We start from the raw sequence: 54894 nt of genomic DNA on the forward strand, positions 1-54894 counted from the left end.
GTTTCCCAAGGCGGTGTAGAACAGGGCATCCGGACCCCAGCCTTCGCGTGGGGCAACAGATAATTCAGGTTCAGAAGTCGAAGGCACCGGAAAGGTCGACGCGGGAAGCGGTCGCTCCCCATCAGGCTCCTCATACGTGCAGCCACAAACCCAAAACGCCAAGCCCAGGCTGACAATGAGCGCTGCTACCAGCTCAAGCCCTGATTTACGACACACCGCGATGCCCACTTCCACACCTTCTGCTCACCATCGAGGGGTTCCATGGAGTTCATCGGATCCACTAAACCGCTAAAGGGTACAGTGAGGCCCCACAACCGCATGGCCCCGCGGGCGGCTCCGAGGTGGGAAGCCGTCGCCTCAAGTCTCCTCCGGCACAGAACCCGTGACAATGAAGAGTTGTACGGCGCCAAACTTGGGATAAATTCTCACCGTCCACGTCTGGTCCCGGACTCGACGGGGCCGCCCTCAGTTAATAATCTCCCCGCGCTCATCCGCCAGAAGTACAGCCAGCCGTTCCCGCCACTGTTGTAAAGCCTCGGGAGTCAGCCGCGTCCAGTCGGACACCTCAGCAATCACCTTGAGCGGAGAACCACTGCGATAAGAGCGTGTCGGGTTGCCTGGGAACTTCTTGTCCGTGACGTTCGGATCGTTCTCGAAAGGCCCGGTCGGCTCCACGATATAGACGTGAGGTGTGCCGTCACCTCCTGCAAGTTCGACGGCGAGCTCCGCCGCCAGCCCGGCACCGTCACGCAGGGCAGTGAAGTAGATGTGATTCATCACGACGTCGGGCCGGTAGTTTGAGCGGAAGCCCGCCGAGAGCGTGTCACCCACGCGAACTTCGGCTTTCGTGCCGTGAAAGAACGGACCTTCGTCCAAGGGTTGGCTCATAAACACAAGCCTAGGTAATTAACCCCGGAGCGCCGCGAACCCCGCAATCAGTGCTTCCAATCCCAGGCTGAACGCCACATCGGTGGGCCGCTCGTGCCCTTCAGAAGCCAGCCGGTCCACTGCCGCGGTGAAGTTGGGGACCTCGTCGGCGAGGGTGCCGGCGTCGAAAATGTTCGCAGGCGCGGTGACATCGTAAGCCGCGCCAAAAACAAAGGCTTCCAAGGCCACGATCGCCGAGATGATCCGTTCCTCAGGGAACCCGGCATCGCGGAAGCCGGCGGTTACGGCCTCGTACATGGCCAGGGTCTTTGGTGCATTGGCTACGGGAAGCACGGCAATGACGGGTATCAAAGGTGTGTGCTCGGAGAACACGTCCCGGTAGGACCATGCCCAGCGCCGCACTGCTTCTTCCCACGGCTCAACCCCAAACGCGGACACATCCACCATCGCTGCCAAGTGGTCCTCCACCAGCAGAAGCACGTCGTCCTTGGAGGCCACGTGGTTGTACAGCGCGGACGGTGCCACACCCAGCGAGCGGGCCAAGGCCGCCATGGTGAGTCCGTCGTAACCCTTGCTGCTGATTAACTCAAGTGCCGCCGTCGTGATGCCGTCCTGGTCCAGGATCGCCGCGGTAGGTCGGCCGGCACGGCGGCGCGCCTTGCCGGGGGCCGAGCCAACGGCCGCGGGTGCGGCATCGGGTGTGGGTGCGGGCATCGGGGGCCTTTCTGCTGCCTGTGTCACCTGCATTATTCCACCGGCCCTTCACACACGCGGCCAGGAAGGTTACTATGGAGATAAATGAATGACATTCATTTATTTGGTCAGCCACCAACGGACGGCCACGGAGAGGACATCATGCAGAATCTTGATCGCGACGTTGTGATCGTCGGCGCCGGACCGTCAGGGCTGACGGCGGCACGCGAATTGAAGAAGGCCGGACTCAGCGTCGCAGTGCTCGAAGCACGCGACCGCGTGGGTGGCCGCACCTGGACCGACACCATCGACGGCGCCATGCTGGAGATCGGCGGCCAGTGGGTTTCCCCGGACCAGACAGCCCTCATGGAGCTGCTGGATGAGCTCGGACTGAAAATGTACTCGCGCTACCGTGAAGGTGAGTCCGTCTACATCGGCGCGGACGGCAAACGGGTCCAGTACACCGGCGATACGTTCCCGGTGAACGAAAACACCAAGGCCGAGATGGACAAGCTCGTTGCCATCCTGGACGAACTCGCCGCGGAGATCGGCCCCACCGAACCTTGGGCGCACCCCAAGGCCCGCGAACTGGACACCATCTCCTTCCACCACTGGCTCCGCCAGAACTCCAGTGACGAAGAAGCCTGCAACAACATCGGCCTGTTCATCGCCGGCGGCATGCTCACCAAACCGGCCCACGCCTTCTCGGCACTGCAGGCCATCCTCATGGCGGCTTCGGCCGGTTCGTTCACGCACCTGACGGATGAGGACTTCATCCTGGACAAGCGAGTCATCGGCGGCATGCAGCAGGTTTCGCTGCTCCAGGCAGCAGAGCTGGGTACCGACGTCGTACTGAACAGCCCGGTGCGCACCATCAACTGGGACGACAACAACGTCACCGTTGTCTCCGACGGTGCAACCGTCAACGCCCGCTACGTCATCATGGCAGTACCACCCAACCTGTACTCCCGTGTTTCCTTCAACCCGCCGCTGCCACGCCGCCAGCACCAGATGCACCAGCACCAGTCGCTGGGCCTGGTCATCAAGGTGCATGCGGTGTACGAGACGCCGTTCTGGCGCGAAGACGGACTTTCCGGCACCGGCTTCAGCGCCGGCGCGCTGGTCCAGGAGGTCTACGACAACACCAACCATGGCGACACCCGCGGCACCCTGGTGGGCTTCGTTTCCGATGAGAAGGCTGACGCCGTGTTCGAGCTCAGCGCCGAGGACCGCAAGAAGGCCATCCTCGAGTCGATCGCCGGCTTCCTGGGTGACAAGGCCCTGACTCCCGAGGTCTACTACGAGTCCGACTGGGGCTCCGAGGAATGGACCCGCGGCGCCTACGCTTCCAGCTACGACCTCGGCGGCCTGCACCGCTACGGCAAGGACCAGCACGCCAACGTTGGCCCGATCTACTGGTCCTCCTCCGACCTCGCGGCCGAGGGTTACCAGCACGTCGACGGCGCGGTCCGGATGGGCCAGGCCACGGCCGCGCGCATCGTCGAGGCAGACAAGCTGGCTTCGGTCACCGTCTAACGCCTGCGCAGCGGCCCAGCCGTAACAGCGCAAACCAGCAACCGGCAGTCCGGGGGAAGTGCCGTCCCCGGACTGCCGGCAGCACTGTTTAAGACACGAAAGGCAACCATGCGATACGTCGTGGGTTACACGGCCAATGCGACGGGGCGCGACGCCGTCCACCTGGCCGTCGCTCTTGCCCGGGGCCAGGACGCCAGCCTGGACCTGGTCCTGGTGGTCCCCGAGGACTCGCCGTTCAACGCCGTCTACCCGCCCGAACCCGGCTACAACGACATCCTCACCGAGCAGGCACGGCGCTGGTTGGACGAAGGCCTCGCCCTTGTGCCCGCCGACGTCACAGCCCGCGCCCACATCCGGCGCGGCGACTCCGAGGCCCAAGCGCTCATCGACGCCGCTGTGGAGTTCGACGCCGCGGCACTGGTCATCGGCGCCACTAACAATGGCCTGCTCAAACGCTTCACCATCGGTTCCGTGGCCAGCTCGCTGCTCCACTCGGCGCCGCTCCCGGTCGCGTTGGCGCCGTCGGGATACCACCGCATGGAGGCGATCACCCGGCTCAGTTGCGGCTTCGGCGCCCGTCCCGGCGCTGATGAACTGCTCGACGTCGCCGTGGAGTCCGCCCGCGACCGTCGCCTGCCGCTTCGGCTCGTCTCCCTGTTGGCGCTCGACGGCGGTGACTCGCCTGAGCTGCTCGACGCCGCCTGGCTTCATGCCGCGGACCGGCTCGCCGCCGTCGGGGGTTCTGCCTCCGGTGACACCTCCGGAACCGAACCTGAGATCGTCGTGGCGAAAGGCCGCACCATCGAAGAAGCCGTTGACCGACTCGACTGGGAAGACGGCGAAATCCTGCTGATCGGCTCCAGCCGCCTGGCACAGCACCGCGCCACCTTCCTGGGCAGCACCGCCAACCGGATCCTGCGCGCCCTCCCTGTTCCCATGATCGTGGTTCCCCGCGACTACACGCGACAAAGCTCCTAGCAATCGCCTGAGAGGCAAAACCCCATGTCAACTGCACCAAAGACGGTCCAGTCGAAAGAACCGGCCCTGAGTGAAAAGGGGCTGAAAGCCGGATCGGTGGGCCTGATCGGCGCCGTCGTGATCGGTGTTTCCTGCATCGCTCCCGCCTACACGCTCACCGCGGCGCTCGGTCCCACGGTGTCCGAAGTCGGCGTGCAGCTTCCCGCCATTTTTCTGGTCGGCTTCATTCCGATGCTGCTGGTGGCGCTCGGCTACCGCGAACTCAACAACGCAATGCCCGACGCCGGTACCTCCTTCACGTGGGCGACGCGCGCCTTTGGTCCGTGGATCGGTTGGATGGGTGGCTGGGGGCTCATCGCGGCCACGATCATTGTGCTGTCCAACCTCGCGGCGGTGGCCGTGGACTTCTTCTACCTGATGCTGGCCCAGGTCTTCAGCAACCCGTCGCTCGCTGACCTGAGTAAGATCCTGCCGCTGAACATCGCCACGACGCTGGTCTTTATCGCCGCGGCCTGCTGGATTTCCTACCGCGGCATGGAAACCACCAAGGGCGTGCAGTACGTCTTGGTGGCGTTCCAATTACTGGTGCTTGGCTGGTTCGCGGTCTCTGCTTTTGCCCACGTGGCCAACGGCACGGCCTTCGATGCAACCGCTATTTCGCCCGACTGGTTCAATCCGTTTGCCGTGGATTCCTTTTCGACCTTCACAGCGGGCGTCTCCCTTTCGATCTTCATTTACTGGGGCTGGGACGTCACCCTGACCATGAACGAGGAAACGCGCAACCCCGAGAAGACGCCCGGCCGTGCAGCGACGGTGACTGTGCTGGTGATCGTGGTGATCTACATGACTGTTGCGCTGGCTACGTTGTCCTTTGCCGGTGTTGGCGAGACCGGACTGGGCGCGGGTAATCCTGAGAACCAGTCGAGCATCTTTGCTGTGCTGGCTGGTCCCGTCATGGGTCCCTTCGCGATCCTCATGTCCTTGGCCATCCTGAGCAGCTCGGCCGCGTCACTGCAGTCCACGTTCGTCTCACCGGCCCGGACGCTCCTGGCGATGGGGCATTACCGCGCCATTTCGCCTCGTTTCGGACGCATCAGCCCCACGTTCAAATCGCCCAGCACAGCAACGATCGCCGCCGCCATCGCCGCCGCAGGGTTCTACGTCATCACCCGGACGGTCTCCGAGAACGCGTTGTGGGACACCATCACCGCGCTGGGCATGATGATCTGCTTCTACTACGGCATCACCGCGTTGGCCTGCGTCTGGTACTTCCGTGCGGCCGCCGTTGGCAGCGTCCGCTCGTTCTTCTTCAAGTTCCTGGCGCCCCTGCTGGGCGGAGTGATCCTGCTGGTCATGTTCGTGAAGACGGCCATCGATTCCCTGGATCCGGAGTACGGCTCGGGATCTTCCGTTGGCGGCGTGGGCCTGGTCTTCGTCCTGGGCATGGGTGTGATCCTGCTGGGCGTGGTGGTCATGCTGGTGATGTACCGGGTAAGGCCGGAGTTCTTCAGAAACTTCTCCCGCCGAGGTGGCATTTAATGACAATAATCCGCGCTGGGATTGGCATTAAGTGTCATCTCGGCGCGGTTGGGACGCCCGCTGCCCGCTCAGCTGTGATGAGTGAGTTGGCGAGACGCTCGACGGCGGCCCGGTAGTCGGTCCCCGCCGTCACCTTGCACTGCTCAGCCTCGCGCATCGCCCTGGTCAGCGCGGCCGTTTCTTCGATCCTGACATCGGTCATTGCCGGGTAGTCGATAGTCTGAGCAGTGTCCAGTTCGTAGCCGCGCCACCGTGTCAGCAGGGCCTCGTGCAATTCGAGAGTCGTTTCAAAGCCCGGGCGGCGCCGGGGGTCGGCCGCGTGGATCCGCTCAAGTTTCCGCAGACCGCCCAAGGTTCCTGCCGCCGTCGTTAGTGTCAGGGCGATCATCACTAAGCCGGCCGGGGCCCATTGCACCGCCGGCACCACTATGGCCGGCACGACTACCGTCAAACCGGCAAAGAGATCCCAGAAAACGGTGTCCGGTTCAGGCCCGCGGCCGCGCGTGAGTTTTCGGTGCACCACCAGCGTTGTTGCCGCTGTCGCGAGGATCAAGGCCAAACCCCACATGAGCATCGGAGTACCTCCGGGACGCAAAAGGCTGTGTTTTCAGTATGCGTCAGCGGCCGTACGGGCGACACCTCCCAACGGACAATTCACCCCCGCAAACGCAGGTGAATTGTCCGGCTGAGGGTGATTCTGCCCGCCACTCTGTCTGAGCCGCGGCGTAGCCTAGGCACCATGAGACTGAAATTGTGCAGCATCCACGTCAAGGACCCCGCTACAGCCCACGCGTTCTACACGGAAACGCTCGGCTTCGACACCCTGATGGCCATGCCGGAGTACAACCTCTTCATCATCAAGGACCCGGGAGCCAGCGACAGCTCAACCGGCCTGCTCCTTGAACCCAGCGACAACCCTATCGGTGCGAACTACATGAACGCGGTATACGACGCCGGGATGCCGGCTGTGGTTCTGGGCGTACCTGACGTACGGGCTGAGTATGAGCGCTTGGTTGCCGCCGGGGTGAAATTCAAGGGCGAACCGGCCGAAGATCCGTCCGGTGTCAGCGCGGTTTTTGATGACGGCTGCGGCAACTTCGTCCAGCTCCACCAGGACTGATTACCAACTGTGGCCGGGATGGATGTCCCGGCCACAGCTTGTTCACCTAAGCGTTGCGCTTGGTTCCCTTGGGAGCATCGCGCTTGGCGGCGGCGTTTTCCTTGGCTTCCTTGGTGGCGGCCTTCTTGCGGGCCTCTTCCTTGATGCGCAGTGTCTCTGCACGAACAGCTGCGTGGGTGGCACGTTCCACGACCAGCCATTGAGGGGGAGTCTGCAGCAGCTCGGTGATTTCCGCCGTCGTAAGAGCCTCCTGAATGCCACCGCGCGCTAGGCCGCTGATGGAGATGTTCAGCTTCTGCGCCACTACGGGGCGCGGGTGCGGGCCGTTGCGGCGCAGTTCGGCGAGCCACTCCGGCGGGTTGGCCTGGAGTTCTGCGTATTCCTCGCGGGTGACGGGCGAGTTCTGGAACTCCTGCGGCGTAGCGGGCAGGTAGATGCCGAGTTTCTTGGCAGCTGTTGCCGGCTTCATGGTCTGGGAGTTCTTGGGAGTCATGCTTCAAGGGTATCCGGCCCGGTACTGTGAGTGTGTGCCAGCCCCCGAAGATACCCCCGAAACACCCGAGCCCGCCGTCGAGTTGCGCTTCGCCTACGTTGCCGGCGTGACGCCCGGGAAATGGATTCGCCGGTGGGAAGAGCGCATGCCGGACGTTCCTTTGCACTCGTTTATGTCCGACGACGACGCGCAGCTTTCCGTGCTGCGCGACGGTTCCGCAGACCTCAGCTTTGTGCGGTTGCCCGTGGACAGGGAGGGCCTGAACGTCATCCCCCTCTACGAGGAACAGCCCGTGGTGGTGGCACCCAAAGGCCACGAGATTTCGGTGTTCGAGGAAGTGGCCTTGGAGGATCTGTCCGACGAGAACTTCCTGGACATTGGCGAGATGGGCGGGCCGGAGATGGCCCTCCAAGTGGTGGCTTCCGGTGCGGGCCTGGCGATCCTGCCCATGTCCGTGGCCCGGCACCTTAACAACAAGCAGACGGTCATGCGACGGCTCACGGGGGCGCCGGGAACACAGGTCGGTTTGGCCTGGCTTGTTGGTACGGACAGCCCGGTGATTGAGGAATTCATAGGGATTGTCCGTGGTCGTACTGCCCAGAGTTCCCGGCAACCGTCAGCCAAGCAGGAGAAGCCCAAGAAGGCCCCCAAGCCGGACCGGCGGGGGACTTCGGGTGCCAAGAAGCCCGCCGTTGCCCAGCGTTATGCGCCGAATCCGGACAAAGGCCGCGGGCGTGGCTCACGCAAGAAGGGGAAGCGCTGACTATTCGCCGTGGATCGCTGCCTGCTGTTGCTCGGAACGGTTGAGGTAGGCAAGGAGGAGATCTCCGGCCCGATCGAGTTCCCCGGCTTCCAGTGCTGAGCAAATCCGCTCGTTTTCCTTGAGCCAGTCGCTGTAAAAGTGGGCGTTCATGGTGGCCTTGTGGAAGTAGAGCCGCATCTCAGCAAGGACCTGCTTCATGATCGTGTTGAGCCTGTTGCTCTCCGCCAACGCTACGATGGCGCCGTGAAAGTGCTGGTTGGCGCTGCCCAGGCCCTCGCTGTCGCCAGCAGCAGCGGCGCGCTTTCCTTCGTCGACGGCGGCCCTGACGGCGGCAATGCGCTCAGGTGAACCGCCGGCCCGGATGGAACTAACCTCTATGGCCCTGCGCACGGTATAGACGTCGTGAATATCCCCTGCTTCCAACGTGGCGACGAAAACGCCGCGATTGGGAAGCCTCACCAGGAGCCGTTCGCTGGCCAACTCTGCGAACGCCTCCCTGACGGTGTTCCTGGAGACGCCAAGGTCCTCGGCGATGGTGGCTTCAGTGAGCTTGGCCCCCGGCAACAGGAAACCTTCGGCCAGCTGGTAGCGCAGTTCCTCGGCCACACGCTCGGCCACTGACGGAACCCGCATCCGGACACGCGCACGAGCACCGTCGAACCCGGCTTGCTCGCCTGTTTGCTGCTCTGCGTCGGCCATGGATCCCAAATTACACGATTGAGGAAAAGAAGTATCGCTGGATTGTTGAACAATACGGCGATCTAAGGCATGCTTGATGTAACGCGCATCACGAGGCAGGGATCACACCATGGCGAACATCGATTTGAACAGCGACGTCGGAGAGTCGTTCGGACGCTGGACACTCGGAGACGATGCCGCCATGGTTGAATCCGTTTCAAGTGCCAACGTCGCGTGCGGATTTCACGCCGGCGACCCCAGCGTCATCCGCAGCACGTGCGAAAAGGCGGCCCAGGCCGGCGTCGTCATTGGTGCCCATGTGGGCTACCGCGACCTTGCTGGTTTCGGCCGGCGGTTCCTGGATATCGACCCCAAGGAGCTTGCGGACGACGTCGTCTTCCAGATCGGTGCACTGCAGGCGCTGGCAGCTGTTTCCGGCGCTCGTGTGCAATACGTGAAGCCGCACGGCGGACTGTACAACGCGATCGTGAAGCACACGGCCCAGGCGCAGGCGGTCGTGGATGCCGTGAAATCGGTTGACCCCAAGCTGCCGATCCTCGGCCTCCCGGATTCGGAGGTCTTGCGACTGGCCGAGAAATCCGGACTGAGGGGAGTACCCGAAGCGTTTGCTGACCGGGCGTACAACCCGGACGGTACCCTCGTTCCCCGCTCTCAGCCTGGAGCGGTCCTTCACCACCCCGCCGAAGTGGCGGAGCACGTTCTCCGGATGGCCACCGAACAGTCCGTCAGGGCAATTGACGGTTCCATCTTGAAAATCCGCGCAGAGAGCATCTGCGTGCACGGTGACTCACCGGGAGCCGTAGCAATGGCAACCGCCGTGAAGTCCGCCCTGGGCGAGTCCGGTGTCAGCATCGGCTCGTTCGTCTAGCCTCCCCAACCCCAGCTCTACCCCTCATCCCCCGGAGGAAACCATGACCAGCACCAACAAGGCAGCCAAGGCAGTGACAAGGAAGCCACCGGCCGGCGCCCTCAAGGCTTATATCGCCAGCCTCACAGGCACCTCGCTTGAGTACTACGACTTTGCGATCTACTCGGTGGCTTCAGCCCTCGTGTTCCCCAAGATCTTTTTCCCTGCAGGGGACGAATTCGTTGCCCTGATCCTCTCCTTCTCCACATACGCGGTTGGATACTTCGCCCGCCCGATCGGCGGCTTCGTGTTTGGCAGGCTGGGAGACAAGATCGGGCGGAAGTATGTTCTGGTCTTCACGCTGTTGCTGATTGGCATCGCCACCGTCCTCATCGGCGCACTGCCGGACTATTCGGTCATCGGAGTTGCCGCTCCTGCGATCCTGGTTCTGCTGCGGTTGGCGCAGGGCATCGGTGTGGGTGGCGAGTGGGGCGGTGCGGTCCTGCTGTCCAGCGAGTTTGGTGATCCGAACAAGCGCGGCTTCTGGTCCTCGGCAGCCCAGATCGGTCCACCGGCCGGAAACCTGATGGCCAACGGTGTCCTGGCCATCCTGGCCGCCTCCCTGAGCGAAGAAGCCTTCCTCTCTTGGGGCTGGCGCGTCGCGTTCCTGGCATCCGCGCTCCTGGTGGTCTTTGGGTTGCTCATTCGCATGAAGCTCGAGGAAACGCCTGTCTTCAAAGCGATCCAGGCCCACGGTGAGCGCCCCAAGGCACCACTCATGGAGGTCTTCACCAAGGAACCGAAGGCCTTGGTCTCCGCGGCCCTCTCCCGCATTTGCCCGGACATTCTCTATTCCCTGTTCACGGTATTCGTAGCTGTCTACGCAACCAAGGAACTGGGCATGACCACGGGCAACGTACTGGCCGCCATTCTCATTGGTTCAGGTTTCCAGCTGTTCTTGATCCCCGCCGCCGGTGCCCTCACGGACCGCATCAACCGTCGCCTGGTCTACGGCGTAACCGCTGCCGCGACAGCTGCGTACATCCCGCTCTTCTTCCTGATGATTCAGGGCAAGTCGGTGATCATGCTGACCATCGGCGTGGTGATCGGACTGGCTCTGCACGCCTTCATGTACGGACCCCAGGCTGCGTTCATCACCGAGCAGTTCCCGGCTCGACTCCGCTATGCGGGCAGCTCGCTGGCCTACACGCTGGCCGGTGTTATTGGCGGCGGCTTTGCTCCGCTGATCTTCACCTTCCTTTACGGCGGAGGCGCCGGCGGCTGGTACCTCATCGCCGGATATCTGCTCCTGGCGTCCGTGGTAACCATCGTGGGCATGCTCATGGGCCGCGATCCCAAGCCGGAAGAGGAAGTCCGCTTGCTGGAGGGCTCGCACGCCTAATTGGCTGCGAACCGGAACATGGAAACCGTGATGGAAACCGCCACTGCCAAGAAGGTCCTCTCCGTAAGGCCCGTGGGGACCCGTGCCGTCCTCGCCGAGCTGGACGGACTGCAGGACGTCCTCGCCCTGCAGTCCATGCTGTACAAATCGCCCCTGCCGGGGCAGGTGGACGTGCTTGCCGCTGCTGAAACGGTCATGGTTGTCGGGGAGTCGGCGTCGGCCACCCGTGCAATTGGCGCCCGGCTTCTGGAGCTGGACCTCGTTGAGCCGGAGAACATTGACTCCCGCCTCGTCGTCATCGACACCGTGTACGACGGCGACGATCTCGCCGATGTCGCGGAGCTCACAGGACTGAGCGTGGACGGAGTTGTTGCTGCCCATACCGGGCAAATCTGGACGGTGGCCTTCGCTGGCTTTGCACCCGGGTTCGGTTACATGGTGGGCGAGAACCAGAGCCTCACGGTTCCCCGCCGATCCTCCCCGAGGACGGCCGTTCCCGCAGGTTCGGTGGCGCTGGGAGGCCAGTACTCGGCCGTCTACCCGCGCCGTTCACCGGGCGGTTGGCAGCTCATTGGCCGCACGGGGGCGCGGATGTGGGACCTGAATCGCCCACAACCCGCGCTCGTACGTCCCGGAGACAGGGTGCAGTACAGGGCGACCCGCGAAGTTGTGACTGCCGCCGCCCGTGACGCTGACTCCGACGCGGAGCACCACACGGCACAACAGCCTCCGAACTCGGGACTTAGGATCCTCAACCCCGGAGCGCAGAGCCTCATCGAGGATCTCGGCCGCCGGGGCTACGGCCCTCTGGGAGTCTCTGCGGCTGGTGCCCTGGACCGGGCCTCGCTACGGAGGGCCAACCGCCTCGTGGGCAATGCGGCATCCGCGGCAGTCATCGAAACCGTCGGTGGCGGGCTCAAGGTGGAAGCCGTCGGTGACCAGGTGATTGCTGTGACTGGTGCGCCGTCAGCGCTAACCATCCAGCCGCCGTCGTGGGCCGAATCCAACGGGACCGACGACAGGCAAGTGCACGCTCAGCGAACCGTTCCGATGGCGGCGCCTTTCGCACTGCTCGACGGCGAAGTCCTCACCATGGGTGCCCCGGAGGCGGGGTTCCGCAGCTACCTGGCAATCCGAGGCGGTGCTGACGTCCCCGCGGTCCTCGGAAGCCGGTCTGCAGACACCATGTCCGGGATCGGGCCAGCGCCGTTGGCTGCGAACCAGGTCCTGCCGGTCGGCAATGCCACGGCTTCCACTGCCGTCGGGGATCCAGAACTTCAGCCGGAGTTCCCGCGGGAAGGCGTTACTGTGCTTGACGTCGTCCCAGGGCCCCGCGCCGACTGGTTTGACCAGTCTGCCTTGGATTCCCTCACCGCACAGGAATGGGTTGTGACTCCCCAGTCCAACCGGGTGGGCATGCGGCTTGATGGCACGCCGCTCCAGCGCACGCGCGAAGGTGAGCTCCCCAGCGAGGGCACCATGGCAGGCGCACTCCAGATTCCACCTGCCGGATTGCCTGTTCTTTTCCTGGCCGACCACCCCATTACCGGCGGTTACCCGGTGATTGGCGTGGTACGCGATGAGCACTTGGACCTCGCCGCGCAGGTCCCCATCGGCGGCCGGATCCGCTTCCGGTTCGTCCCTGATTCGCCGGATTTCACCAAGACCCCTAAGAAGTGAGTATTTGATGCGCAAGGTCCTGATTGCGAACCGCGGCGAAATCGCCGTCCGGGTCGCCCAAGCCTGTGACGATGCAGGTATTGCATCGGTTGCCGTATATGCGGACGTCGATGCCGACGCCATGCATGTTGCTGCCGCTGATGAAGCCTTCAGCCTGGGCGGGAACAGTCCCGCAGACACCTATCTGAACATTGAAAAATTACTAGGCATTGCCGCCCGGTCCGGTGCCGACGCCGTTCACCCTGGCTACGGTTTTCTGTCCGAGAACGCGGATTTCGCCCAAGCGGTCCTCGACGCCGGACTTGAGTGGATCGGGCCCTCGCCGGAGTCGATCCGCCAGTTGGGTAACAAGATCACGGCGCGTGAGATCGCCGTACGAGCCGGCGCACCGTTGGTTGCGGGCAGTGACGGGCCGGTTTCTTCCGCTGCCGAGGCGCGGGAATTTGCCGAGCAGCACGGACTCCCGGTCGCCATCAAGGCAGCCTTCGGCGGAGGTGGCCGCGGGCTCAAAGTCGTAAGGGAACTCGCAGAAGTGGAGGAAGCCTTCGACTCCGCCGTCCGTGAGGCCGTGGTGGCTTTTGGCCGTGGCGAGTGCTTCGTGGAGCAGTACCTGGACCGCCCCCGGCACGTTGAAGCTCAAATCATTGCCGACAAGCACGGCAGCATCGTGGTGGTGGGAACGCGCGACTGCTCGCTCCAGCGCCGACACCAGAAGCTTGTGGAAGAAGCCCCGGCGCCTTTCCTCAGTGACTCACAGCGGCAACAAATCTACACAGCTGCCAAGGCGATCATTCGTGAGGCCGGCTACTACGGCGCAGGAACCGTGGAATTCCTGGTCTCCGCCACCGGTGCCGTGGCCTTTCTGGAGGTCAACACACGCCTTCAGGTGGAACACCCGATTACCGAAGAAACCGCGGGAGTGGATCTCGTGCAGGAGCAGTTCCGTATTGCTGCCGGGCTGCCCTTGAGTATTTCCGAAGACCCGGTTCCTCGTGGCCACTCCTTCGAATTCCGCATTAACGCCGAGGATGTTGGCCGCGGATTCCTGCCCTCTCCGGGCACTGTGATCTCCTTTGAAGCGCCAACCGGGCCTGGAATCCGCGTTGATACGGGCGTAAGGCAGGGCTCTGTCGTGGCGCCGCAGTTCGACTCCCTGCTGGCGAAGTTGATCGTCACCGGAGCGAACCGGCAGCAGGCCTTGCGGCGCGCACGCCGGGCCCTTGCCGAATTCAGGATCACCGGTTTTGCCACAGTCCTGCCGTTCCACCGGGCCGTGCTCGAGTCCGAGGACTTCGCGTCTGCTTCCGAGCTGCGAGTTCACACCCGCTGGATTGAAACGGAGTTCGCTGACCGGATTCCCGTGGATCCCGAGTACAACCCGGTTGCGCCCACTGGCGAACGCCGCACGATCTCCGTGGACGTCGACGGCAAGCGGCTGGCAGTGGGACTTCCGGCGGACCTCCTCGATGCCTGGGCGCGCTCAGGGCAGCGCGTCCCGGCCGTTTCAGACGTGACAGTGCCTGCTCCGGATGGAGATTCGCCCGCCGAGTCCGCGCTTGTGTCCAGCATGGCCGGGACAGTGGTGAAGTGGCTCGTGGAACCGGGTGTTGAAGTGTCCGAAGGTGACCCCTTGGTGGTGCTCGAGGCCATGAAGATGGAAACCCAGGTTCCCGCCCACCGGACCGGAACGCTTTCCCACGTTCTTTCGGGGCCAGGGGGAGTAGTTGCGGCGGGCGCCGTGCTGGCGCATATCGAGTAGCACGGTTACCCGCCGCCGTCGAGCCCTAACGTCCCCTAACTGTCCGCAGCAACCGTAACGCCCAGTATGTTGTCCAGCAGGGCGTTACGGAACTTGCCCGTGGGGTCGCGGCGCTGCACCAGCTCCCGGAAGTCCTCGAACCGCGGATACAACGCAATGAAGTCGTAGAGGCCGGGCGTGAATAGCTTCCCCCAGTGAGGACGCGCGTTGAACGGCTTCAGCGCCGCTTCAAGCTCCGGGAGCACAGCTTCCACCTCGGCCTGTAGCGGCTTCCATGTGAAGTGCAGCGCCACGCTCTGCTGCTGGTAGAACGGGCTGAGCCAATAATCGTCGGCGGCCACCGTGCGGATCTCCGAGATGAACAGCAACGGCGCGATCTTGTCCGCGAGGCGACGGACGGCCTGCAACGCGGCCGGTGCATCCAGCAGGGGGAGCAGGAATTCGCTTTGCAGTTCCTCGCCGTTGCTCGGCGTGAATTCGTGCCGGAAATGTGGCAGCCTGTCCAGCCATTTTCCGGGCTCGTCCAATTGCCCGGTGCAGTTCTCCGCGGACATGCCGGGCAGGGGGTGCATGGCGATGCTCGCAGCCGTTGTCCCGAAAAGGTCCGGCAGCGCGGCTTCGCTGTCCAGGGCCTTCAGCCAAACCTGGGGAATGGCATCGCCCGTGTAGTCGGTGAAGAAGCTGACGCTGTAAGCGCTCGACGCGATCTCCTGGAACGAGGCCAGGGCACGCTCCCACGGCAGGCCCGTCAGTACGCGTTGCCTCATCTGGTAGCTCGGCTGGACGGTCAACTCCAGGCCGGTGACGATTCCCAGCACACCCACGCCCACCACGCTGGCGAGGAATTCGTCGTCGTCCTTGGTGAGCGTGACGAGCTCACCTGAAGCGCGTACCAAGTCAATACTCACGACGGCGGCAGCCAAGGAAGGATTGTTGACTCCACTGCCGTGGGTGCCGGTCTGGATCGCACCGGCGACGGAGATGTGCGGCAGGGACGCGAGGTTGTGGATGGCGTAACCCTTCTCTTCCAAGGCTCGGCACAGAGCGCCGTAGCTGATGCCTCCGCTGACTTTGACGGTCCCTTTGGCCGTGTCAAGGACGATCTCTTGCGGCAATCCGTCGAGCAGGACGTGGGTTCCCTCAGTGTCAGCAACCGTATTGAACGAATGACGTGAGCCGAGCGCCTTGACCTGCGAGGCCCTGGAGACCAACTCCTGTAGCGCGCCGACGGTTTCAGGGCGCTGTACTTCTGCGGACGCGTACTCGAGGTTTCCTGCCCAGTTCTTCATCAGCTGATCTTTCCACAAGTCGTTGTTTGGCGGTCCCGTCATTGTTAGCGTTCACAAAGAAGGGCGTCAAGGGCATCCCGATCCTTGGAGATAGAGTTCAAGAAATTGCCGTCCAGCAGGAGCCCACGTGAGCAAAGGAAACAAGCCCACCATCCGGGACGTGGCCAACGCCGCAGACGTTTCACTGGCAACGGTGTCCTATGTGCTCTCCGGACGTCTCGGAGGAACAACCCGGATCAGCCAACCCACGCAGGACCGCGTCCTGGCTGCCGTGAAGGAGCTGGGGTACGTTCCCAACCAGGCCGCCCGGGGGATGCGCCGCGGAAAGACCGACGTGGTGGCTGTCGCCATCGGCGACCTTGAGTGGCCGTGGGACCGCGCGCTGGCAACGGCAGCGGCACGGATCCTTCCGCAGCATGGCTACCAGCCGGTGATACTGCTCGGCGAAGACTGGCGGAAGTTCATGATGTCCGGAGGGGCGGACGGCGTCATCATTGGCTACTTCCCGGAGGCCAGGTCTGAAGACCGGACGATCACGGAACTCGCACGCCGCGGCGTGGCGCAAGTGGTCATCTCGGGAACCATGAAGCCGGGAGGGTTCGACGTCCTGGCACCTGAACAGGACGCCGGGCTTCAGGAGTGCATGGCTTTCCTTACCGCATCCCATCGCAGGATCGCCTGTATCCGCCGCGCAGAACCTGCCGGTCGGCCCAAGAGCCGGTTTGCTGCCTATGCTGCCGGCCTCGAAAAGGCAGGGATCCCTTTGGAAGAAACACTCGTCCGTACCTCGGGACATCGCCCGGACATTGCGTACCGGTCGGCCTTGCAGCTGTTGCAGTTACCGGACCGGCCCACCGCTATCTTCGCGACTGATGACATGGAAGCCTTGCAAGCCATCCGGGCCGCCTACCGTTTGGGCCTGCGCGTGCCGGAGGACATCCAGATTGTCGGCGTTGGCAATTCCACCGAGGGCCAGAACTATGATCCCCCGCTCACGACAGTTGGGCCGGAGCCGATCTTCGAACAAGTGGTCCGAATGCTGCTGGACCGGCTGGCGGGCAGCGCTCCACCCGAAGGTGTGCGCGTGCCCGCGCCGTGGAAGCTGCACCGGCGTGGGACCACGTTGGACTAGGTATGCCAGCCGGGGTGTGCCTCCCAACTAGGTCGCATTTGTGCGCGTTATGGACGTCCAAAACGCGCACTATTGCGACCTACTTGGGTTAGCCGTTCAGCTTTCCCGCGAGTCGTTCGCGCATGCGGATGCTGGCCTCATTGAGACCAATGAACTCCACTTCCCGGCCGTGATTCCGGTACTTCTCCGTCACTGAATCCAGCACCGCGATGGTGGACGCATCCCACAAATGCGATGAATGAAGGTCGATGACCACCCGATCTACGCCTTCCGAGGAATCCTTCGCGTACTCGAACTGCGTGTACAGGTCGTTGGAGGAAGCAAAGAAGAGCTCGCCATCCACCCTGTAGGTGGCCACGGTTTCGCCGTTGAGTTCCAGCTCCGTCCGCTCCACCGTGGCGAAGTGGGCCACCCGCCGCGCGAACAGCACCATCGCCGTCAAAACCCCGACGCCGACACCCACCGCAAGATTGTGCGTTGCCACTACTGCGGCAACAGTGACAAGCATGACGGCGGTCTCCGACTTTGGCAGCCGCTTCAGCGTTGAGGGGCGGATGGAATGCCAGTCGAAAGTAATCAGGGAAACAAAGATCATCACAGCCACCAACGCAGCCATGGGGATCATCCCCACGACATCGCCAAGGACCACAACCAGTACCAACAGGAACACGCCGGCCAGGAGAGTCGAGAGACGGGTGCGGGCACCGGAACCCTTGACGTTGATCATCGTCTGGCCGATCACCGCGCAGCCACCCAGTCCGCCAAGGAAACCTGTGACAATGTTGGCCGCACCTTGGCCCCACGACACCCGGGTCTTGTTCGAACGCGTGTCCGTGATGTCGTCCACCAGCTTGGCCGTCATGAGCGATTCGAGCAGGCCAACCAAGGCCATGGAGAGCGAGAAGGGTGCAATGATCTGGAACGTTTCCAGGGTCAGGGGAACATTCGGCAGGAAGAAGCCGGGCAGGCTGTCCGGAAGCTCACCCTTGTCACTCACAGTTGGAACGTCAATCCCGCCGAACACCGTGACGAGCGTGATGAGCACAATCGCTACCAAGGGCGCCGGAACGGCCTTGGTCAGCCGAGGCAACAGGAACACGATCACCAAGCCCACAGCCACGATCGGATAGACCATCCACGGAACATTGAAGAGCTCCGGCATCTGGGACATGAACACCAGGATGGCCAGGGCGTTGACGAAGCCGATCATCACGGACCGGGGAATGAACCTCATGAGCCGGGTGACTCCGAGGGCCGCGAGGATGATCTGGAAGACACCCGCCAGGATGATGGTCGCGATGAGGTAGTCGAGCCCGTGTTCCCTCATCACGGGAGCGATGACCAGGGCCACGGCCCCCGTCGCGGCGGAGATCATGGCAGGACGGCCGCCAACAATGGCCGTCACCACGCCCATGGTGAACGAAGCGAACAACCCGATCCGCGGATCCACACCCGCTATGACTGAGAAGGCAATGGCCTCGGGAATGAGTGCCAGTGCCACCACCAAACCCGCGAGGGATTCCGTGAGCAGGCGGCGGGGCGAACGGAAGGTCGCCCGCAGTGACATGAGTTGCTCGGGTGTCATGGGTCCTTATTGGTTTCTTACAGTGCAGTCTGGCGGTAGCGCTCAATCTGCTTCAGACGCCGCAGGAGGCTGTCGCGCCGCGGGTGCGGAACGACGTCGGGCGCCTCAGCGGTGAGATCAATGTGTTCGGTTCCGTACTGCCACAACAGGAGGTCATCCAGAAGGCGGTCCGGTCCGGGGGAGTAGCGGTGGTCCAGGGCCTTGCGGACCTCGGTGATCCGGTTGGCGCTGAGAAGTCCTGCGAGTTCCACGGTCTTGGTGAGTCCGTGGGCTGCAAGGAGTTCGGCAGCCCATCCCCAGTCGTCATCAACTTTACGGTCAACGTGGGGCAGCAGTGTACGCCAGACGTCGCGAACACGGTTGGGTGTCAGCGGTGAAGCGCCCTCGCCCTCGAGGTCCCAGTAGCTCCGCACTTCCTCGTACCGCTCGTGGAGGTCCGCGAATGCGCTCTCCACGGTTTCCAACATGGCGGCCGTGGCCGTGAATTGGCGGTCGAAATGCGGGGTCCATGCGCGGGGATCCTCCGCCTTGAACCGGATATCGTGCTCGATTTCGCTCCACGCGTGTGCAAAAACGGTGCGGATCTGGCACTCAAAGAAGTAGCTGCCGTTGGCCGGGAGGTCCGGATTGAAGACTTGTTGGTACTCCTTGACGGTCTCATTTTGGATGGTGCGCAGGATGAGGTGCCGGCTGGAGTACCCGTACGTTCCGGACTCGATGGAGCCGATGTCCTTCTCACGGTCTCCCCGGCAATCAAAGAGCTGGCGCTGACGCTTGATGATGTTGGCAACGGCGGCATTTTCGGCAGGCAACTTGGTGATGACGCGGATACCCACCATGTCGTTCAAAGTGCGGAACGGGTCAGGGAATTTGAGGACGCGGGGGCCGCCCGGTTCCAAAGGATCATCCGTGCGGGAGATCTTTTCGCGGAACGACTCCACCGTTTTGGTGCGACCGGTGACAAACAGAGGGGTCACTTCAGCATCGTTCAACATATCCCGCAACGTCAGCAGGACATCCCGGGTAACCCGCTTCAAAGCAGGGCGCACACGCTCATAAAGCTCCACGTTTGCCTGGACAGCCGCGCGCTGGTCCGGGTCCAATCTGTCCCAATTGCTTGCCATGCCCCCAGCTTACGGGGCGGGTCCGACACTGAACCGGCCACCCGTCGTCGGGGTGCCCCTTCCCAAAGTTGCGAATCCTCGCGATAGGCTCGGTACAAAGGAGGGCGCAATGTTGCGGCACAAGTACAGCTACGGCGAACACCCCAGTCAGTGGGGCGAACTCTTCATACCTGAACCGAACAACGGAAACCATCGTGGTGCGTCAGCGCTCAAGGCCGGCGTCGCAGTGGTGATCCACGGCGGCTATTGGCGCTCGCAGTACGGTGCCGAGCTGGGCGAGCCCCTTGCCCGGGACCTTGCGGCGCACGGAATCACTGCCTGGAACCTTGAATACCGACGGGCCGGCAACGGTGGCGGTTGGCCCCATACTTTCGAAGACATCCTTGCCGGAATCGACCACCTCGCCGCGATTGCGGACAACCACGACCTCAAGCTGGGCAAGGTTGTGGCCCTGGGCCACTCGGCCGGCGGCCACTTGGCTGTGTGGGCGGCAGGCAGACAGCGCCTGTCGTCCATCGGAACGCCCGACGCCGATCGGCAGCTGGTGCGCGGACCGGAGGAAAACGCTGTGCACCTGACCGGAGTCGTGAGCCAGTCCGGTCTGTTGAACCTTGCGGCGGCAGAGCGCTTGAACCTCAGCAACGGCGCCGTATGCAACCTCATGGGTGGCGACTCGGCCAGATACCCCAAGCGGCATAAATATGCAGACCCCATGACGTCCTTGCCCCTGGATGTCCCGGTCTTCGCCGTGCACGCCACTGAAGATGAAGATGTTCCGGCGAGCCAGTCGGAGGCCTACGTCGCCGCGAGCACGGCATCAGGGGGAGCCGCCCAGTTGCTGCGGGTCCCCGGTGACCATTTCGACCTCATCGACCCCAAGGCCGTGGCCTACAAAAAGTGCCGCGAGCTGGTGCAGCGACTCCTCTCCTAATCGGCTCCATCCTCTGGCAGAGTTGTCCCATGCTGACTGTGATTGGTGAAGCCTTGGTGGACGTCGTGCAACGCCCGAGCGGGATCGAGGCACACGTTGGCGGCAGTCCGCTCAATGTAGCGGTCGGCTTGGCGCGCCTTGACCATCCGGTACAGTTCATCGGCCGCTACGGCCAGGACGCTTATGGCGATGCTGTTGCAGCACACCTCCGCTCAAGCTCGGTGATGGTGCCGATTCCGCCTGACGGGCAACCCACCAGCGTGGCCACCGCGTTGATCGACGACGAAGGCGCCGCCACCTACTCGTTCGACCTCGCTTGGGAATTGCCGAATCTTCGGGAGCGGCTGCCGCTCATGCTGCAGGGGGCTACCCTGCTGCACACGGGTTCGATTGCCACAGCGTTGGAGCCGGGCGCCGCGGCGGTGCTTGCCGCCGTCGAACATGCCCACCCGAGCAGCACTATCAGCTTTGACCCCAACTGCCGGCCCACCATCATTACCGATCGGGAATATGCGCAGCGGCAGGTGGAGCGTTTCGTGGTGCTGTCCGATGTCGTGAAGGCCTCCGACGAGGACCTCGAGTGGCTCTATCCCGGTGTTGACCCGCTGGCATCTGCACGGCGCTGGTTGTCCCTTGGCGGCAACGAGGGGCCGGCGGTGGTGGTGGTGACCCGCGGTGCAAGAGGTCCCTGGGGGATCACGGCGGCGGGAGAGACGCAGGTTCCGGCTCCGTCCGTGACCGTGGTGGACACTGTCGGCGCGGGGGACTCCTTCATGGCCGGCCTGCTGTCCGCCATCGTTGACCGCGGGCTGGATGGTGCGCAGAACCGGGCAGCTCTGCGGGCCATGCCCGCGGAAACCCTTGCGGCAATCATGGACCACGCAACGCGTGCTGCCGCGGTCACAGTTTCCAGGGCGGGTGCCAACCCGCCCACGAGGGCCGAACTCAATCACGGAGCGGCCAGCGGACGACCCGCCTGACTGACGTATCGGAGGATGCAATGAACGCCCAGGATCCCTACGGCCCGCCAATGCCTTCGTTTGAAGTCACCAGCGAGTCCTTCCGGGACGGGGAAACGTTGGCCCCGGATCAGCGGAGCGGAATCTTCGGCGCAGGCGGCAAGGACATCTCGCCCGAGCTGAGCTGGAAGGGGGTTCCAGACGGCACACGCAGTTTTGCTGTCACGATGCTGGACCCGGATGCGCCCGATCCCGGCGGCTTCTGGCATTGGGCCGTGGTCAATATTCCTGCAGCGGCAAGAACGCTGCCGGCTGATGCGGGAAGGGCGGACGGTCGCCTTCTGCCCGGGAGCGCCTTCCAGTTGAAGAACGACGGCGGCCGGGTCGGCTACCTTGGGGCAGCTGCTCCGAGAGGGCACGGACCGCATCGGTATATGGTGGCAGTCCATGCCTTGGATGTGGAGGACCTTGGCATCGCGAAGAATGCCGAGGCCGGCATACTTGCGGGACTCCTTCCCCAACACACGCTTGCACGGGCAGTCATCACGGGCATGTTTGAGCGCTAGCGGCGGCTCGGGCGAACTGATGGGCCACGTAGACTGACATGATGCGGCTCGTAGCAAGCGATATTGACGGCACCATCCTCGGTCATGATGGCAAGATCAGTGACCGGACCATCAAGGCATTCCAGTCGTGCCGCGACGCAGGAGTCGAGCTTGTGTTTGTCACCGGCCGTCCGCCCCGGTGGTTGTACCCGCTTCAAGAGCAGCTGGGCCACAGCGGCATCGTGATTTGCTCCAATGGTGCCGTGGTGTGGGACCTGGCCACTGAGAAGCCGTTGTCCTCCACGGTTTTGGATATCGAGTCCTTGTTTGAAGCCCGACGCATCATCAAGTCCATCCGGCCTGATGCCCTGTTCGCGGCTGAGACACTCACCGGATTCCACCTTGAGCCTGGCTTCATCGAGAACGAGACCAGCGAGTTGCTCGCCGAGTTCCGCCCTGCACCGCTGGACCAGACACTTACTGCGGAAGACGCCGTCGTGAAGTTCCTGGCGATCACCCGCAAAGGCACGCCGGACGAGTTCCTGGCCGAAGTTCAACCTGCCGTCGCGCACCTCGTTGCCACCACCCATTCAGCCCCAAGGACGGCGATGCTGGAGATGTCCGTTCCGGGCATCAACAAAGCGGTCACGCTCGCCAAGTACGCTGAGTCCCTGGGTATCGAAGCCGCTGACGTCGTGGCCTTCGGAGACATGCCCAACGACATCGAGATGCTCCGTTGGGCCGGCCACGGCTACGCCATGGCGAGCGGCCACCCCGAAGCGATCATCGCGGCCGGGCAGCAGGCGCCCCATTTCGACGACGACGGGGTGGCCCAGATCCTCGAAGCCAAACTGACCGAGCAGCCCGTCTGAGCAGATCAGCCGCTACGGGTGCCTGACCCCCTGGCCGGCGAGGATCGCCCGGTAGCCCTCCATGTAAGTGGGGTAGGTCAGCTCGAAGCCCGTGGACCGCAACCGCTGGTTGGAGCAACGCTTGTCGCCGGGACCTCGGTTGATTTCGGGGGCGGTGGGTGGCACCGGACAGTGCATTTCCGCTGCGAGGAACCGCATGACATCGCCCATTTCGGCGGGGTCGTCATCCACGCCGAGGTAAACGGGCTCCGGCCGCTGAGCCATGGTGGTGAGATGTACGATCATGGCCGCTGCGTCATCCCGGTGCACACGGTTGGTGTGGCGGGGTTTCGCCGGGATGACAGCTTGGCCGGAGCGGACCTGATCGATCAGCCGGGTGCGTCCAGGGCCGTAGATTCCGCCCAATCGCAGCGAGATGGCCTCGCTTCCCTGCACCCGGTTGAACAGCATGTTCTCGGCCTCCAGCAGGACCTTTCCACTGAACCGCGTGGGCTCCGTGGGCGTTGTCTCGTCCACGGTGGCTCCGTCCGAATCCGCGTAAACGGCGGTGGAGGAGACAAAGAGAATCCGGCTGGGTTTCACGGAATCCCGCTCCAAGGCATCGAGCACATTGCGCAAGCCGTCCAGGTAGGCAGCGCGGTAGGCCTCCTCGGTGGAGGTGTCCGCGGCCACCGAGACCACCACAATGTCCACGGCGGCCGGAACCTCGGGGATGCCTGCGGCTAAGTCCGCGTAGACACCATGGATGGGGGCGGGAAGCTTTTCGGGGGAGCGACGCAGCCCGATCACCTCGTGGCCAGCCGCTGCGAAGCGGAGTCCGGCTTCAGTCCCCAGGTCGCCGCATCCGGCAATCAAAACACTCATTCCCCAAGTCTCGCAGCCCGGATCCCATGCGACGGCCAGCTGTCACCCACTTCCCAGTTTCAATACAACCGGCGTTCAACTTCCGCCCGTAGGCTTCGAGCCACGGACCCGTTTGCACCGTGTATCTGTTAGCACCGAATTTGTAGGGGGAATTGTGGCCAAGCGTCGGATCAACGACTTCAGCACCGCGCCGCTTCGGCGCATCGAACCGGATCACCACTGGCGCTCACTGCGTCGCGGCGACCGCGTGAATGTCACCCTCACGCCGGGTTTTGAATCGGCTGGCGTCGTGGACGCCGTCACTGGTGACGCCACGTCAGTTTGGGTGGAGCTCGACGGCGGTCGCGGCCGCACGCTGGTGCACGTCAGCGACGGCGTGGCGATCGTCCCGCAGGAACCGGCGCCCCTTTCGCGGGATCAGGCGTAGTCCCCGGCCGCACTGGGCTACGCTACGGATGTGACGCTGCTGCCCTATTTCCTCCGCAAGGACGGCTCAGTGGGCCCTCTGGCGTTCGCGCATCGCGGGTTCTCCGCGGATGGACTGGAGAATTCCCTGGCTGCATTCCGTGCCGCGGTGGACCTGGGCACCGTCCATCTTGAGACGGACGTCCACACCACCTCGGATGGCGTGCTTCTGGTGTTCCACGATTCGAGCCTGGACCGGGTGACTGATTCCCGTGGTCGGATCGCGGAGTTGTCCGGGGCGGAGGTCGCCCGCGCGCGGATCGGTGGCGTCGAGCCTGTTCCAACGTTTGATCAACTCGTGGCGGCCTTCCCGGACGCCCGTTTGAACCTGGACGTGAAGGACTGGAACTCCGTGGGTCCCATGGCGGAAGCCATCGAAAAGCACGGTATCCACGGGCGGGTGCTGGTCACGAGCTTTTCCGATTTCCGGCGACGGGCGGTCTTGAAACGGCTCAGCCGCAGGGTCGCGACGTCGGCCGGCAGCTCCCTGACTGCCCTTTTCGCGCTCCTTGGCCCGATCCTTCCGGTGCCCCTCGCGCGAAAGCTCCTTGCCGGCGTCGACGCTTTCCAAGTCCCGGCCCGCTACGGCAGGTTTCCTGTTGTGACCCCCGGCTTCGTCCGCCGTGCGCACCGGCTTGGATTGCAGGTCCACGTCTGGACCATCAATGATCCTTCCGAGATGGATCGCCTGTTGGACCTGGGCGTGGATGGCCTTGTGTCCGACCGGCTCGACCTGCTCAAGGATGTGCTCGTGCGCCGTGGGCAGTGGGTCTGAGCTAAATACTCAGTACCCTTTCTATTTTGGGTCCTCCGGGGATAGTGTCGAAGGACCGGATGGAAGGAATGGACATGGCCTCGGAATCACACACCACCACCGACCACGACGAAATCCGCAAGTGGGTGGAAAGCAACAAGGGCAAGCCAGCCAGCGTGAAAAAGACCGGAGACAAGGATGACGTAGGCATCCTGCGCATCGACTTCCCGGGCGGCGCCGGCCAGGACACCCTGGAGCACATCAGCTGGGACGAATGGTTCGAGAAGTTCGATGAGAGCAAACTCGCCTTTCTCTACCAGGCAAAGAAAGCCAGCGGCGAAGACAGCACATTCTTCAAGCTGGTAAACCGCTAGCACCAACATCCCATCGGAAGGAGCCAGTCGTATGACTGAGCGCTTAGCTAACTTTGCCGATCTCTACCGTCAGCCGGGACCCTGGTGCTCGGCGTACGTCGACGCAAGCACGGGCACGGTGGATGGCCTCGAGACAACGGACGTACAGCCGGACAACGTCCGCACCGCACTTGAGGGGCAGGGGGCATCCAAGGAGGACCTGGACGCCATGGACGGTGCCATCCAGCCTGCTAAAGGAGAGCCCGCCCCCATCAGCCGGTTCGTTTTGGTTCGCCAAGGAGAAGTGGTGCTCAATGAGCTGCTGCCCGGTGCCTTGGTGGGGCAGGAGATCATCTCGAAGGACGAGGTTCCCAACCTCATGCCTTTGCTGAAGCACCAGCCCGGCGGGTTCGCCTACGTTGTGGTCGAAGCCAGCCGCGACGAAGCTGAAATCCGCCTCTACCGCGCCGGAGCGCCTGACGTGGAGGAAAGCCAACACGTCCAAGGTGACGACGACTCCATCAACAAGGTTCGCGTGGGCGGCTGGTCCCAAGCGAGGTACCAGCGCCATACGGAGCAGGTGTGGCGCCGGAATGCAGACCAAGTAGCCCAGGAAGTCGACCAGCTGGTAAGGGAACACCAAGCCAAGCTCGTGGTTCTTTCGGGCGACATCAGGGCACGACAGTTGGTGGAGGATCAACTCTCCGAGGAGAGCAAAGCCGTCCTGAGCACCATCGATGCGCACACCTTGGCCGCGGGGTCGGACCGTCAGAAGTTCGACGACGAGGTCAATTCCCTCGTAGCCCGGCAATGGGCGGTGGAGCAGCAGAACCTGATGGACCGACTCGCGGAACAGGAAGGGCAAGCGAATCCGCAGTCCGCCACAGGGATCGGTGCCGTGGTTCATGCCCTCCAGCAGGCCCAAGTTGACGTATTGATACTCGACGCCGGTTCGCTCGCCGATCACCATTTGCTCGCCCTGAGTGCAGAACCATGGGTGGCGGCGTCCGAGGGGGAGTCATTAAACGCCGACGTTGTGGGCAAGGTCCCGGCTCCTGTTGCACTTCTCCGCGCCGCGGCGTTGACCGACGCGCAGGTTGAACTGGTCCCCTCCGGCGCACTGCCCGAGCGCGTACCTGTTGCGGCCCTGCTCCGCTGGCCGACGGGTCCCGAGGTTCCTGCCGCCGGTTAGGACGCTACCCACTACCACGGCGGGATGCCCGACGGCGGTACGTACCGCCGTCGGGCATCCCGCCTGAGGTGCTTAAGCCCAAAGGTCAGTCCTGCTGCTCGATGGCTGCCGGACGAGCCTGGCTGGCGCGGATGCGCTCGAGGTCGAACTTGTTGCCGCGGTCAAAGGTGAAGATGCCGTTCTTCTCCTGGAAAACATCCGTCAATTGCGTGTAGCAGTACCCGAACATGTCCGGGTTATCCAGCAGGACGCCGCACAGGCCGTCGAATCGGGCGTAGAACTCTTCCTCGCTGGCTACCCGCTGGCCGTAGCCCCACGACGAGGCGACGTCCGATCCCGCTTCTTCGGCGGCCTGGCGTGCCTCAACCTCGTTCCACCAGATTCCGCCGAATTCAGATACGAAGTATGGCTGGCCGGCGTAGGCCACCGAGTAGTCCTCGCCCTGCGGTGTCCGGTTCTGGAAAGGTTTTCCTTCCGCGAGACCCTGCTGCTCAAGGCGGAATTTCTCCGGATCCTGCTCGTAGGAGTGGGAATCGTAGATGTCCGTCTCCCGGATGCGGTGCGAATAGCCGGAAGCATCGATCACGGGCCTGGTGGGATCCGCCAACTTGGTGGCAAGGAACATCGCCTGGGTGACGTCGTCCAGGACCGTGATCCGGTCATGCAGCAGCTGGTGCGTCTCGTTGAGCGGGCACCAACCGATAATGGACGGGTGGTTGAAGTCGCGCTGCAGCACTTCGAGCCACTGGGCCACGAAGCTGGCCGTGGGCTTCTGGTTGTGGCCGACGGTTCCGCCGCCGGACACGCCCCAATCCCCGAACTCACCCCACACCAGATAGCCCATTCGGTCCGCGTGATAGAGGAACCGCTCCTCGAACACCTTCTCGTGAAGGCGGGCGCCGTTGAAACCGGCGGCCATGGACAACTCGATGTCCTTGATCAAGGCGGCGTCGTCAGGGGAGGTCATGAGGGATTCAGGCCAGTAGCCCTGATCCAGAATCAGCCGCTGGAAGACGGGCTTACCGTTGATGCGGACTACCTTGCCATCCAGTGCCACCGACCTGATGGCGCTGTAGCTGCTGACCTTGTCCACGACCGTGCCGTCAGCGTCGTTCAGGATCACTGTGAGGTCATAAAGGAAGGGATCCTCTACGGACCAGGGACGGAGGGACTCTTCCGGAATCCGGAGCTGGAGGGAAGGTGCGAGGTCCAGGTCGGCCCTGGTGTGGGCCTCGATTGTCGTGACCCCTTCACCGGAAAGGACGGCTGACACTGTGTGCCCCTTGCGGTTCCGGCTCAGGGGGACCTCGATGGTCAAACTGGAGTCCGCCAGGTTCGGGGTCATGCGGAGGCGCTTGATGTGAACCTCGGGCACGGCTTCCATCCACACCGTTTGCCAGATTCCCGTGGTTCGCGTGTATTGGCAGTGCGTGTTGTTGTACCAGGTGGCCTGCTTGCCCCGTGCCTGCATCTCGTGCCGGGAGTCACGGGCACGGACGACGATCACGGCTTCCGTTCCGGGCTCGGCAACGCCATCCAGATCCGCAGTGAACGGAGTAAATCCGCCACGGTGGCGGGCTACTTCGATGCCGTTCACCCAGACGGTGGCATCGTGATCCACTGCCCCGAAATGCAACAGGACCTTCTGGCCAACCCATTCCTCCGGGATCGCAACAGTCCGCCGGTACCAGACGGCCTCCATGAAATCGACGTGTCCGATTCCGGACAATTCGGATTCCGGGGCAAAGGGAACCAGGATTTCGTCAGCGAGTTCGCGCGTGCGGAGGCCGCGCTCCAAACCCGAGTCACCGGCGTCGATTTCAAATCCCCAGGTGCCGTTGAGGTTCAGCCAGTTGTCACGGACGAGTTGGGGACGGGGATGTTCGGGCTTGGGGGTGGCGGCCGGGGTCTTCTCGGGCACAGGCAAGGCAACTCCTTCATCAGCGGTCAGACTCATCTTTACAACGTTAGAATCTTTGCCTCCAGGATGCGAGGCTTTCGCGACGTGAGATGGTGTCTGTATCACTAGCCGCCGCGAGGAGATTGACGTGACCCGGTTCCGCTTGGCCATCCTTGACGACTATCAGCAGGTTTCCAGTGACTACGCGCCCTGGGAGTCACTGCTCGACGACGACGTGAAGGTCACCGTCTTCAGCGCACCCTTTGTCTCGGAAGAGCAAGCGGTGGCGGCGCTCGCGCCGTTCGACATTGTGGTTGCCATGCGGGAACGCACCCGTTTCCCGGGTCACGTCCTGGAGGCGCTACCTAATCTCAAGCTCCTGGTGACCACAGGCATGAACAACGCGGCCATCGACATGGACACCGCTTCCGAACGCGGCATCACTGTGTGCGGAACCGGAGGATCGCCGGCTGCGGCACCGGAACTGACGTGGGCTTTGCTGCTGGCCTTCGCCCGCAATCTTGTTGCCGAGGAGACCTCACTGCGGGCAGGCGGTTGGCAGACCGCCGTCGGGTTTGAGCTCGAAGGCAAGACGCTGGGAATTGTGGGCCTCGGCAAAATCGGCACCCGAATTGCGCGGTACGCGAAGGCGTTCGGCATGGAGGTCCTTGCCTGGAGCCAGAACCTCACGGAGGAGGCGGCCAAGGCTGTTGGCGCTCGCGGGGTGAGCAAGGAGGAGTTGTTCCGGGAGTCTGATGTGGTGACCCTGCATGTGCGGTTGTCCGAACGGACCGAGGGAATTGTGGGGGAGGAAGAACTGCGTCTCCTCGGGCCCGAAGGTGTGCTCGTGAACACTGCGCGTGGTCCTTTGGTTGACGAAGCCGCGCTGATGCGGGCCTTGGAAGAAGGCTGGATCCGTGGTGCGGCGCTGGACGTCTTCGACGAGGAACCCCTCCCGGCCGGCCATGCCCTGCTGCATTCGCCACGCAGTGTCCTTTCTCCGCACATCGGCTACGTCACCCACGAAAGCTACCGGCAGTTCTACGGCGGGGCTTTCGAGGACGTGAAAGCGTGGCTCGACGGGGAGCCGCTGAGGGTGCTCAACGACTGAACCGCGTCCCAATTCGCCACAAAGAAGTTGGGCAAGCGCTTTCCCACTTAAGCTGGCAAGATGGACACCATGCGCATCCTCATCGCCCCGGACAAGTTCAAGGGATCACTGACCGCCGCCGAAGCCGCGTCAGCCATGGCCGAAGGAGCCCTCCGGGTCTACCCCGACGCAGTAACCACGCAGTTTCCGGTTGCCGACGGCGGTGAAGGCACCCTCGACGCCGCCATCGCTGCCGGCTACGAAGAACGAAACAACGCAGTTACCGGCCCCATCCTGAAGCCCGTTGGGGCTTCGTGGGCGATCAGCAAGAACTCCTTTGGCGGGGCGACTGCTGTCATCGAGACTGCGCAGGCTTCCGGCCTGGCCCACATGGAGCCGACTCCCGAGAACTCGTTGCGCGCCCACAGCTACGGCTGCGGCCAGCTCGTGGCGGCAGCCCTCGACGCCGGCGCCACCGAAATCGTCTTGGGTTTGGGTGGCTCGGCAATGTCCGACGGCGGCAGCGGAGCCTTGCGCGCCCTGGGGCTCAAACCCCTTGATGCGGCCGGAAACCTGGTGCCACTCGGCGGTGGTTCCCTGATCGACGTCGCTTCCCTGGATGTCTCCGAGCTGGATCCGCGACTTTCGAGCGTGAAGTTCCGCATCGCCGTCGACGTCCAAAACCCGCTGTTCGGCCCCGAAGGCGCCGCTCACGTTTTTGGTCCCCAGAAGGGCGCGGATGAGGACGCCGTTGAGAAGCTCGACGCCGGCCTCCGCAACTGGGCGTCGCTCCTTCGGGAGACCACCGGCCGTGACGTGAACGTGCCGGGAGCCGGAGCGGCGGGCGGGTTCCCGGCGTCGTTCCTGGCTTTCACTGATTCCGCGCTGGAAGGCGGGTTCGCGCTCGTCGCCGGATTGACGGGGTTGGCGAAGCACCTTGGCGAGGCCGATCTGGTGATCACCGGCGAGGGCTCCATGGATGAACAGTCGCTGACCGGCAAAGCGCCCATTGCGCTGGCCGACGCCGCAAGCGTGCACGGCATTCCGGTGGTTGCGGTCGCGGGCCGGATCACGGTCACGCCGGAAGACCTGGCCAAGCACGGCATCGTGGCGGCCGCGCAGTTGCTTGACGTCGCGCAGCGCAAGGACGGGGTTCCTGATATCGCCGACGCTGTAGCGAATGCCGGCAAGTACGTTGCGTGGGCAACCAGCCAGGTGCTTGAAGGGGCCTAGGCCTTACTGCCGATAGCCTTCCACCTCACTGATGGGGCGGGCTTCGGCGTCGTCAGGGTTTTCTCCGGCGTCCTTCTTGGCGCGGCGTTGGCGGAGCAGGTCCCAGCACTGGTCGAGTTGGGCCTCCAGTTGGGCAAGGCGGGCGCGGTTGTCGTCGCCGTCATCTTCGGAGGCGTCGCGAAGGCGGTGTTCCTCGTCCACAAGCGACTGAATCCGCTCCAGAATGTCCTGATTGTCCATGGTTCTCTCCTTGGCCGGTGCCGGAATGCCCGTACCTTCGACCGTATCCCCGGGGACAGTGCCCGTCTACCAGACCCCGGGGCATACTTGCTTCATGAAATTCACGACGACCATCGTTGGCGATGGCAACAAGGCCGGCATTGAGATTCCCGAAGAAGTGGTCAACGAACTGGGTGCCGGAAAGCGGCCGCCCGTCGTGGTCACCATCAATGGACAGAGTTATCGCAGCAGCATCGCGGTGATGGGTGGAAAGTACATGGTGGGCGTGAGCTCCGCGAACCGTGGGGTGACCGGTGCTGCGGCCGGGGACACCGTTGAGGTCGGGCTCGAAGTGGATACGGAACCGCGTGTGGTGGAGGTGCCGGAGGATCTTGCTGCAGCCCTCGAGACAGAACCGGAAGCGAAAGCCTTCTATGGGACGCTCAACTACAGCAGCCAGCGGCGCTACGTTGAACCGATCGGTGAGGCCAAGACGGAGGAAACCCGGGCCCGCAGGATCGCGAAGGTTGTGGCCGACCTGAAGGCCGGGAAAAAGTAGGGTTCAGTCCGGTGAGTTCACTTAGTCCGCTGGTCGGCAGTCGATAATGAATTCCATCAGCGGAGTTGCATTCGCGTCCAGGAAGAGGGTGATTAGATGCTGGTTGAATTCCAGCCTGCGACTGAAGGGAATCGAAATAGCATCGTGGCCCGAGCTTAGGAGAATGCCGTTCATCATGAGACGCGATGTTCGCTTGTTGCCGTCGAAGTAGAACTGACGGCGCGTGCCGAAACAGAAGTATGCAACGGCTCGCTCCACGGGATCCGGGATCGACGACAGGCGGGCAAGCCCTCGCACATACTCATTGCGCAGTGCCTCTCCATCGTCCTCGCACGGAGTCGCAGAGAAAGTTCCGTACTCACCCAAGTTGACTGTGCCGCCACCGCGAACAGACCCCTCTCCCCGGAAGTGGCCTGCTTCGATTGCTTCATGCGGCGCCACTAAGCCGTGAATCAGGTCGGACACGTCTTTGGTGGGTTGGAAGGTGCCGTCCTGTACCAAGTCGTGCAGTGTTCGAGTGGAGTCGGCAAGGGCAAGCACCTGCTTCTCGTCGTCCAGCCTGTGTCCTCCGACAGTGACGCCCTCAAGCAATGTCTGAACTTCGGGAAAGGTGTACGGGTTTCCTTCCAGGGCAGCAGCGTCCCAAACGTGCCCAGCGAGCTGACTTTGGAAGCGTGCCAGCGCCCTGGGAACCTCCATCGCATTCATCAACTCCCACGGGACGGAAGCGGAATCCCATGTAAAGCCCAGATCCGGCAACTGGCCTGAGCGCGTTGCATCCGGGAATGGCGAAGGTGCCAACGGTCGCCTGACGGTGCCAGGCGCCTTCTTGTATCGGCTGGATTCGACCGCCCAGTTCGATTCAGTCATTCGTTCCCTCCCAGTCTTGCGTCAGTTCCTCAGCCTGCTGGCGCGTCTCAGGCATACCGTAACAATCCAAAATGACTTGAATGGGGTCCGCCCAAACGATGCCTTCGTCCTTCCAAACTCCGGCTTCGCTCGTTTCGTCCAGTGGTAGCAATATGACCTCCTGCCCCGTTACCCCGGACCTGGAAATGATGCTTCGGATGCGCTCCGGTTCTTCCACATAGAGGATGACGGGTCCCGCTATCTCCTGGGCTCCTATTCGGGTAGCCGCAGGCGAGCCACTCACTGCCCAGCCCTTACGGGTAGCGGCAACTGCAGAGCAGAGTCGGAGGAAATTCCAATCCGTGGTTGATGTGAGAGCGCCAGGTCTGCTGCCTGGAGGAGCCGCAAGACCCGCCTCCTTTGCCAGCGACCGAGGGCGGGGCGATCCGTCCTTGCTTGCCCAGCGCTTCAAAGTGGCGAGCGATTCGGGATCGGCTTTGGGAGTGAAGGTGCTATCAAGTATGGCCCGGGCGGATCGCAGGGCCTGCGGGTCACTCAGTGGCTCTAGGCGGGGAGTAAATTGCAAGCCCGCTGCAGCGAGAATCCGGGCCGCCATTCCCAAGGTTGGGTCCACGTCGCCCTTCTCGATGCGGGTGATCGTCGACGAGGACACGCCGGCCCTGCGCGCCAACTCTGTGCGGCTGAACGTGCTGTCGCGAATGGCGGCTCGGAGCAGTGCTTGCATATATGCAATTTTGATCCTGCTGTTGCATATATGCAAGATGACTTCAGTCGTTGCATATATGCAAAGGAGTACATTGCGTCCGCCCTTGCCCCAGAAATAAGTGCCGCCGTCGAAAGTTTCGACGGCGGCACTGTGTCTCGTGAACGGCGTGCGGTTCAGGCGGCCTGACCGGCCGTTGCCAGGCGGCGGCTCGGCAGTGTGGTGACGTTGGCGTGTTCGGGGTTGAGGCGAACGGGTACTTCGTAAAGCTCGGCGTACATCCGCAGCTCGTCCAGCGCGTCGGCTTCAACGGTTGCTTCGGAAAGGTCCATCTCGACGTCCAGTCCGCCCCCGAGGCTCTTGGTTCGCTGAACTACCGGGTAGAGCCCACGGATGGATGTGGTGGTGACGCGACCGGTTGCTGCGATCTGGATCTGTTCGCCGTCTACGTCGACGCGAACAACTACGGAGAGCTTGTCGCTGGCCATTTACTGCCTTTCGTCGGTGTGCTGCCACGCTGCAGCGTCCCCCAGCCTAGGCATCGAATGTGACCTGCGCAACATTACGACGGTGTAATTAACTGGGGTTTTTCTTAGGTGACGTGGGTGGGCGCGGCGAGTGCCGCCGTCGCACCTCTTGCAAAAGTACGACGGCGGCACTCGCCGCGTGCGGGTCGTGCGGGGGACCGCTAAGCGGTCTGGCCGGCGTGCTGGCCTTCGGAAATCTCCTCCACGACCTTGCTGTTGAAGGCGGGGAGATCGTCCGGGTTGCGGCTTGTGACGAGGCCTTGGTCGACCACGACTTCCTCGTCGCTCCAGTTGGCGCCCGCGTTACGGAGGTCCGTTTGGAGCGTGTGGTACGAGGTGACGCTGCGGCCTTTGATGACGCCGGCATCGATGAGGATCCACGGGCCGTGGCAGATCGAGGCGACCGGCTTATGCTGCTCGAAGAAGGATCGTGTGAAGTTCTGGGCGTCCTTGTCGACGCGCAGGTGGTCGGCATTCACCACGCCGCCTGGAAGGACCAGGGCGTCGAAGTCGGACGCATTGGCGTCGGCCACTGCGAGGTCGACGTCGAAGGTGTCACCCTTCTCGACGCCGTTGAAGCCTTGGATCTTGCCCTTGGAGGGGGCGATGAGGGTGGGTTCGCCACCGGCGTCCTTGACTGCCTGCCATGGGCTGGTCAGCTCAACCTGCTCTACTCCGTCTGTCAGCAGGAATGCGACCTTCTTGCCTGTGATGCTGTGCTCTGACATTGTTCCTCCTCTTGTTTCGGCTGGTTTCCCTGCTGGGCGGGCTGCTGGAGCGGCCGCAGGGCGCATGCCGATGCTGCGAGAGTTGTTTGTCTTGACCCGTTCAAGCCTAGGGAAGTTCGGAATGATCAGCAAGCTGACTATTTCTACGCGCCTTGCCTTGCAATCGAATTTCGATAGAATCTCATTGTTGATCGATACAGGAGTGAGTCCATGGGAAAGCTGACAATCCTCGCGCTGCGAGTGGTGATTGCGATGGTGCTGGCCGGCTCTTTGTTTGTACAGGTTTGGATGGTGCCGCTGCTGTCCACGGATCTGGCGGAGGCTGGGGCGCCCGACAACCTGCGGATCGCATTCCTGGTCATCGTGGTGCTGGGAATTCTGTGCGTTCAGGTGGTGGCCGTGTGCGTGTGGCGGCTGCTGACGATGGTACGGCGGGGGACAGTCTTTTCCCATGGAGCTTTCCGGTTTGTGGACATCATTTTTTGGGCTGTCTCCGTTGCGGCGGTGCTGGTTTTCCTTATTGCCGTGCTGTTGGCGCCGGGCGGCACCGCCCCTGGAATTGTGCTGTTGATCTGCGGCGCGGCTTTGATAATCGGCGGCGTGGCGCTTGTTGTGCTGGTCTTGCGAACGTTGCTGGCACAGGCCGTGGCACGGGACGTCGAAGCCGCCGGTATGCGCGCCGAGCTCGACGAGGTGATCTGATGCCGATCATCGTGGACATCGACGTCATGCTGGCAAAGCGGAAGATGCCCGTGGGGGTGCTTGCCGAGCGGGTGGGGATCACCCCGGCCAACTTGGCCGTGTTGAAGAACGGACGGGCGAAGGCGGTTCGCTTTACGACCCTGGAGGCGCTGTGCGAAGTGCTGGAGTGCCAGCCGGGGGACCTGTTGCGGTGGGAGGCGGAGGTTCCGGAGGGGGCGCTTCCGGGGTAAAGGGTCAGTGCCCCTAGTAGGTCTAGTTTCGTTCCTTGAAATACTTGAAGAGGCGATTCTCGCGGCTGAGGGTGGCAGGCAGGAGGCTGCCGGTGATAGCGCCCAAGGCACCCAAGGCTCCTATTGTGAGGAGGTGTCCAATGAGAGACCCGGCGACCATTGGTTCTCCGTATCGCGCGCCTAGAAGGATGCCTGCCGTGCCCAAGGCGCCGGCGCTTCCCGACCAGAGCGCTGATTCGACCAGCGCGATAAGAGTTAGGTCCTGGGATGCGACGCCTGCATGAAGTGAAGAGGCGTACTCAAGTCGCCGGCGCGCGCCTCCCATGAATCCGATGGCAAGTCCGAGCGCGGCGGAGGTTACAGGCGCGTACCGTGTAAGCCTGTTCTGATATTCCTCGGCGCCTGTGAATACCAGCCCGAGGGTGGGGTTCAGAATTGAAACAGTCGTTGCTGCTTCGACGGTCCCGGCGCCTTGGGAGGCGCGAAGCAAGGGGTCAAACGCGGCGGTCGATGGCCATACGTCGGCCCAGCATTCGTCAAACAGCCCCTCCCCCAAAGACGGGATGAGGACAGCGTTGGTAAGGCGGCTATCCCTTCCATCATCCTCGGGGTAGGGAAAGATTGCGGCGACGTCAATGGGACCTTGGTCAGTCTCCAGGGTATCCCCGGCGCGGACTTTCCAGCGCTGCGCGAGAGGTTCAGAAATGAGCACGCCTTGGTTCAATGCTGTGTCCAGGCCAAGCACGGTTTGGAAGCCGAGCGTCGTTGCGAATGCGGGGGTTGTCACTCCGGGCAGGCTGGAGATGCCGATAGGATCAGCAGTCGTCAGTGCTCCGGCTGTCTGGATGCCACTTGTCTTCACGAGAGCGTCACACCGTTGCGGGTCGACACTGGACTCAGTCTTAAGAATGCGAATTGATGCCCCGGCCGCGTGGTATTCCCTGGCGCGGTAATCCAGTGCGGAGACAGTCCGCAGCTCTGCGATTGATGTTAGCCCTATCGCCAGGATGAGTGCCACGCCGAGCCAGCCTGCCTTAGCGGCGCCGCTTTGTATGTTGATCCATGCTTCCCGGAAGATCACACTGCCGCGCATCACAGTTCGGCATTTTCTGCACCAGGCAATGAGAGGTCCAGAACATCCGAGCAGGCGCTCAGTGTGTCTTGGTCATGGCTGGCGACGATGACTACCGCGCCGCTTTGGGCGAGTTCGGCAAGAACGGAGTTGACGGTACCAGCCATGGCTCGATCGAGTTGAGCTGTCGGCTCGTCGACCAGAATGAGGTCAGGGTGGCCGGCCACGGCCCTGGCGAGCATCAGTCGCTGTGCCTCTCCACCAGAGAGGAGCGCAAAGGCTTTGTTCGCACTCGCCTGCAGCCCGAAGTCCGTCAATCTTTGGAGGGCCAGTTTCTCGCTGCTCACACGGGATAGCCCTGTGGCCAGATAGGAAAGGGCGACGTGATCAAGCGCTGTCCTCTGTGGAACACCTAGCGGGTTCTGAAAAACCCATCGGACGTTAGAGATGCCTGTGCGCTCGACGTGACCTTCCTTTGGAATTTCCCAACCGGCAATTATCGACAGGAGCGTTGATTTTCCCGAACCCGACGGTCCCCTCAATCCCCTCACAGTGTTGGCGGTGAACTCTGCATCCAAATCACGAAACAGATACCGACCAGGTTCGAATCCGTGTCCCAAGTGATTGAGCGTCACCCGCGCGGGAGAGGCCTGCGATCTTTCCCGCGCCTTCATGGGCATTCCTTTTCTTCGATTGCTTTCCCCAGGAAAATTTCCTTGGGCACTGTCCTTTGAAAGCTAGCGAGCACGGACCCGGCGCTAGACCCGGCGATTGTGATCTGTAAAGTCGTGCCGTCCGTTGACTTGACGCATGCGATGTCCCTATGGGCGCCGGAGACCCCGGCGAGGGGAATTTTTGCCACTTCAAGTGGAGAGCTTAATGCAGTTTTGATACTCAAGGGCTTCGGGCTTGTGCTAGATTGCAACTCAGCGAAATCAGGGCTGCTTGAGACTTCCGCCAGAAGGACCGGATCTGTGACCGTGCCGTCAGCATTCATGGGGGCGGAGACGTTTCCGAAGGTAACGGTTCTGGCACCTGCAGCCGGTGGCTGCCCGGTAGAAAAGACGACATGCACGCTGGTCACAGAGCCAACAATGGTGAAGAACGGGGAACCTGGAGTGTACTGCGAGCCGAGCAGCGCATTGCACGACTTCACCCGGGCTTCCTCAGCAGGGAGCCAGAGCGTCTCGTCCTGATGGAGGACCCCGTCGCGGTGCTTCAGTGCAAGATCGGTTTGGACTTTGAGGATGGCGGCCTTAAGGTCAGCCTCGTAGGCGCCAGTAGCCGGAACGCCAAAACCCATTCGTATGAGTTGCGCCCGGAGGGCGTCGACATCGGCTCCTACAGTTCCTGGGCCAATGTCCCTGTAAAAGGGCACCGCGGAATGCAAACCAAGCACCGGACGGCCACTTAGTGAAGCCACTACTCGGCCTGATCTGATCTCACTACCAGCCACACAAACCGATGATGTGACCGTGCCTGCGATCCCCAGCGAGGCTTCAACCGGCTGTGCTGCCTCGACTTCCGCCGCTACGGTGCGCTCATCTCGATATTCGCTCATGACGACAGCAGCGGAAGTTGCTTCATCAGCCGGGCGTAGCGTGCTGGGCGGGCCGAAGGCCGTCGCTCCAAACATGGAGACGACGGCCACGGCCGCACTCGAGGCGCCAACAAGCACGTATGACAACCAGGGCGTATTTGACACGCCTCCTCTGTTCCTTTCCCCAAAACGATGTTGGCCCCTATGAAGCAGGCCTGTGCTTCCTCACCGTAGGGGTCGAACGGTAGCCGGTCTTCTACGCTGGAGTTATCGCCTCCAGGCTCATTTAGTGCCTTCTCTAATTCCTCTTGAGAGAAGCTTGAATCAAATATTCCCTTTGCGGCCAGACACTTGTAGGCAACTTCGTCGGCATTGGCCAGCAGTTCAGGATTTCCTTGCTGAATACCGAAGAGCTCACCGATCTCGTTAATGGTCCCTTCTTGGCACTTAATCGTGATTGACATAGCTGACTGAACAGACTCGCCATCAGCGAGAGGTGTATTCTCCACGCGATAGAGACCATTGCTCAGCTTACTTAGCTCAACGGGCTTACTTGCAGATGCCATGCATTGTGCGAAACGACTATACGCTTCGTCATAGTCAGCTTGCTCAATGCGTCCCGAGACTTTGGCTCGTTGTAAGACATCCTTGTCGAATTCGTGGAGAGTGGGATCTTTCAGGGCCATGTCAACAAGCTCTGTGAAATTGTTCGCTATGTGCCGCCGCTCGGAAGCCCCTTGCTCACCGCCTGAACAGGCTGCAAGCAAGGGGACTGAGCAAGCCACGAGCGCTATAGCTACAAAGAATCTGATCTTCTCTAAAGTCATCGCTCGGGGCTCTTCTTCTAGGCGATGCGTATCTGGTACGCTTCGTGCGTCCAGCTGTAGCCGTCTACATGGGCGCGAGAGTAGGACCACGAAGGTGCGCCGTAATACCAAACATTGCCTAAGTGGGCTACGGATTGAAGGCGGCTGCTGCCATTGTAAATCTCAACTTCAGCGTGTGCTGCCCACCAATTGGACCAATTGTTTGTCATGCCGTCGATCGCCGCAGATGATTGCCCCGCGGCAGACAAGACAATTGTGCCGGCCAATGCCATTGCCGTTGCGGTCGAAACTGCTGTTTTCGAAAAACGGGTCCCCAATATATTCCCCAATACACTCACCGAAGCCTCGTGCTCCAGATATGTAGTGCCTACCATTGAACTTGAGTGGTTACAAGTGAGAGTGGACTACAAGGGGGTTGGCGTGTTTGTCTCGACTGAGATTGGACTTCAAGCACATACTCTTTCCCGCGCATTGACGGCATTCGTCCGCCTAATACGATAAGTGTGATTTGCATCACATTACGACTTCGGCATAGTGACACGGACCTATATGAACGACGACGAGTTCACCGCTCCCCAAATAGCCGTTGACAGTCATCCTTGGAGCAGATAGCCCAGTGGGTGCACAATCCATCGGTTGCTGGTGCCCCCGAAAGGGCACTCCCTCTCACCCGGACGGACAACTGGTTCGCCGTGCAGCTGAGGTGGAATACTCAAGATCATGACCAGTGCAGGCGAGTTGGAATCACTCCTTGAGTCACTCGGTACGTGGCCAAACCACCGCGACGTGGAGCGAGCCCTGCGCGGGGGAGGCTGGGAGTTCTGCGGTGCCGGCGACTGGGCGACGGCCCTCCGTTCCCCGGATGGAAGCGCCGTTGCGCGGGTTAGTGCCTTTGATCCGGTAGGGCCGTTCACGGCTGCTCTGTACCGCGAGGCCGCAGGCACCGGACAAGTCCCGAAACTGTATGTCCATCGCCGCTTGGCGGGCGGCGGTGACCTTCAGCTGATGGAATGGCTCAGCCCAGTGACCTACGAGGACGCAGTTGGATTCTGGCAGGAGCTCACGTCGGGCAGCAGCGAACTTGCCGCTCTTAGACACGTCCTGCAAAGCGTCCACGAGCGGGCCCAAAAGGAACTCCCATGGTGCGGCCCCTTGGACGACAACCCAAGCAATATCATGCGCGCAGGCAACGGCCACCTGGTTTTGACCGACCCCTTCTATGCTGACGGCCCCAAACTCTACGCGGCGGCAGCAAACACTCCCGAAATCGTGGCGGCCAGGATTCCCCGGGAAGAGAGACGCTTCATCACAGAGATTCCCCTGGCTGCTTCTGGCCCCTGGGATTCGGAAGACCAGGAAAAGATCCGCGCGGGGTTGGAAGCGGCGGATTTGCTCCTGGGCAGGCAGTAAAGTCAGTAACCCAACTGCTCCCGCAGTGACGTGAGCTGGTGTGATGACTCCACAGCCTGCTCGTGGTCAACGGAAACCAAAGCCTGAACCAGGACATCGCTCAAAACGATCGAAGGAAGCGCCTCTGTCGTCATGCCCGTTGGCGTGTGTGGCGCGAGGATGACGACGTCGGATAGATCATGGAGCGCGGAGTCGGGTTCGTCCGTCAATAGGATCGAGGAGGCACCCACCGCGCGCGCCCGCTTCAGGAGTACCTCGACGTCCACGGTCACGCGGCCCGGCGCGAAGACCACCACCACTTCCTGGCTGCCGAGTTGGAGCAGGTCATCTGCCAACCGGAACCCATCACTCGAGATGCACCTTGCGCGGCGACCGATCCTGTTGCAGCGCAAGGCAAGGTTGAGTGCGGCAATGCCGGAGGCGCCCACGCCGTAACTGACGATTGCGGTACCCCTCATGAGAAGTTCGACGGCGGCAGCCGTCGCGTCTGCGGGGTCTGCGCTGGACGCCAGGTCCAAGCGGTCCTTTGCCTCGGACCAGACATTTTGCCAGATCTCCTCGATGCTGGCGCCCATGTGGTCGATGCGTTGCTGCATGCGTACTTCCGGCGCCACCGTTGAGGTGAACGGGGTGGCGATGTCTCTTTTCAGCTCCTGCAGCCCGGAGTACTGGAGCGACTGAACAGTACGTACAACCGTGGCGCTACTTGTGCCACTTTCGGCTCCGAGCTCCTGCGCGCTCGCGTAGAGGAGCCGTTCCGGAGAGCTGTTGGTAAGGAACGTGCTCACCGTCCGTTCGGCCTTGGAGAGCTTGTCCCAATGCTCGCGAACCCGGCCGCGCAAATTAATCAGGCCACGATTTTTCGTAACGTCTGTTACAAAAGTCACATTGGATGTATTGTTCATTCTAAAGACGCCCTCACTTGTAACGGTTGTTCCAAAGATACCCCTTTCGACCACGGATGCTTGTGAGCCCACAACGACTGAAAGGCCAGATGGACATGAACAGCGCATCCTTGCGGATCGTGGAGGTCTCAGGACCTCCGCTGGAGCGGGGCAGGCAGTATGGAAGTGCTGCTGAAGATTTGATTACCAAAGCCATCGACTTCTACACCGAAGCCTTCCTGCAGCAGACGGGTCTCTCCTGGAACCAGATGCGCACCCGGGCGGAGCGGTGGATGGGGCTTTGCACGGAAACGGCCCCGGACTTGGTGACCGAAATGCGGGGCATTGCCGAAGGCAGTGGCCGCGATGTTTTGGACATCATGGTCCTGAACCTTCGTGGCGAGATCATCTACGACGCAGGCTTCGCCAAGGCACGGGAACCTGACGAACGGGATGCGGTAGACGGATGCACGTCCTTCGTATTGACAGACGGAGCGTCAGGCGACGGCCACATGTACGTTGGCCAGAATTGGGACTGGCGACACGGCGCCCAGGACACTGTCGTGATCCTACGAGTCGTCCAAGACCCCAAGCCCACGCTGATCATGCAGGTTGAGGCAGGCCAGATCGGCCGTCACGGTGCCAACTCCGCGGGCCTGGCTCTCAACGCCAACGGATTGGGAGGCCGGTTCAACGACGAACTGGGAATGCCCCAGACTTTCATCCGGCGCATGGTGCTGGACCAGTCGGAGCTGCCGGATGCGTTGAACATACTCTTCCGCCAGAAGCCCCACATTGCCAGCAACGCCGTGCTGTCCCACCGCTCCGGGTTCTCCATCGACGTGGAAACCACTCCGGGCAGCAACGGATGGATGTATCCGGACAAGTCCGGACTGCTGGTCCATGGAAACCACTACGAAGCCTTCATTCCACCACAATTGGCCGCCACTTACCGCCCCGTCTCCGTGGATTCCCTCTTCAGGGTTCCCCAAGCACGACGAGGGCTGGAACGGGTCAGCACTGCCACAAGCACTTTGCAGTCCCGTGAACTCATCAAGTCAGCAATGTCAGACCATCTCGGGTTCCCCGAGTCTGTCTGCACACACCCGGACGCCCGCCGCCCTCGCGTTCGTCAGTGGTCCACGCTGCTTTCCAGTTGCGTGGACCTCACCACTGGCGACTACCTGGTCACAAACGGAACACCATGCGACCACGACTACGAACTCATGCCCTGGAACCTCTACGACGGACCTGGTTCCGCCCACGACTCCTTCAATCCCAACATTGCAGAGGTATCACTGTGAAACGCAACGATAGCTTCAAGCCCTTCGCCCGAACCGGCGTCATTGCCGGTGCAGCAGTCTTCACTCTTGCGCTGAGCGCCTGCAACGCAGCAGGCCCGCAGGCGCAGAGCACGCCAACGGATGTCTCCTTCGGCCCGACTACCTCTGAAGCCGCAGGCACGATCGATTCATTCACCTGGATGATTACCCAGGAGCCGGCCACCTTTGACCTGGACATCGACAGTTCCACGGCTGAGAACACCATCATGTCCAATGTGTGCGAACGGCTGATGAAGCTTCAGCCCGACCTGACCACCACGCCCCACCTCGCGGAAAAGGCTGAATGGACCTCCGACACCACCGTTGTGTTCACGCTGCGGAAGGACGTGACCTTCCACGACGGCACCCCAATGACGGCCGACGACGTGCTTTGGAGCATGCAACGGCACGGAGCCAAGGGCGCAGATGAATCCGACGAGTATGCCAATGTCACCAATATGGCGAAGACGGGCGACAACGAAATCACGGTCACGCTTAAGCAGCGCGACGCCATCTTCCTCCAGGCCATGGCGGGCAACGGCGGCATCGTCCTGAACCGCAAGGTTGTCGAAGCCCAAGGCGCCGACTATGGGTCGCCGTCGGCTCCTGACGCCTGCTCGGGTCCCCTGAAACTTGAGAAGTGGTCCGCAGGTTCCAACATCACGCTCGCCAAGGCTGCTGACTACTGGGACGCTGACAACGCTTCCCTTGCCAACAGTGTCACCTTCCGATGGGCCGACGACAACGCAATAGTCAACGCCCTGACAAGCGGCGAAGCCCAGGGCGCTTACCTCGACAGCCCAGCGACGGCCGGGCCTTTGCAGAAGAGCGACAAGGTCCAGATCGCCCAGGGGCCTTCCACCAATGTTTGGTCGCTCATCGCCACGGAACGCGGTGCCCTCAAGGATGAAAGGCTCCGGCAGGCACTGTCACTGGCCCTTAACCGCCAAGGAATCGCCCAGGCTGCATTCGGCGGACTGGCCAAGCCGTGGAAGACGCCGGTTGGGCCGGGCGCCTGGGGCTACGAAGAGCCCACCTTTAAGAATGCCTACGACGCCTTGGCCGGCGCACCGGCTCAACCATCGAACGAGGACTTGGAAAAGGCCAGGAAGCTGGTGCAGGAAGCCGGCGTGCCTGCGGAACCGATTGTCGTCGCGAACAGTGGCGACTCCATCAGGAACGTCATCTCCAGCGCTCTGGTGGAGGCAGCCCAGAAGATCGGTTTGAAAGCCGAAATCGTCACCATCCCACGCCAGCAGTACGGTGACTTCTATTCCGACGCTGCCTTGCGCGGGCAGGCAGACCTCTTCTCTGACGAGTACTTCATCTCCAAGAACGACCCCGTGGGCTTCTACAAGAACGGGGCATCCACAGCCCGGGTTAACTTCGTAAAGTTCGCTGGCGAGGGCTACGACGACAAGGTCAAGGAAGCACAGGCCACCACGGACGACGCTGCCCGCGCCAAGCTCGCCATTGAGCTGGAAAAGCAGTGGGCTGAAGCCACCGTCTGGATCCCTGTGGCACACACGCCTGCAACCATCGCCATGTCCAAGGACATCGCCGGGGCTCCGTCGTCGGCGTCGTTCCTCTACTACCCGTGGGCCGCGGACGTCGGCAGCAGCAAGAAGTGACGCCATGATCCGTGCAGCAACCCGCATCGCGGGGATGATCCTGACCTTGGTGGTGAGCTCGTTCGTCATCTTCGCCGCCATGTATGCAGCGCCTGGAGATCCCGTCACCTTCCTGATCGGTAACCCGGAGAACATGACGCCTGAGCGTGTTGCCGAGGTGGAGGCCCAGTACAACCTCGATCAACCGCTCATTGTGCAGTACGGGCTGTGGGCTTCCCAGGCCTTCATTGGGAACCTCGGCACGTCTTTCCAGTACCACCAGCCAGTGGCTGAGCTGATGGCCACCCGGCTTCCGGCCACGCTTGCCTTGGTGGCCATGGCATCGGTGATGTTCATCATTGCCGGTGTTGGTTTGGGTATCCTGTCCGCGCTCCGGCAGGGCAAGCGCACCGACTCCTCCATCACGGCAGCCACGACGCTCGCGGCATCAGTTCCATCGTTTGTGATTGGCCTGCTGTTGGTGTCCATCTTCTCCGTGCAACTGGGATGGTTTCCCGTCTCAGGAGCCGGCGAAGGGTTACTGGACCGGCTGCACCACCTCGCCTTGCCCGCAGTGGCACTTGCCGTCGGCGCCGTCGCAATTGTCAGCAGGGTGACCCGGCAGTCAATGGTGGAACAGCTCTCCATGGACCATGTGGAAGCGGCCCGCAGCTTCGGGCTGGCACCTGCGAAGTTGATCCGCCGGCATGTTCTGCGCAACTCGTGGGGACCGATCCTGACCATGGTCGCGCTTGTGGTGGCCAGCATGCTGGCCGGGACCGTCGTCGTCGAAAGTGTCTTTGGAATCAGCGGGGTGGGCAAGCTGCTGGTAGACGCCATCAACACCCACGATTTTCCCGTGGTGCAGGCCGTGCTCCTTTACATGGTCATCACGTACATGGTGGTGACCACACTGGTGGACTTGGTCCACCCACTGCTTGATCCGCGCATCAAGGCAAAGGACAAGAAATCATGAGCTCCCTCTCGACGTCCACGTTGGCGTCCACCCCTGTCATCGGCAGGAAGAAGCGCGATGTCCCGTACCTCCTGAGCCTTGGCTTCCTTATGGTCGTGGTGGTTGCGGCCTTGCTCGCGCCGTGGGTTGCTCCCTATGCAGGCAACGCGGTGGATTTCACCGCAATCTGGCAGGCTCCGGGCGGTGCACACCTGCTCGGTACCGATCAGGTTGGCCAGGACCTCTTCTCGCGGCTCATCCACGGTGCCCGGGAATCCCTGCTCGGCCCGCTCGCCCTCCTGGCGCTCGCCACAGTGTTCGGCGTGACGATTGGAACCGTGGCCGCGTGGAACGGTGGCTGGATCGATGTCCTCCTGGCTCGCATCACGGACGTCATGTTCGCCTTCCCCGGGCTGCTGTTCGTGGTTCTCGTGATTGCCGTCTTTGGGAAAGGGCCGGCGACGGCGATCGTCGCCCTTGCTCTGGCTTACGCCCCCGTCATTGCGAAGTTCACCCGGTCCCTGGCGCTCGCGGAGATGGCGAGGCCCTACGTGGATGCGTATCGCGTGCAAGGCGTGGGCGGGTTCTTCCTCTGCGTCCGTTACATCATTCCCAACCTGACCCCGCCGCTCCTCGGATACCTCGTAGTGCTCTTCGGCGAAGGGCTCATGAGCCTTGCGACGCTCAGCTTCCTCGGCTTCGGTGCACAGCCGCCCAGCTCCGAATGGGGACTCATGGTTCAGGAAGGCCAGTCCGGCATCATCCAAGGCCACATCTGGCCGACACTGGTTCCCGGTGCAGCCATCGCCGCAGTCGTGGTGGCCGTCAACGTGGTGGGGGTGCGGTTGTCCGACCGCCTGAACTCACGGTTTGAGAGGTAGGAAATGCTGCTCGACATAGATAATCTCAGCCTCACGATCACCGCGAAGGGCCTGAGTCATCAGATTCTGGACAAGGTCAGCCTTTCCGTTGACGCCGGCGAAGTGGTGGGCCTCGTGGGGGAGTCCGGTTCCGGTAAGTCCACCACCGCCAGAGCCGTGCTGCGGCTGTATCCCGAAACGGCCGCCGTCGACGGTTCCATCACGGTGAGCGGAACGGAAGTCCTGAACGCCTCGCAAGCCGAGCTTCACCGCGTTCGCTCCTCGGAGGCCGCGATGATTCATCAGGACCCCCGCGCAGCGCTCAACCCGGTCCGGCGGATTGGTGACTCCTTGACGGAGAGGCTGATTCATGTGCTGGGGGTCAGGCGTGCGGATGCGGCAGCTGCTGGGCTTGAGCTGCTTGCTGCTGTTGGGATCCGGCAGCCGGAAGAGAGGATGCGGCAATACCCGCATGAACTTTCCGGGGGCATGCTTCAGCGTGTTGTCATCGCTGCTGCTCTCACTGGGCAGCCGAAACTGTTGCTGGCTGATGAGGCGACGAGCGCATTGGACGTGACCACGCAGGCCGAAGTTTTGGCGATCCTGCGCGACCTTCAGTCGGAGCGCGGGCTGGGCGTCCTGCTCATCACCCACGACCTCCACCTCGCAGCGGCCTACTGCGACCGGGTCTACGTGATGTATCGCGGGCGGATCGTTGAGGAACTTCGTGGCACAGACCTCTTCCATGGCGCCCAGCACGAATACACTCGTCGGCTGCTGTCTGCCGTTCCGGCCATTGGCCACCTTCCCAATTCCGAAAGCAGGGCATCATGAGGGAGCACGTTCTGGAGGTCGACGGACTGCGTAAGGCGTTCCGCGTGGGTGCGGGCGAAGTGATGGCCTGCAACAACGTCAGCTTTGCGATTTCGCCGGGCGGCTCGCTGGGACTCGTGGGGGAGTCGGGATCGGGTAAGAGCACCATCGCCCGTATGTTGGTGGGCCTTGAAACGCCCGACGCCGGCACTATCCACGTGCGGGGACGGCAACTTGGGGCGCGGGAACGGGGACGTTCCGCTCGGCTCCGGCGGGCCAAGGACATCCAAATGGTGTTCCAGGATCCTTACGGTTCACTGGATCGCCGGCTGACGGTGGCGCAGTGTTTGGACCAGGCGATGAAACTGCATGGCCTTCCGTTCGGTGCTGCGCGTGTTGCTGCCCTGCTGGATCAGGTTGGTTTGTTGGCTAAGCATGGAGAGTCCAAGCCACATCAACTCAGTGGCGGTCAGCGGCAGCGAGTGGCGATTGCCCGGTGCCTGGCGATAGAGCCGTCAGTGATGGTGCTGGATGAAGCTGTATCTGCGCTGGACGTCTCGGTGCAGGCCCAGATCCTTTCGCTCTTGAATGAAATCCGCGCTGATTCCGGGATCGCGCTGTTGTTTGTCAGCCACGACCTTGCTGTGGTTTCCGAGGTCACGGACGATGTGCTGGTCATGTACCGGGGGTCGATCCTGGAGCAAGGTCCCACTGACCGGGTACTGAACTCGCCTGAGCACAGTTACACGAAGCTGCTGATTTCTTCGATGCCAGGGCCTGGGTGGGATCCGAAGAGTGTGCTGGTGAGCCGGGCGGCATTCGAGGAGGAGGTGGGGGCCTGAGTTGGTGGGTGCGATAGGTTTCCCTACTTCTTCTTCCCGCTCCTCTTCGCCGCAGCATTCATCGCCGACTTAACAGCTGGCGGCAGCCCCGCTGTCTCCGTCTCAGGCTCAGCGACTGTCCCGCGCCAACGGGCCAGTCCCGTCATCCCGTGATAGATCACCAAGGCCGCGGCAGATCCCAAAGCGATGCCCGTGAACTTTAGCTCGCCAATCGTCCACGTGTAATCCGCGATGCCGATGATCAATGCCACAGCGGCGGTTGTCAGGTTGATCGGGTTGGAGAAGTTGACCTTGCCCTGCACCCAGATCTTCACGCCGAGCACACCGATCATGCCGTACAACATCGTTGCCGCACCGCCCAGCACCCCGGGCGGGACGGTCGCGATCAGTTCGCCGAATTTCGGGGAGAAGCTCAGCAGGATGGCGAAGATGCCCGCCACCCAGTAGGCCGCCGTCGAATAGACCTTGGTAGCCGCCATGACGCCGATGTTTTCCGCATAAGTTGTGGTACCGGAACCGCCGCCAACACCGGCTAGTACCGTCGCGGCGCCGTCGGCCATCAGCGCGCGTCCGGAGACGCCGTCGAGGTTTTGACCGGTCATCGCAGCCACTGACTTCACGTGCCCGACGTTCTCAGCCACCAGCACCAGCACAACCGGCACGAACAGTCCCACAACGCCCAGGTGGAATTCCGGCGTCTGGAACGTCGGTAGGCCGATCCACGCCGCGGCGTCCATCTTTTCGTACGAAACCTCGCCGCGCATCATCGCCACGAGATACCCCACAACAACACCCACCAGGATGCTGAGGCGCCCGATGATCCCACGGAAGAGGACACTAACCAGGATGATCGTCACGAGTGTCACCAGTGCGGTGACGGGCGCGGCGTCGAAATTGTTCTTCGCGGCCGGCGCGAGGTTCAGGCCAATCAGCGCGACGATCGCGCCAGTCACGATCGGCGGCATGAGCCGGTTGATCCATTCGGCCCCGAACTTTTGGACGACGGCTCCAATGAGAGCCAGTACGACGCCGGCAAGCACCACGCCGCCCAAGGCGCCGGCAACGCCGTACTGCTCCTGGGACGCCATGATCGGAGCGATGAATGCGAAGCTGGAACCGAGGTAGCTGGGCACGCGGCCCTTGGTGATCACCAGGAACAGGAGCGTGCCAATGCCGGAGAAGAAGAGGGTGGTCGCCGGCGGCATTCCCGTGATGATGGGGACGAGGAAGGTCGCGCCGAACATCGCCACGACGTGCTGCATGCCGATGCCGATGGTCAGCGGCCACGCGAGTCGCTCGTCGGGGGACACCACATGGCCGGGGCGGATGGTCTTGCCGTTGCCGTGGAGCTTCCATTTGATGCCGAGCATGCTCATGGCGGGCCTTCCTCAGAAGTGTGTTGGGGTTCGGTGCAACATTACCGCCGTTGCGTGGCCCGTTCTACGCGCCTCGCGCCGGAAACAGGGCGCAGATCAGGCCCCGCGGCGAGACGTTCTGTGCCCAACGTCACGGGCCGTCATGGGAAGACGACAGCCGCGGCCCCAGTTGAAACCATGGAAAGCAGAAGTGCCCCGGCCGCCTCCCAGAGGCTTGGGCCCAGCGAAAGGTTCACGAATGACGATCGCCCACGAAGAAGCAGTCATTGACGCCGCAGCAGTCGACGCCATTTTTGCCGAAGCCCGTACCGCCAACACTTTCTCCGGTGAAGTCACCGACGAGCAGGCCCGCGCCATCTACGAGCTCACTAAGTACGGCCCCACAGCCTTCAACTCGCAGCCCCTCCGCGTGACCTACGTCCGCTCGGATGAGGCCCGTGCCAAACTGGTGGACCACCTGTCCCGCGGCAACCAGGCCAAGACCGCGTCCGCTCCATTGGTCGCCATCCTTTCCTACGACACCGACTGGCAAGGGCAGTGGGACAAGTTCCTTCCCACCTACGGTGCCCCTAAGGCCATGTACGACGACAACGCTGAACTCGCTGCCGTCACCGGCAACAACAACGCCCACCTGCAGGCCGGCTACTTCATCCTCGCCGTCCGCTCGCTCGGCTTCGCGGCCGGCCCGATGACCGGCGCCGACTTTGCCGCGATCGACGCCGAGTTCTTCCCGGCCGGCGACCAGAAGAGCTTCCTGATCGTCAACATCGGCCAGCCCGGCCCGGACGCCTGGGGCGAAGCCAAGCCCAAGTTCGCTTACGACGATGTGGTCCGAACCGTCTGATTCCAGTCCTTCCACGGCAACGCTCTTGCACTCGAGTGCAGGAGCGTTGGCGTTTAATGGCGTTTCGGTGAGAGACGGTTGGGGGATTGGGGGTGGTTGGTGAGAGAGCGTTGGGGGTCCCTGCCGCTTCCGGGGGACCGGTGAGACACTGATTCCTATGCGGAACCTGATTTGGGTGGCGTTCACCGAGCCCGTGTCGCCGGGGCTGGTTTTTCCGCGCACCGACTGGCCGCTGCACATCACGCTGTTAAGGTTCGACTGCGGCAGTGACGGAAGTGCCGACGTCGCCGATGTCCTCGCGGACCTGGCCGAAGCGCCGGTGAACGGTGCCTTGGGAACGCCGCTGACCGTTGGTGAGGAGGCGGGCTTCGGACATATGGGATCCATCCCGGTGAGCCTGATCGACCCCAACCCCTTGCTGCAGGGCCTCCATGAAGAGCTCGTGGACGCGGTGGTCAACATCGGTGGGCGCATTGCAACGCCCAACTATGTCCTGGAACGCTACCGGCCCCACATCTCCCACCACGACGGCAAGCGCCCAAGTCCGGGAGACGCCGTCGTGCTTGATCAAGTAGCGCTGGTGGACATGGCGCCGGATGGTAACCACACCATCCGGCGCATCCTCAGGCTGTGGACCCAGGACGCCGACGAGGCTGAGGACAGCCAAACAGCATGAAGACACAGAAACGGGCTGGGGACACCTGAATTCGAGTGTCCCCAGCCCTTTTCAGCGTCGCCCGCGGAAATGCGCAGCGCCGGCGGAGATGCGCAGCGCCGGCGGAGATGCGCGGCGCCGGCGGAAGCAGCAGAACCTACGCAATAACCCCGTCCACCAGGGCCTTCGCCTCTTCCTGGACCTGCTTCAGGTGGTCGGCGCCCTTGAAGGACTCGGCATAAATCTTGTACACGTCCTCGGTGCCGGACGGACGGGCCGCGAACCAGGCATTCTCCGTGACAACCTTGAGCCCGCCGATGGAGGCGCCATTACCGGGGGCCTCCGTGAGCTTTGCGGTGATGTCCTCGCCGGCAAGGGTAGTGGCCGTAACGTCCGCGGCGGAGAGCTTGCCCAGTTTGGACTTTTGCTCGCGGGACGCGGCGGCATCGATGCGGGCGTAGACGGGTGCGCCGAACTGGTCGGTGAGGCCCTTGTACAGTTGCGAGGGTGAGGACCCGGTGACGGCCGTGATCTCCGAAGCCAAGAGGGCCAGCAGGATGCCGTCCTTGTCAGTGGTCCATACGCTGCCGTCACGCTTGTTGAAGGACGCACCGGCCGATTCCTCGCCTCCGAAAGCGCCTTCGCCGGAAAGCAAGCCCGGAACGAACCACTTGAAGCCCACAGGAACCTCGACGAGCTTGCGGCCCAGGCCGTCAGCTACGCGGTCGATGATGGAGGACGAAACCAACGTCTTGCCCACCACGGACTCCGGGTTCCAGCCGCTGCGGTTGCGATACAGGTAATCGATGGCGACGGCGAGGTAGTGGTTCGGGTTCATCAACCCACCATCGGGTGTCACAATGCCGTGGCGGTCCGCGTCGGCGTCGTTACCGGTGGCGACGTCATAGGCGGAGCCCCCGGATGCGCCGGCAGCCATCCGCTGGATCAGCGAGGCCATGGCGGACGGCGAGGAGCAGTCCATGCGGATCTTCTCGTCCCAGTCGAGGGTCATGAAGGCCCACTGCGGATCCACGGTGGGGTTCACGACAGTGAGGTTGAGCTGGTGGCGCTCGCCGATCTCGCCCCAGTAGTCCACTGACGCGCCGCCCATGGGGTCTGCGCCGATGCGGACGCCCGCGTTGCGGATCGCGTCAAGGTCCAGCACGGACGGGAGGTCGTCCACGTAACTGCTGAGGAAATCGAACTTGCCGGTGGTGTCAGCGTTCAAGGCGTCGTTAAGCGGAATGCGCTTCACGCCGCGGAGGTCGTTCTCAAGCAACTGGTTGGCGCGGTTGGCGATCCATCCCGTGGCGTCCGTGTCCGCCGGGCCACCGTGGGGCGGGTTGTACTTGAAGCCACCGTCGGCCGGCGGGTTGTGGCTGGGGGTGACCACGATGCCGTCTGCCTGGGGAGTGCCCGGCGCTGCTTCGCGGTTGTACTTGAGGATGGCGTGGCTCAAGGCAGGGGTGGGCGTGTAGCCGTGGCGTGCATCCACCAGCACCGTGACGCCGTTGGCAGCGAGGACCTCCAAAGCGGAGTTCTGGGCCGGTTCGCTCAGGGCATGAGTATCGCGGCCGATGAAAAGCGGTCCGGTGATGCCTTGGCGTCCGCGGTATTCAACGATCGCCTGCGTGATGGCAAGAATGTGCCGCTCGTTGAACGACGCTTTCAAGCTCGATCCGCGGTGTCCCGACGTTCCAAACGCCACGCGCTGCGCAGGATCACCCAGGTCCGGAGCTACGTCGAAATACGCGTCCAGCAGGGCTGTGATGTCAACAAGGTCCTCAGGAAGGGCAACTGTGCCCGCTCGGCTAGCCATGTCGTCCAGCATGCCAGACTACAAGGCCCACAGACAGGAAATGACTCGGTTGGGACCCCTGTGACGCTGTGTGGCGGGAATTCTGGGCGGTAAGGGCGAAAGATTCACTTCGCGTTTACGCACGACCTGTTTAGTGGCAGGATTCGGCCCGCTTCGGACCGCCGGCGCCACAACGCTGCCTACCTTATGCGGCGCACCGAGCGGCGGTAGTGTTGGGATCAAAGACCACGTTCAGGGGGATCCCATGTCAGACCAGCCATCCAAGGGCCACGACGACAAGCCGGCGGGCTACGAACCGCCGCAGTACGTTCCGCCCGCAGAATTCAGTGCACCGGAGTCGCGCTCTTCGGAGCAGGGCGCCTCGGTTGCGCCGCCGCCGTTCGACGCGCAGACCCAGCCAATCCCGCCATACGAGCAGAACGCCTATACCCAGAACGCGCAGGGGCAGGACGACTTCTACACGCGGCCGCAGCCCACCAGCTCGTACAGCCAGCCCACCCAGAGCCAGCCCACCCAGAGCACTTCGGGTAGCAGCCCTTACACTCCGGGCGACTACAGCCAGCCGAGCCCGTCGCCGTACGGGCAGCCGCCGAGCCCGTATCAGCAACAGGCCTTCAGCCAGCAGCCGTACGGCCAGCCGAACCCCTACGGCCAGCCCGCGTACTATGCCATGCCCACCCAGCCCAAGGGCCTGAGCATCGCTGCAATGTGCTGCGGCATCGCGATTTACGTCGGCTTCGGATTCTTTATCCTTCCCCAGATCGCGGCCGTGATCCTCGGTCACTTGGCCCTCAACCGTGAACCGGCAGGCAAGGGCATGGCGATCGCAGGTTTGGTGATGGGCTACCTCGGCGTCGCGATCACAGTAGTCGTTTTCATCGTCTTCGTAGCTGCGATCGGCGCCGCAGGCAGTTACAACTACTAACGCGAACGACGGCGGCCCTCGCGTGAGGTGGGAAACCCACCTGACGTGAAGGCCGCCGTCGTGCGTCATGCGCGAGGTGAGCCGCGGGCATTCGCCCGGAAGGCGCGGAAGCTACCGTACGCCACCCATCAGCTTTTTGATCGCGGGTGAAGCAACCGCCAAGGCCACAGCAAGCACCACGGCCACGCCGCCGATGCCCAGGAAGTACGGGAGCTCGTCATCGGGGTTGTAGAGGCCGGCGAGGATGCCGGCCAGGGTGGTGCCGAGCGAAACCGACAGGAAGAACAGGGCCACCATCTGGGTGTGGAACGCCTTGGGAGCGAGCTTGGTGCTCACGGAGAGGCCGATGGGGGAGAGGAAGAGCTCCGCGAGGGTAAACAGGAACAGGATGCCCACGAGTGCCAGGAGCGGGGTCTTGCCGTCACCGGCCAGCGGGATGAAGGCCAGGAATGCGAGGCCCATGATGAACAGGCCGGCGGAGAACTTCAGGGGTGAACTCGGCTGCTTGGATCCGAGCTTGGTCCACAGGGCAGCCATGACCCCGGCAAAGATGATGATGAACACCGGGTTGATCGACTGGACCCAGGCGGCGGGCATCTCCCAGCCGAACAGGTTGCGGTCCAGCTTCTCCTCGGAGTACACGGCGATGAACGTGAACTGCTGCTGGAACAGGGCCCAGAACGCAGCCGATGCCACGTAGAGCGGAATGAATGCGAGCACGCGTTTGCGCTCCAGGCCGTTCACCAGCGGGCTCCGGAAGATCAGGAACAGGTAGATCACGGAAGCGGCGATGGCGGCGTAGGCCATGCTGCGTGCGAGGTTGTCGGCGTTGACGATGCCCGTGCCGAGCAGGACGCCGATCACCACGAGGATGCCCAGGAAAATGAGGCCGTACCGGGTGCGGTCCGCTGCCGGGAGCGGGTTGGGTACGCGGTGTGCTTCCTCGGGAAGCCGTTTGCGGCCGAGCGCGTAGATGACCAGGCCGATGGCCATGCCGACCGCAGCTGCGCCGAAGCCCCAGTGGAACCCGTTGCTTTCCTGCAACCAACCGGTCACCAGCGGGCCGATGAGTCCGCCGATGTTGATGCCCATGTAGAAGATGGAGAATCCGGCGTCGCGGCGCTCGTCCTTCTCGCTGTACAGGGTTCCCACCAACGCGGTGGCGTTGGCCTTCAACCCGCCCGAGCCGATACCCACGAGCACCAGGCCGGCGATCAGTCCCGGCACGCCGGGCAGGAGCGCAAGCGCGACGTGGCCGGCCATGATCATGATGGCGGAGCCGAAGAGGACCTTTTCAGAGCCGAAGACCCGGTCGGCAAGCCATGCGCCAAGGATGGTGGACAGGTAGACGCCGCCGCCATAAGCGCCAACCAAACCGGCGGCGAGGCCTTTGTCGATGGAAAGGCCGCCCTGATCGGCGGTGAAGTACATGTAGTAAAGCAGGATTCCCTGCATGCCGTAGAAGGAGAACCGCTCCCACATCTCCACGGAAAAGAGGCTGGCCAACATCTTTGGGTGGCCGAAGAATGACGTATCGCCCGGTGTTTTGGCAGGCGTAGTCGTGGTTTGAGGTGTGCTCATTTCCTCAATGCTGGCACTGACTGCGGGCATTGTCACATCGATCAATGCCCCAGGCAACCACTTTCCGTATGGTAGACACCCGTTCTAAGAAGCCTCCAGAACCGCAGCCAACTGGAGAAGTTGCAGCTCAGAACCCGCTCTGCCGATGAGCTGGATTCCCATCGGCAAGCCGCTCTCCGTGACGAAAACAGGAACGCTGATGGCCGGCAGCCCGCACACGTTCACCATGGAACTCCAAGGCGCGAACTCGCACTGGCGCCTGTAGTCATCGTCCGCGTCGCCGGCCCACGCGGTCGGCCACGGCTCGTCGCTGTGCCCGCCACCGGTGAACCAACC

The 54894-nt window shown here is 62.6% G+C and carries 58 protein-coding genes (1 of these 58 only partly in view); 33 read left to right on the top strand and 25 right to left on the bottom strand.

From position 1 onward, the window contains the following. The 3 genes from AB0N65_RS15605 to AB0N65_RS15615 all read right to left on the bottom strand — a co-directional run. A partial coding sequence (locus AB0N65_RS15605) for a hypothetical protein (RefSeq protein WP_364163391.1) occupies positions 1-228 on the bottom strand: 228 nt, incomplete at its 3' end. 237 nt (positions 229-465) lie between these two features. Continuing rightward, on the bottom strand, positions 466-888 hold the full coding sequence (gene arr / locus AB0N65_RS15610; RefSeq protein ID WP_364163394.1) for an NAD(+)--rifampin ADP-ribosyltransferase: 423 nt from the start codon (positions 886-888) through the stop codon (positions 466-468). Positions 889-906: 18 nt separating this feature from the next. Beyond that, positions 907-1635: a TetR family transcriptional regulator gene (locus AB0N65_RS15615; protein WP_364163397.1), complete on the bottom strand. Its 729-nt coding sequence runs from the start codon at positions 1633-1635 to the stop codon at positions 907-909. 108 nt (positions 1636-1743) lie between these two features. On the opposite strand from AB0N65_RS15615, the gene AB0N65_RS15620 reads away from it, so the two are divergent. The 3 genes from AB0N65_RS15620 (at position 1744) to AB0N65_RS15630 (ending at position 5634) form a co-directional block, all read left to right on the top strand. Continuing rightward, positions 1744-3117: an NAD(P)/FAD-dependent oxidoreductase gene (locus AB0N65_RS15620; RefSeq protein ID WP_364163399.1), complete on the top strand. Its 1374-nt coding sequence runs from the start codon at positions 1744-1746 to the stop codon at positions 3115-3117. 108 nt (positions 3118-3225) lie between these two features. Further along, positions 3226-4095, top strand: coding sequence for a universal stress protein (locus AB0N65_RS15625; RefSeq protein WP_364163402.1), 870 nt, complete (start codon positions 3226-3228; stop codon positions 4093-4095). A gap of 24 nt (positions 4096-4119) precedes the next feature. Then, positions 4120-5634 carry an APC family permease gene (locus AB0N65_RS15630; RefSeq protein WP_364163404.1) on the top strand — a complete coding sequence of 505 codons (1515 nt, stop codon included), beginning with the start codon at positions 4120-4122 and terminating at the stop codon, positions 5632-5634. Between the two features lie 34 nt (positions 5635-5668). Here the strand turns inward: AB0N65_RS15630 and AB0N65_RS15635 are convergent, their stop codons facing one another. Then, positions 5669-6208 carry a hypothetical protein gene (locus AB0N65_RS15635; protein WP_364163407.1) on the bottom strand — a complete coding sequence of 180 codons (540 nt, stop codon included), beginning with the start codon at positions 6206-6208 and terminating at the stop codon, positions 5669-5671. A 165-nt stretch (positions 6209-6373) separates the two neighbouring features. Between AB0N65_RS15635 and AB0N65_RS15640 the strand changes: the two genes are divergently transcribed. Further along, a complete protein-coding gene (locus AB0N65_RS15640) occupies positions 6374-6754 on the top strand; it encodes a VOC family protein (RefSeq protein WP_364163410.1) in 381 nt (126 codons plus the stop codon). Positions 6755-6800: 46 nt separating this feature from the next. Here the strand turns inward: AB0N65_RS15640 and AB0N65_RS15645 are convergent, their stop codons facing one another. After that, positions 6801-7247: a DUF5997 family protein gene (locus AB0N65_RS15645; protein WP_364163412.1), complete on the bottom strand. Its 447-nt coding sequence runs from the start codon at positions 7245-7247 to the stop codon at positions 6801-6803. Here AB0N65_RS15645 and AB0N65_RS15650 point away from each other — a divergent pair. Continuing rightward, complete coding sequence (locus tag AB0N65_RS15650; protein WP_364163415.1) at positions 7246-8010, top strand: LysR substrate-binding domain-containing protein; 765 nt, start codon at positions 7246-7248, stop codon at positions 8008-8010. The two genes, AB0N65_RS15645 and AB0N65_RS15650, sit on opposite strands and share 2 nt — an antisense overlap. Here AB0N65_RS15650 and AB0N65_RS15655 read toward each other — a convergent pair whose 3' ends face one another. After that, positions 8011-8709 (bottom strand): GntR family transcriptional regulator, encoded by a 699-nt coding sequence (locus tag AB0N65_RS15655; protein ID WP_364163418.1) that lies wholly within the window; start codon positions 8707-8709, stop codon positions 8011-8013. Positions 8710-8818: 109 nt separating this feature from the next. On the opposite strand from AB0N65_RS15655, the gene AB0N65_RS15660 reads away from it, so the two are divergent. The 4 genes from AB0N65_RS15660 to AB0N65_RS15675 are packed head-to-tail and all read left to right on the top strand — an operon-like array spanning position 8819 to position 14397. After that, positions 8819-9577, top strand: coding sequence for a 5-oxoprolinase subunit PxpA (locus tag AB0N65_RS15660; RefSeq protein ID WP_364163421.1), 759 nt, complete (start codon positions 8819-8821; stop codon positions 9575-9577). Positions 9578-9620: 43 nt separating this feature from the next. Next, positions 9621-10958 carry an MFS transporter gene (locus AB0N65_RS15665; protein WP_364163424.1) on the top strand — a complete coding sequence of 446 codons (1338 nt, stop codon included), beginning with the start codon at positions 9621-9623 and terminating at the stop codon, positions 10956-10958. 18 nt (positions 10959-10976) lie between these two features. Beyond that, entirely contained in the window at positions 10977-12638 is a 1662-nt protein-coding gene (locus tag AB0N65_RS15670; RefSeq protein ID WP_364163427.1) for a 5-oxoprolinase/urea amidolyase family protein, read from the top strand. Positions 12639-12645: 7 nt separating this feature from the next. Next, positions 12646-14397: a biotin carboxylase N-terminal domain-containing protein gene (locus AB0N65_RS15675; RefSeq protein WP_364163430.1), complete on the top strand. Its 1752-nt coding sequence runs from the start codon at positions 12646-12648 to the stop codon at positions 14395-14397. Positions 14398-14432: 35 nt separating this feature from the next. Here AB0N65_RS15675 and AB0N65_RS15680 read toward each other — a convergent pair whose 3' ends face one another. Then, positions 14433-15686, bottom strand: coding sequence for a D-arabinono-1,4-lactone oxidase (locus AB0N65_RS15680; protein ID WP_364163433.1), 1254 nt, complete (start codon positions 15684-15686; stop codon positions 14433-14435). Positions 15687-15813: 127 nt separating this feature from the next. Here AB0N65_RS15680 and AB0N65_RS15685 point away from each other — a divergent pair, with 127 nt between their 5' ends. Continuing rightward, a complete protein-coding gene (locus tag AB0N65_RS15685; RefSeq protein ID WP_364163436.1) occupies positions 15814-16818 on the top strand; it encodes a LacI family DNA-binding transcriptional regulator in 1005 nt (334 codons plus the stop codon). 88 nt (positions 16819-16906) lie between these two features. On the opposite strand, the gene AB0N65_RS15690 is transcribed toward AB0N65_RS15685, so the two are convergent. Both AB0N65_RS15690 and AB0N65_RS15695 read right to left on the bottom strand, forming a co-directional pair. Continuing rightward, complete coding sequence (locus AB0N65_RS15690; RefSeq protein WP_364163439.1) at positions 16907-18403, bottom strand: SulP family inorganic anion transporter; 1497 nt, start codon at positions 18401-18403, stop codon at positions 16907-16909. A 17-nt stretch (positions 18404-18420) separates the two neighbouring features. Continuing rightward, the gene (locus AB0N65_RS15695) at positions 18421-19527 is read right to left on the bottom strand and encodes a RelA/SpoT domain-containing protein (RefSeq protein ID WP_364163442.1); all 1107 of its coding nucleotides are present in this window, start codon (positions 19525-19527) and stop codon (positions 18421-18423) included. Between the two features lie 109 nt (positions 19528-19636). On the opposite strand from AB0N65_RS15695, the gene AB0N65_RS15700 reads away from it, so the two are divergent. From AB0N65_RS15700 to AB0N65_RS15715, 4 genes are read left to right on the top strand one after another with little or no spacing between them, the layout of a single operon-like run. Further along, positions 19637-20458: an alpha/beta hydrolase gene (locus AB0N65_RS15700; protein WP_364163445.1), complete on the top strand. Its 822-nt coding sequence runs from the start codon at positions 19637-19639 to the stop codon at positions 20456-20458. 29 nt (positions 20459-20487) lie between these two features. Next, entirely contained in the window at positions 20488-21438 is a 951-nt protein-coding gene (locus AB0N65_RS15705) for a carbohydrate kinase (protein WP_364163448.1), read from the top strand. Between the two features lie 20 nt (positions 21439-21458). Next, the gene (locus AB0N65_RS15710; RefSeq protein WP_364163450.1) at positions 21459-21983 is read left to right on the top strand and encodes a YbhB/YbcL family Raf kinase inhibitor-like protein; all 525 of its coding nucleotides are present in this window, start codon (positions 21459-21461) and stop codon (positions 21981-21983) included. A gap of 41 nt (positions 21984-22024) precedes the next feature. Next, entirely contained in the window at positions 22025-22834 is an 810-nt protein-coding gene (locus AB0N65_RS15715; protein WP_364163679.1) for an HAD family hydrolase, read from the top strand. Positions 22835-22846: 12 nt separating this feature from the next. Here AB0N65_RS15715 and AB0N65_RS15720 read toward each other — a convergent pair whose 3' ends face one another. Next, a complete protein-coding gene (locus AB0N65_RS15720; RefSeq protein ID WP_364163452.1) occupies positions 22847-23698 on the bottom strand; it encodes an SDR family oxidoreductase in 852 nt (283 codons plus the stop codon). Between the two features lie 154 nt (positions 23699-23852). Between AB0N65_RS15720 and AB0N65_RS15725 the strand changes: the two genes are divergently transcribed. The 4 genes from AB0N65_RS15725 (at position 23853) to AB0N65_RS15740 (ending at position 26462) form a co-directional block, all read left to right on the top strand. After that, complete coding sequence (locus AB0N65_RS15725; protein ID WP_364163455.1) at positions 23853-24125, top strand: hypothetical protein; 273 nt, start codon at positions 23853-23855, stop codon at positions 24123-24125. 12 nt (positions 24126-24137) lie between these two features. Beyond that, entirely contained in the window at positions 24138-24938 is an 801-nt protein-coding gene (locus tag AB0N65_RS15730) for a glycerophosphodiester phosphodiesterase (protein ID WP_364163681.1), read from the top strand. Between the two features lie 74 nt (positions 24939-25012). Continuing rightward, on the top strand, positions 25013-25291 hold the full coding sequence (locus AB0N65_RS15735) for a hypothetical protein (protein ID WP_364163457.1): 279 nt from the start codon (positions 25013-25015) through the stop codon (positions 25289-25291). Between the two features lie 31 nt (positions 25292-25322). Further along, on the top strand, positions 25323-26462 hold the full coding sequence (locus AB0N65_RS15740; protein ID WP_364163460.1) for a Vms1/Ankzf1 family peptidyl-tRNA hydrolase: 1140 nt from the start codon (positions 25323-25325) through the stop codon (positions 26460-26462). 85 nt (positions 26463-26547) lie between these two features. On the opposite strand, the gene AB0N65_RS15745 is transcribed toward AB0N65_RS15740, so the two are convergent. Further along, complete coding sequence (locus AB0N65_RS15745; RefSeq protein WP_364163463.1) at positions 26548-28419, bottom strand: sugar-binding domain-containing protein; 1872 nt, start codon at positions 28417-28419, stop codon at positions 26548-26550. A 91-nt stretch (positions 28420-28510) separates the two neighbouring features. Here AB0N65_RS15745 and AB0N65_RS15750 point away from each other — a divergent pair, with 91 nt between their 5' ends. Next, positions 28511-29473 carry a D-2-hydroxyacid dehydrogenase family protein gene (locus tag AB0N65_RS15750; RefSeq protein WP_364163466.1) on the top strand — a complete coding sequence of 321 codons (963 nt, stop codon included), beginning with the start codon at positions 28511-28513 and terminating at the stop codon, positions 29471-29473. A 69-nt stretch (positions 29474-29542) separates the two neighbouring features. Beyond that, positions 29543-30685 (top strand): glycerate kinase, encoded by a 1143-nt coding sequence (locus AB0N65_RS15755; RefSeq protein WP_364163684.1) that lies wholly within the window; start codon positions 29543-29545, stop codon positions 30683-30685. 3 nt (positions 30686-30688) lie between these two features. Here the strand turns inward: AB0N65_RS15755 and AB0N65_RS15760 are convergent, their stop codons facing one another. Then, complete coding sequence (locus AB0N65_RS15760; protein ID WP_364163469.1) at positions 30689-30925, bottom strand: DUF2630 family protein; 237 nt, start codon at positions 30923-30925, stop codon at positions 30689-30691. Between the two features lie 94 nt (positions 30926-31019). Here AB0N65_RS15760 and AB0N65_RS15765 point away from each other — a divergent pair, with 94 nt between their 5' ends. Beyond that, positions 31020-31463 carry a YdeI/OmpD-associated family protein gene (locus tag AB0N65_RS15765; RefSeq protein ID WP_364163472.1) on the top strand — a complete coding sequence of 148 codons (444 nt, stop codon included), beginning with the start codon at positions 31020-31022 and terminating at the stop codon, positions 31461-31463. Between the two features lie 21 nt (positions 31464-31484). Here AB0N65_RS15765 and AB0N65_RS15770 read toward each other — a convergent pair whose 3' ends face one another. The 4 genes from AB0N65_RS15770 to AB0N65_RS15785 all read right to left on the bottom strand — a co-directional run bounded on the left by AB0N65_RS15770 (position 31485) and on the right by AB0N65_RS15785 (position 34291). Further along, on the bottom strand, positions 31485-32333 hold the full coding sequence (locus tag AB0N65_RS15770) for a hypothetical protein (protein ID WP_364163475.1): 849 nt from the start codon (positions 32331-32333) through the stop codon (positions 31485-31487). Next, positions 32326-33057, bottom strand: a complete 732-nt coding sequence (locus tag AB0N65_RS15775; protein WP_364163478.1) for a helix-turn-helix domain-containing protein — start codon at positions 33055-33057, stop codon at positions 32326-32328. The genes AB0N65_RS15770 and AB0N65_RS15775 overlap by 8 nt, the downstream gene beginning before the upstream one ends. Positions 33058-33212: 155 nt before the next feature. Then, positions 33213-33524, bottom strand: a complete 312-nt coding sequence (locus tag AB0N65_RS15780; RefSeq protein ID WP_364163481.1) for a hypothetical protein — start codon at positions 33522-33524, stop codon at positions 33213-33215. Positions 33525-33724: 200 nt separating this feature from the next. Then, a complete protein-coding gene (locus tag AB0N65_RS15785; protein ID WP_364163484.1) occupies positions 33725-34291 on the bottom strand; it encodes a type 1 glutamine amidotransferase domain-containing protein in 567 nt (188 codons plus the stop codon). 210 nt (positions 34292-34501) lie between these two features. Between AB0N65_RS15785 and AB0N65_RS15790 the strand changes: the two genes are divergently transcribed. Together AB0N65_RS15790 and AB0N65_RS15795 are read left to right on the top strand one after the other, a co-directional pair. Next, positions 34502-34993, top strand: a complete 492-nt coding sequence (locus AB0N65_RS15790; RefSeq protein WP_364163487.1) for a DUF2975 domain-containing protein — start codon at positions 34502-34504, stop codon at positions 34991-34993. Then, positions 34993-35223, top strand: coding sequence for a helix-turn-helix transcriptional regulator (locus AB0N65_RS15795; RefSeq protein ID WP_364163490.1), 231 nt, complete (start codon positions 34993-34995; stop codon positions 35221-35223). The genes AB0N65_RS15790 and AB0N65_RS15795 overlap by 1 nt, the downstream gene beginning before the upstream one ends. Before the next feature lie 22 nt (positions 35224-35245). Here AB0N65_RS15795 and AB0N65_RS15800 read toward each other — a convergent pair whose 3' ends face one another. From AB0N65_RS15800 to AB0N65_RS15815, 4 genes are read right to left on the bottom strand one after another with little or no spacing between them, the layout of a single operon-like run. Beyond that, entirely contained in the window at positions 35246-36319 is a 1074-nt protein-coding gene (locus tag AB0N65_RS15800; protein WP_364163493.1) for a hypothetical protein, read from the bottom strand. Further along, positions 36316-36969: an ATP-binding cassette domain-containing protein gene (locus AB0N65_RS15805; RefSeq protein WP_364163496.1), complete on the bottom strand. Its 654-nt coding sequence runs from the start codon at positions 36967-36969 to the stop codon at positions 36316-36318. Before AB0N65_RS15805 ends, AB0N65_RS15800 begins: the two co-directional genes overlap by 4 nt. Beyond that, entirely contained in the window at positions 36966-37856 is an 891-nt protein-coding gene (locus tag AB0N65_RS15810; protein WP_364163499.1) for a hypothetical protein, read from the bottom strand. Before AB0N65_RS15810 ends, AB0N65_RS15805 begins: the two co-directional genes overlap by 4 nt. Further along, positions 37853-38662, bottom strand: coding sequence for a hypothetical protein (locus tag AB0N65_RS15815; RefSeq protein WP_364163501.1), 810 nt, complete (start codon positions 38660-38662; stop codon positions 37853-37855). The genes AB0N65_RS15810 and AB0N65_RS15815 overlap by 4 nt, the downstream gene beginning before the upstream one ends. A 720-nt stretch (positions 38663-39382) precedes the next feature. Between AB0N65_RS15815 and AB0N65_RS15820 the strand changes: the two genes are divergently transcribed. Continuing rightward, entirely contained in the window at positions 39383-40072 is a 690-nt protein-coding gene (locus tag AB0N65_RS15820) for a hypothetical protein (RefSeq protein WP_364163503.1), read from the top strand. Positions 40073-40074: 2 nt separating this feature from the next. On the opposite strand, the gene AB0N65_RS15825 is transcribed toward AB0N65_RS15820, so the two are convergent. Next, positions 40075-40977: a MurR/RpiR family transcriptional regulator gene (locus AB0N65_RS15825; protein WP_364163505.1), complete on the bottom strand. Its 903-nt coding sequence runs from the start codon at positions 40975-40977 to the stop codon at positions 40075-40077. Between the two features lie 95 nt (positions 40978-41072). Here AB0N65_RS15825 and AB0N65_RS15830 point away from each other — a divergent pair, with 95 nt between their 5' ends. From AB0N65_RS15830 to AB0N65_RS15855, 6 genes are read left to right on the top strand one after another with little or no spacing between them, the layout of a single operon-like run. Beyond that, on the top strand, positions 41073-42260 hold the full coding sequence (locus AB0N65_RS15830; protein WP_364163507.1) for a C45 family peptidase: 1188 nt from the start codon (positions 41073-41075) through the stop codon (positions 42258-42260). Then, on the top strand, positions 42257-43909 hold the full coding sequence (locus AB0N65_RS15835) for an ABC transporter substrate-binding protein (RefSeq protein WP_364163510.1): 1653 nt from the start codon (positions 42257-42259) through the stop codon (positions 43907-43909). Before AB0N65_RS15830 ends, AB0N65_RS15835 begins: the two co-directional genes overlap by 4 nt. A gap of 4 nt (positions 43910-43913) precedes the next feature. Continuing rightward, entirely contained in the window at positions 43914-44864 is a 951-nt protein-coding gene (locus tag AB0N65_RS15840; RefSeq protein WP_364163513.1) for an ABC transporter permease, read from the top strand. After that, positions 44861-45724, top strand: coding sequence for an ABC transporter permease (locus tag AB0N65_RS15845; protein WP_364163515.1), 864 nt, complete (start codon positions 44861-44863; stop codon positions 45722-45724). Before AB0N65_RS15840 ends, AB0N65_RS15845 begins: the two co-directional genes overlap by 4 nt. Positions 45725-45727: 3 nt before the next feature. Then, positions 45728-46537, top strand: coding sequence for an ABC transporter ATP-binding protein (locus tag AB0N65_RS15850; RefSeq protein ID WP_364163518.1), 810 nt, complete (start codon positions 45728-45730; stop codon positions 46535-46537). Continuing rightward, positions 46534-47358, top strand: coding sequence for an ATP-binding cassette domain-containing protein (locus tag AB0N65_RS15855; protein ID WP_364163521.1), 825 nt, complete (start codon positions 46534-46536; stop codon positions 47356-47358). The genes AB0N65_RS15850 and AB0N65_RS15855 overlap by 4 nt, the downstream gene beginning before the upstream one ends. Positions 47359-47381: 23 nt before the next feature. Here the strand turns inward: AB0N65_RS15855 and AB0N65_RS15860 are convergent, their stop codons facing one another. After that, complete coding sequence (locus tag AB0N65_RS15860) at positions 47382-48734, bottom strand: solute carrier family 23 protein (RefSeq protein ID WP_364163524.1); 1353 nt, start codon at positions 48732-48734, stop codon at positions 47382-47384. Positions 48735-48972: 238 nt separating this feature from the next. Here AB0N65_RS15860 and AB0N65_RS15865 point away from each other — a divergent pair, with 238 nt between their 5' ends. Next, the gene (locus AB0N65_RS15865) at positions 48973-49578 is read left to right on the top strand and encodes a malonic semialdehyde reductase (protein ID WP_364163526.1); all 606 of its coding nucleotides are present in this window, start codon (positions 48973-48975) and stop codon (positions 49576-49578) included. A gap of 157 nt (positions 49579-49735) precedes the next feature. After that, the gene (locus AB0N65_RS15870) at positions 49736-50254 is read left to right on the top strand and encodes a 2'-5' RNA ligase family protein (protein ID WP_364163529.1); all 519 of its coding nucleotides are present in this window, start codon (positions 49736-49738) and stop codon (positions 50252-50254) included. Positions 50255-50390: 136 nt separating this feature from the next. Here AB0N65_RS15870 and pgm read toward each other — a convergent pair whose 3' ends face one another. Continuing rightward, complete coding sequence (pgm, locus tag AB0N65_RS15875; protein WP_364163532.1) at positions 50391-52052, bottom strand: phosphoglucomutase (alpha-D-glucose-1,6-bisphosphate-dependent); 1662 nt, start codon at positions 52050-52052, stop codon at positions 50391-50393. Positions 52053-52296: 244 nt separating this feature from the next. Here pgm and AB0N65_RS15880 point away from each other — a divergent pair, with 244 nt between their 5' ends. Further along, positions 52297-52977, top strand: a complete 681-nt coding sequence (locus AB0N65_RS15880) for a DUF4190 domain-containing protein (RefSeq protein ID WP_364163535.1) — start codon at positions 52297-52299, stop codon at positions 52975-52977. 111 nt (positions 52978-53088) lie between these two features. Here AB0N65_RS15880 and AB0N65_RS15885 read toward each other — a convergent pair whose 3' ends face one another. After that, positions 53089-54588 carry a peptide MFS transporter gene (locus AB0N65_RS15885; protein WP_364163538.1) on the bottom strand — a complete coding sequence of 500 codons (1500 nt, stop codon included), beginning with the start codon at positions 54586-54588 and terminating at the stop codon, positions 53089-53091. Between the two features lie 54 nt (positions 54589-54642). After that, positions 54643-54894, bottom strand: partial view of an amidase gene (locus AB0N65_RS15890; protein ID WP_364163541.1) — the end only. It continues 1170 nt past the right edge of the window; the window shows 252 of its 1422 coding nt (coding positions 1171-1422); its start codon lies off the right edge, out of view — the gene reads right to left on this strand; its stop codon occupies positions 54643-54645.

It is taken from the genome of Paenarthrobacter sp. NPDC089322, assembly GCF_040684895.1.
In the GTDB taxonomy this organism is placed as follows: Bacteria; Actinomycetota; Actinomycetes; order Actinomycetales; family Micrococcaceae; genus Arthrobacter.

Bases quoted from the DNA above. Each gene is read 5' to 3' on its own strand.
- AB0N65_RS15740 (WP_364163460.1), top strand. From the start codon at position 25,323: ATGACTGAGCGCTTAGCTAACTTTGCCGATCTCTACCGTCAGCCGGGA.
- AB0N65_RS15745 (WP_364163463.1), bottom strand. From the start codon at position 28,419: ATGAGTCTGACCGCTGATGAAGGAGTTGCCTTGCCTGTGCCCGAGAAG.
- AB0N65_RS15815 (WP_364163501.1), bottom strand. From the start codon at position 38,662: ATGACTTTAGAGAAGATCAGATTCTTTGTAGCTATAGCGCTCGTGGCT.
- AB0N65_RS15705 (WP_364163448.1), top strand. From the start codon at position 20,488: ATGCTGACTGTGATTGGTGAAGCCTTGGTGGACGTCGTGCAACGCCCG.
- AB0N65_RS15865 (WP_364163526.1), top strand. From the start codon at position 48,973: ATGACGATCGCCCACGAAGAAGCAGTCATTGACGCCGCAGCAGTCGAC.
- AB0N65_RS15845 (WP_364163515.1), top strand. From the start codon at position 44,861: ATGAGCTCCCTCTCGACGTCCACGTTGGCGTCCACCCCTGTCATCGGC.
- AB0N65_RS15885 (WP_364163538.1), bottom strand. From the start codon at position 54,588: ATGCCCGCAGTCAGTGCCAGCATTGAGGAAATGAGCACACCTCAAACC.
- AB0N65_RS15825 (WP_364163505.1), bottom strand. From the start codon at position 40,977: ATGAACAATACATCCAATGTGACTTTTGTAACAGACGTTACGAAAAAT.
- AB0N65_RS15650 (WP_364163415.1), top strand. From the start codon at position 7,246: ATGCTTCAAGGGTATCCGGCCCGGTACTGTGAGTGTGTGCCAGCCCCC.
- AB0N65_RS15615 (WP_364163397.1), bottom strand. From the start codon at position 1,635: ATGCAGGTGACACAGGCAGCAGAAAGGCCCCCGATGCCCGCACCCACA.
- AB0N65_RS15780 (WP_364163481.1), bottom strand. From the start codon at position 33,524: ATGGCCAGCGACAAGCTCTCCGTAGTTGTTCGCGTCGACGTAGACGGC.
- AB0N65_RS15755 (WP_364163684.1), top strand. From the start codon at position 29,543: ATGCGCATCCTCATCGCCCCGGACAAGTTCAAGGGATCACTGACCGCC.
- AB0N65_RS15840 (WP_364163513.1), top strand. From the start codon at position 43,914: ATGATCCGTGCAGCAACCCGCATCGCGGGGATGATCCTGACCTTGGTG.
- AB0N65_RS15735 (WP_364163457.1), top strand. From the start codon at position 25,013: ATGGCCTCGGAATCACACACCACCACCGACCACGACGAAATCCGCAAG.
- AB0N65_RS15775 (WP_364163478.1), bottom strand. From the start codon at position 33,057: ATGCAAGCACTGCTCCGAGCCGCCATTCGCGACAGCACGTTCAGCCGC.
- AB0N65_RS15625 (WP_364163402.1), top strand. From the start codon at position 3,226: ATGCGATACGTCGTGGGTTACACGGCCAATGCGACGGGGCGCGACGCC.
- AB0N65_RS15635 (WP_364163407.1), bottom strand. From the start codon at position 6,208: ATGCTCATGTGGGGTTTGGCCTTGATCCTCGCGACAGCGGCAACAACG.
- AB0N65_RS15720 (WP_364163452.1), bottom strand. From the start codon at position 23,698: ATGAGTGTTTTGATTGCCGGATGCGGCGACCTGGGGACTGAAGCCGGA.
- AB0N65_RS15805 (WP_364163496.1), bottom strand. From the start codon at position 36,969: ATGAAGGCGCGGGAAAGATCGCAGGCCTCTCCCGCGCGGGTGACGCTC.
- AB0N65_RS15860 (WP_364163524.1), bottom strand. From the start codon at position 48,734: ATGAGCATGCTCGGCATCAAATGGAAGCTCCACGGCAACGGCAAGACC.
- AB0N65_RS15830 (WP_364163507.1), top strand. From the start codon at position 41,073: ATGAACAGCGCATCCTTGCGGATCGTGGAGGTCTCAGGACCTCCGCTG.
- AB0N65_RS15850 (WP_364163518.1), top strand. From the start codon at position 45,728: ATGCTGCTCGACATAGATAATCTCAGCCTCACGATCACCGCGAAGGGC.
- arr (WP_364163394.1), bottom strand. From the start codon at position 888: ATGAGCCAACCCTTGGACGAAGGTCCGTTCTTTCACGGCACGAAAGCC.
- AB0N65_RS15770 (WP_364163475.1), bottom strand. From the start codon at position 32,333: ATGACTGAATCGAACTGGGCGGTCGAATCCAGCCGATACAAGAAGGCG.
- AB0N65_RS15760 (WP_364163469.1), bottom strand. From the start codon at position 30,925: ATGGACAATCAGGACATTCTGGAGCGGATTCAGTCGCTTGTGGACGAG.
- AB0N65_RS15870 (WP_364163529.1), top strand. From the start codon at position 49,736: ATGCGGAACCTGATTTGGGTGGCGTTCACCGAGCCCGTGTCGCCGGGG.
- AB0N65_RS15655 (WP_364163418.1), bottom strand. From the start codon at position 8,709: ATGGCCGACGCAGAGCAGCAAACAGGCGAGCAAGCCGGGTTCGACGGT.
- AB0N65_RS15690 (WP_364163439.1), bottom strand. From the start codon at position 18,403: ATGACACCCGAGCAACTCATGTCACTGCGGGCGACCTTCCGTTCGCCC.
- AB0N65_RS15620 (WP_364163399.1), top strand. From the start codon at position 1,744: ATGCAGAATCTTGATCGCGACGTTGTGATCGTCGGCGCCGGACCGTCA.
- AB0N65_RS15710 (WP_364163450.1), top strand. From the start codon at position 21,459: ATGAACGCCCAGGATCCCTACGGCCCGCCAATGCCTTCGTTTGAAGTC.
- AB0N65_RS15645 (WP_364163412.1), bottom strand. From the start codon at position 7,247: ATGACTCCCAAGAACTCCCAGACCATGAAGCCGGCAACAGCTGCCAAG.
- AB0N65_RS15700 (WP_364163445.1), top strand. From the start codon at position 19,637: ATGTTGCGGCACAAGTACAGCTACGGCGAACACCCCAGTCAGTGGGGC.
- AB0N65_RS15665 (WP_364163424.1), top strand. From the start codon at position 9,621: ATGACCAGCACCAACAAGGCAGCCAAGGCAGTGACAAGGAAGCCACCG.
- AB0N65_RS15715 (WP_364163679.1), top strand. From the start codon at position 22,025: ATGCGGCTCGTAGCAAGCGATATTGACGGCACCATCCTCGGTCATGAT.
- pgm (WP_364163532.1), bottom strand. From the start codon at position 52,052: ATGGCTAGCCGAGCGGGCACAGTTGCCCTTCCTGAGGACCTTGTTGAC.
- AB0N65_RS15790 (WP_364163487.1), top strand. From the start codon at position 34,502: ATGGGAAAGCTGACAATCCTCGCGCTGCGAGTGGTGATTGCGATGGTG.
- AB0N65_RS15810 (WP_364163499.1), bottom strand. From the start codon at position 37,856: ATGAGCGAATATCGAGATGAGCGCACCGTAGCGGCGGAAGTCGAGGCA.
- AB0N65_RS15660 (WP_364163421.1), top strand. From the start codon at position 8,819: ATGGCGAACATCGATTTGAACAGCGACGTCGGAGAGTCGTTCGGACGC.
- AB0N65_RS15765 (WP_364163472.1), top strand. From the start codon at position 31,020: ATGAAATTCACGACGACCATCGTTGGCGATGGCAACAAGGCCGGCATT.
- AB0N65_RS15630 (WP_364163404.1), top strand. From the start codon at position 4,120: ATGTCAACTGCACCAAAGACGGTCCAGTCGAAAGAACCGGCCCTGAGT.
- AB0N65_RS15855 (WP_364163521.1), top strand. From the start codon at position 46,534: ATGAGGGAGCACGTTCTGGAGGTCGACGGACTGCGTAAGGCGTTCCGC.
- AB0N65_RS15680 (WP_364163433.1), bottom strand. From the start codon at position 15,686: ATGAAGAACTGGGCAGGAAACCTCGAGTACGCGTCCGCAGAAGTACAG.
- AB0N65_RS15795 (WP_364163490.1), top strand. From the start codon at position 34,993: ATGCCGATCATCGTGGACATCGACGTCATGCTGGCAAAGCGGAAGATG.
- AB0N65_RS15675 (WP_364163430.1), top strand. From the start codon at position 12,646: ATGCGCAAGGTCCTGATTGCGAACCGCGGCGAAATCGCCGTCCGGGTC.
- AB0N65_RS15695 (WP_364163442.1), bottom strand. From the start codon at position 19,527: ATGGCAAGCAATTGGGACAGATTGGACCCGGACCAGCGCGCGGCTGTC.
- AB0N65_RS15820 (WP_364163503.1), top strand. From the start codon at position 39,383: ATGACCAGTGCAGGCGAGTTGGAATCACTCCTTGAGTCACTCGGTACG.
- AB0N65_RS15640 (WP_364163410.1), top strand. From the start codon at position 6,374: ATGAGACTGAAATTGTGCAGCATCCACGTCAAGGACCCCGCTACAGCC.
- AB0N65_RS15785 (WP_364163484.1), bottom strand. From the start codon at position 34,291: ATGTCAGAGCACAGCATCACAGGCAAGAAGGTCGCATTCCTGCTGACA.
- AB0N65_RS15880 (WP_364163535.1), top strand. From the start codon at position 52,297: ATGTCAGACCAGCCATCCAAGGGCCACGACGACAAGCCGGCGGGCTAC.
- AB0N65_RS15670 (WP_364163427.1), top strand. From the start codon at position 10,977: ATGGAAACCGTGATGGAAACCGCCACTGCCAAGAAGGTCCTCTCCGTA.